Raw genomic sequence first — 41,437 nt, 5'->3', positions numbered from 1 at the left:
AGTCCGACCAGTCGGGCGTCGACCTCGCCAATGTGAAGATGTCCATCAATCCCTTCTGCGAGATCGCGGTCGAAGAGGCCGTCCGCCTGAAGGAAAAGGGTGTCGCCAGCGAGGTCGTCGTGGTCTCCATCGGCCCGGCCCAGGCTCAGGAAACCCTGCGTCAGGCGCTGGCCATGGGCGCTGACCGCGCGGTGCTGATCCAGACCGACCAGGACCTGGAGCCGCTGGAAGTGGCCAAGGTGCTGAAGGCCGCCATCGCCGAAGAGAACCCGAATGTGGTGATCATGGGCAAGCAGGCCATCGACGGCGACAACAACGCCACCGGCCAGATGCTGGCGGCCCTGCTCGACTGGCCGCAGGCGACCTTCGCCTCGGCGATCGAGCTGTCGGGCGACAGCGCCAAGGTGACCCGCGAAGTCGACGGCGGCCTGCAGACCATCGAGGTCGGCCTGCCCGCCATCATCACCGCGGACCTGCGCCTCAACGAGCCGCGCTACGCCTCGCTGCCGAACATCATGAAGGCGAAGAAGAAGCCGCTCGACGTCAAGGAAGCCGCCTCGCTGGGCGTCGACCTGAAGCCGCACCTCAAGGTCCTGAAGGTCACCGAGCCCGCCAAGCGCTCGGCCGGCATCAAGGTTGAAACCGCTGGCGACCTGGTCGCCAACCTCAAGACCGCGGGGGTCCTCTAATGGCTGTTCTCGTCATCGCCGATCACGACAACGCGTCGCTGAAGGACTCGACCAACAAGACCGTCACCGCTGCTCTGGCCCTTTCGGGCGACGTGGACGTGCTGGTCGCCGGCAAGGACGCCAAGCCCGCCGCCGAAGCCGCCGCCAAGATCGCCGGCGTGCGCAAGGTGCTGCTGGCTGAAAGCGACGAGCTGGGCCAGGGCCTGGCCGAAGCGGTGGAGGCCACCGTCGTTCCGCTGATGGGGAACTATGATGCGGTCCTGACCCCGGCCACCTCGCAGGGCAAGAACGTCACCCCGCGCATCGCCGCCAAGCTGGACGTCGCCCAGATCTCGGAAATCGTCGAGGTCGTCAGCGCCGACACCTTCGTGCGTCCGATCTATGCCGGCAACGCCCTGGAGACCGTCCAGTCGTCCGACGGCAAGAAGGTCATCACCGTGCGCGCCACCGCCTTCAAGGCGGCCGGCGAAGGCGGCTCGGCCGCCATCGAGAACGTCGCCGCCGGCGCCGTCTCGGCCAAGGTCAAGTTCGTCGACCAGCAGCTGGTGAAGTCGGCCCGTCCGGAACTGGCCGGCGCCAAGATCGTCGTCTCCGGCGGTCGCGCCATGGGTTCGGCCGACGAGTTCCAGAAGGTCATCGAGCCGCTTGCCGACAAGCTCGGCGCGGCGGTCGGCGCCTCGCGCGCCGCGGTGGACGCCGGCTACGCGCCGAACGACTACCAGGTCGGCCAGACCGGCAAGGTCGTCGCCCCGGAGCTGTACATCGCCGTCGGCATCTCCGGCGCGATCCAGCACCTGGCCGGCATGAAGGACTCCAAGGTCATCGTCGCGATCAACAAGGACGCCGACGCCCCGATCTTCCAGGTCGCCGATTTCGGCCTGGTGGCGGACTACAAGACCGCCGTGCCGGAGCTGATGGACGCCCTGACCGCCGCCGGCAAGTAAGCCGCAGGCCAAGGCCCGAAACGAGGAAGGGGCGGCTCTCGCGAGCCGCCCCTTTTTCGTGCCCGAACGCCGAAGATCGGCCGCAATGAAAGGACGAGCATTTTCACTGCACACGTACAGCGAGACTCTTTTCTGATCGGCGCTGCGACCGTTCGCCCCTAGTCTCCCCGCAACGCGAAGAATTCAGGCCGGAACTACGCTGCGTCGCAGCAAAAGCTTGGCGACGGCGCCGTTCCGCATGTTAGAAACCCGTCACAAGCGGGCGGCCGCGCCCGTATCATTCGAGGCTGTTTTCGGCATGGTTCAGATCAAGACCGTCGGCGTGATCGGCGCGGGCCAGATGGGCTCCGGCATCGCCCATGTTTGCGCCCTGGGCGGATACGACGTGCTGCTGCACGACGTCAGCGAAGACCGGATCGCCACCGGCCGCGGGCTGATCGAAAAGAACCTCAGCCGTCAGGTCGTGCGCGGCCTGATCGCCCAGGACGCGATGGATGCGGCCATGGCGCGCATCAAGCCGGCCCCCGAACTCCAGGCCATCGGCGCCACCGACCTTGCGATCGAGGCCGCGACCGAGAACGAAGAGGTCAAGAAGGCCATCTTCAAGGCGCTGACCCCGCACCTGTCCGCCGGCACCATCCTGGCGTCCAACACCTCGTCGATCTCGATCACCCGCCTGGGCGCGGCGTCGGACCGGCCGGAACGCTTCATCGGCCTGCACTTCATGAACCCGGTGCCGCTGATGAACCTCGTGGAGATCATCCGCGGCATAGCGACGGATGCGGCCACCTACGAGACCGCGGTCAACTTCGCCAAGTCGCTGGGCAAGACCACCGCCAACGCCGAGGACTTCCCCGCCTTCATCGTCAACCGGATCCTGGTGCCGATGATCAACGAGGCGATCTACACCCTCTACGAAGGCGTCGGCACCGTGGACGCCATCGACACCGCCCTGCGGCTGGGCGCCAATCATCCGATGGGCCCGCTGGAGCTGGGCGACTTCATCGGCCTCGACACCGTGCTGTCGATCATGAACGTGCTCTACGAAGGCCTGGCCGACAGCAAGTACCGCCCCTGCCCGCTGCTGGTGAAGTACGTCGAGGCGGGCTGGTTGGGCCGCAAGACCGGCCGCGGTTTCTATGACTATCGCGGCGAGAAGCCGGTCCCGACCCGCTAGATCGAGACGCGAACGCTTCCAAGTTGTGAAGCGTTCGTTAATCCATTCGACTTGCCTGCCCGACGCAGCTGATAATCCAGGCGATTCGGACTCTGCGGGCTCATGCGACAGTTCACTTCGGTGGCGCTCTCGGCCACCTACCTCTGTCTCGCTCTGATCGTCGCCCTGCTGCTGTGGCGGAACGGGGGCGGCTGGGCGCCCGGCGTCGCGGCGCTGGTCGGCGGCCTCGGCCTCTGCTTCGCCGTGCATGGCCTGGTGCAGCAGTCGCTGAGGATGCGCGCCCTGCGCGCCGAACTCGACGCCGTGCGCGAGGCCCAGCGCGTCATGCTCTCGCAGATGGAACAGGTCGACGCCCGCATGAGCGAGGTGGCCGAGGCCGTCAGCGATGACGCCGGCCGCTCCGAGGCGCTCGAAGACGAGATGCACATGCTGGAGTCCCTGGTCCAGAAGATGGGCCAGCGGCTGGAGGAGCGCGTGGCCGTCGCCGCCGCCGCCCCCGCCCGGCACGAGGCGGCGCTGCGCGGGCGCCAGTCGGCCGCCCTGCTCGACACCGTGCGCGAGGCTCTGGCCGAGAACCGCGTCGACCTCTACCTCCAGCCTGTCGTCGGCCTTCCCCAGCGCCGCACGGTCTTCTACGAAAGCTATTCCCGCCTTCGCGACGCCACCGGCCGGGTGATGATGCCGGCCGAGTATCTGGCCGTGGCCGAGCCCGAGGGCCTGGTCACCTCGATCGACAACCTGCTGCTGTTCCGTTGCGTGCAGATCGTCAGGCGCCTGGCCAAGCAGGACCGCAAGGTCGGCATCTTCTGCAACATCTCCACGGCGAGCCTGGCGGACGAGACCTTCTTCCCGCAGTTTCTCGACCTGCTGGCCGCCAACCGCGACCTGGCCGGCGCCCTGATCTTCGAAATTGGCCAGGCCGCCTTCGACGCCCGCGGTTCGGTCGAGGCGCGGAACATGGGCAAGCTGGCCGACCTCGGCTTCCGCTTCTCGCTCGACAAGGTCGTCGACCTCGACATCGACTTCCAGGACCTGGCCCGCTCGGACGTGAAGTTCCTCAAGATCAGCGCCCCGGTGCTGTTGGACGAACTGGTCGAGACCGACGAAGGCCTGGTGCTGCGCTCCATGCCCGACCTGGCGGCCCAGGACTTCACCGCCCTCACCCGCCGCTACGGCGTCGAGATCGTCGCCGAGAAGGTCGAGAGCGAACGCCAGATCGTCGACATCCTCGAACTCGACATCGCCTACGGCCAGGGCCACTTGTTCGGCGAGCCGCGCGCCATCCGCGACGCGGTGCTGACCGAGGCCGATACGCCTGCGCCCGCCACGGCCGAGCCGCAGGAGCCCGTCCGCCGTCGCACGCGCGGCGGCGTCGGGGTGCTGGCCAGCAAGCGCGCGGCGGCCACGCGGATCTGAACGCCCGCATTGACCGCGGGGCGCGCGACCTTTACCGCCCCAGCCCATGACCGCGCCCGCCCTGATCAACGGCCTGTCGGCCGTCGCCGACCGTTACGACGTGCTGCTCTCCGATGTCTGGGGGGTGATCCATAACGGCCGCGAGAGCTTCAGGGACGCCTGCGCGGCCCTGGCCCGCTGGCGCGCCGAGCGCGGCCCGGTGATCCTGATCTCCAACGCCCCGCGCCCCTCCAGCGCCGTTCATTCCCAACTGGACCAGCTGGGCGTGCCGCGCGAGGCCTGGTCGGCCTTCATTTCTTCGGGTGATGCGACCCGCATCCTGCTCAGCGCCCGCGCGCCCGGCCCGGCCTGGGCCATCGGCCCGGACAAGGACGCCGCGCTCTACGAAGGCCTGGACCTCGCCTTCTCCGGCCCGGAAGGCGCGGCCTTCATCTCCTGCACCGGCCCCTACGACGACGATGTCGAGGGCCCGGACGACTACGAGGCCCGCTTCAAGGTCGCCCTGGAGCGCCGCCTGCCGATGATCTGCGCCAACCCGGACATCGTGGTTCAGAAGGGCGACCGGCTGATCTACTGCGGCGGGGCGCTGGCCCAGCGCTACGAGGAGATGGGCGGCGAGGTGATCATGGCCGGCAAGCCGCACGCCCCGATCTACGACCTCTGCCTGGCCGAGGCCCAGCTGATCCTCGGCCGGCCGCTGGAGCGCTCGCGGGTGCTGTGCATCGGCGATGGCGTCGCCACAGACGCGCGGGGCGCCAACCGCCAGGGCCTGGATCTGCTGTTCATCGCCAGCGGCATCCACGGGGCCGAGACCATCGGACCGCAGGGCCTGGACGCCACCGCCGTCGAAGCGCTGCTCTCGCGCGAGGGTGCGCATGCGGCCCACGCCATGGCCGACCTGGTGTGGTGAGCAAAAGCGTCTAACTAGAATCTGGGCTGCCGGGGAGCGTCGCGTGCAGGGCTTGTATTTCGAGGACTTGAGCATCGGACAGTTCGCCGAGACCACGAAGATCGTGGGCGCGGCGGACATCGAGGCCTTCGCCGCCGTCTCGGGGGACACCAATCCCGTGCACCTGGACGAGGCCTACGCCCTGACCACGCCGTTCCAGGGCCGCATCGCCCACGGCATGCTGGCGGCCGCCTACATCTCGGCGGTGCTGGGGACCAAGCTGCCAGGGCCCGGCGCCATCTATCTCAACCAGTCGCTGCGCTTCCGCCGCCCGGTGAAGATCGGCGACGCGGTCGTGACCCGCGTCACCGTCCAGGCCCTGGACGAGCGCCGCGGCCACGTCACCTTCGCCACCGTCTGCCAGGTCGACGGCAAGACCGTGGTCGACGGCGAGGCCGTGATCATGGCCCCGCGCCGCCCGAAGGACGCCTGAGCCGATGCGGATCGTTCACGGCTGGAAGGGGCTCGACGAGGCCGAGAAGGGCGCAGCCATCGCGCTCGGCAACTTCGACGGCGTTCATCGTGGCCACCAGCGAGTGATCGCCCAGGCCGCCAAGGCGGCGATGGCGCAGAAGACTCCGCTGGGCGTCATCAGTTTCGACCCGCATCCGCGCCAGATCTTCCAGCCGGGCGCGCCGGCCTTCCGGATCATGAACACCGACCAGCAGGCGCGCGCCCTGGCCGCCCTGGGCGTCGACGTCTTCTACGTCCTGCCGTTCGACAAGGAGATGGCCGGCCTCACCGACCGCGAGTTCGTCACCGAGGTGCTGGTCGCCGGCCTGGGCGTGAAACACGTCGCCGTCGGCTTCGACATCTCGTTCGGCAAAGGCCGCACCGGCAGCCCCGAGCTGATGGCCGAATACGGCCGCGAATACGGGTTCACCGTCTCGATCGCCGAGGCGCTGGGCGACGGCCAGGCCAAGTTCTCGTCCACCGGGGTGCGCGAAGCCCTGCGCGAGGGCCGTCCGCAGGACGCCGCCGCCATCCTCGGCCGGCCCTTCGCCATCGAGGGCGTGGTCGAGCGCGGCCGCCAGCTCGGCCGCACCCTGGGTTTTCCCACCGCCAACGTCGCCCTGACCGACTACGTGACGCCGAAGTTCGGCGTCTACGCCACCCGCACCCGCCTGCCCGACGGCCGCGAGATCGCCGGCGTCGCCAATATCGGCGTCAATCCGACCGTGCCCGGCGAGATCGCCCCGCGGCTGGAGGTCTGGCTGTTCGACTTCGACGAGGATATCTACGACCAGGTGATCGAAACCGACCTCGTCGCCTTCCTGCGCCCCGAGGAGAAGTTCGCCGGGCTGGAGCCGATGGTCGAGCAGATCAGGGCCGACGCAGCCCAGGCCCGCGCCCTGCTGCTGCCGGAGCTTTAGCCCCTAATCCTCCACCGCCAGCACCTCGATCTCCCGCGTGCGCTCGTCCGCGCCGATCCAGCGGAAGACGTCGCCGGCCGACAGGCCGATCAGCGCCGCCCCGATCGGCGCCAGCACCGAGATGCGGTTCTCGTCGACATTGGCCTCGCCCGGCAGGCCGACCCGCACCGTGCGCTCGCGCATCAGCGAGACGTCGCGATAGGTCACCCTGGATCCCAGGCGGACGAACGGCTTCTTGCGGTCGGGACCGGCCACGATCGACGAGCGCTCGAGTTCGTCCAGCAGCAGATCGAGGCCCGGCATCGGCGTACGGCTGGCGCGGCCGATGGCGGCCAGGGTTTCGAAGTCGGCCTCGGTGACGCGCACCTTGGGGGGCGCCTTCGTCTTGACGGTCATGGATCGGGTCCTTGAAGTTTTTCCGGCGCGCACGGCAAAGCGCCGCCAGTTCTGGCGGGCGTCGGACGATGTCTTGGGAAGATCAGAGGCCGGAATACAGCGTCTCGCGCAATCCGCCGGTCAGTGATCGTGAGGTTGGATAAAGCATCCCCGAACTCGCGACACGCAGCCGCAATGAGCCCGGGGCTAGTCTCCTTCGACTAGACGTCCCGCATGGTGCGCTCGGCGCGGCATGTTGGCGTAAATACACATCCTGCCCCGATCCTGGCCGGGAGCGGCGGCGATGTCAAATCCGCCGCCCGCACCCAGCGGCCACGGGCCAAAGGGGCTCGCGCCCGCCCGCGCCCTCTGCTACAGCCCGGGCATGACTTCGGTTCGGAAGCCCGTACGAATTACCCGCCCGGCGTGACGCCGCCGGACGACCGCTCCAGCGCGCGCCGGGTATCACCCGTCCTCTAGTCCCAAGTTCCGAGCCAAGCTGGAAAGTCCCCATGGCCGACGACGCCGAAAAGCCTTCGCGCGACTATCGCGAAACCGTCTTCCTCCCGGAAACCCCGTTCCCCATGCGCGCAGGCCTGCCGCAGAAGGAGCCGGAGATCCTGGCCAAGTGGGACGCCATCGATCTGTACCACACCGTCCGCGCCGAGCGGCAGCGCGCCGGCGCGCCGCTGTTCGTGCTGCATGACGGGCCGCCCTACGCCAACGGCGCGATCCACATCGGCCACTCGCTGCAGAAGACGCTGAAGGATTTCGTCGTCCGCTCGCGCTTCCTGCTCGGCTACGACGTCGACTACGTTCCAGGCTGGGACTGCCACGGCCTGCCGATCGAGTGGAAGATCGAGGAGGAGCTGCGCGGCCAGGGGCGGCGCAAGGACGAGGTCTCCAAGGCCGAGTTCCGCACCCGTTGCCGGGAATACGCCTCCCACTGGATCGACGTGCAGCGCGACGGCTTCAAGCGCCTGGGCGTGATCGGCGACTGGGCCAACCGCTACGCCACCATGGACTATTCGAGCGAGGCGGCCATCGTCGCCGAGTTCCACAAGTTCGTGGCCTCGGGCCAGCTCTATCGCGGCTCCAAGCCGGTGATGTGGAGCCCGGTCGAACGCACTGCCCTGGCCGACGCCGAGGTCGAGTACCACGACCACGTCAGCCCCACGATCTGGGTCAAGTTCCCGGTCGTCGAGGGCAGCCAGGCCGCCCGCGGGGCCAGCGTGGTGATCTGGACCACCACGCCCTGGACCATCCCCGCCAACCGCGCGATCAGCTATTCCGACTCGGTCGACTACGCCGTCTACCAGGTCGAAGCGATGGAAGAGGGGCTGGAGTTCGAGCCCTGGGCCAAGGCCGGCGACAAGCTGATCGTCGCCGACAAGCTGGCCGAGGACGTCTTCAAGGCGGCCAAGATCGCGTCCTGGCGCCGGCTCGAGGCCGTCGACTGCCAGGGCATGGTCTGCGAGCATCCGCTGGCCGCCCTCGACACCCACTACGCCTTCCAGGTGCCGCTGCTCGAGGGCGATCACGTCACCGACGACGCCGGGACGGGCTTCGTCCACACCGCCCCGGGCCACGGCGCCGACGACTACATGGTCTGGCTGGCCCACGGCCATCGCGAGATCCCCGAGACCGTCGATCCGGACGGCGCCTACTATCCGCATGTCCCGCTGTTCGCCGGCCTCAAGGTGCTGGAGACCGAGGGCAAGAAGGCCGGCAAGTTCGGGCCGGCCAACGGCGCGGTCATGGACAAGCTGATCGAGGCCGGTCGCCTGCTGGCCCGCGGCCGGATGGAGCACTCCTATCCGCACTCGTGGCGCTCGAAGGCTCCGGTCATCTTCCGCAACACCCCGCAGTGGTTCATCCGCATGGACGAGCCGGTGGACACCCCGCAGCTGCACGGCCGCACCCTGCGCGAGACGGCGCTGGAGGCGATCGAGGCCACGGCTTTCTATCCGGCCGCCGGCAAGAACCGCATCCGCTCGATGGTCGAGAGCCGCCCGGACTGGCTGATCAGCCGCCAGCGCGCGTGGGGCGCGCCGCTGGCCATGTTCGTCGACAAGGACACCGGCCAGCCGCTGCACGACCCCGAGGTCGACGCGCGCATCATCGCCGCGATCCGCGAGGAGGGCGCCGACGCCTGGTTCAACCGCCCGGTGAGCGACTTCCTCGGCCAGCACGATCCCGACCGCTACGAGAAGGTCGAGGACATCCTCGACGTCTGGTTCGATAGCGGCTCGACCCACGCCTTCACGCTGGAGAACCGCGCCCACACCAAGTGGCCGGCCGACCTCTATCTGGAAGGCTCCGACCAGCACCGCGGCTGGTTCCAGTCCTCGCTGCTGGAAAGCTCGGGCACCCGCGGCCGCGCGCCTTACGACGCGATCCTCACCCATGGCTTCACCATGGACGAGAACGGCGAGAAGATGTCCAAGTCCAAGGGCAACGTCGTCGACCCGCAGGTGGTGATCCGCGAGAGCGGCGCCGAGATCATCCGCCTCTGGGCCGCGATGATCGACTATTCGGACGACAGCCGCATCGGCAAGACGGTGCTCGCCACCACCTCCGACGCCTATCGCAAACTGCGCAACACCGTACGCTACATGCTGGGCGCGCTCGCCGACTACACGCCGGACGAGGCGGTCGAGCTGGCTGAGATGCCGCCGCTGGAGCGCTTCATCCTGCACCGGCTATGGGAACTCGACGCCCAGGTCCGCGCCGCCTACGAGGGCTACGTCTTCCAGGACGTGATCCGGCCGCTGATCGAGTTCTGCCAAAATGAACTGTCGTCGCTGTTCTTCGACATCCGTCGCGACAGCCTCTACTGCGACCAGCCGACGGCGATCCGCCGCCGCGCCGCGCGCACGGTGATGGACGCGGTGTTCGAACGCCTGACCGCCTGGCTCGGCCCGCTCATGCCCTTCACCATGGAAGAGGCCTGGACCACCCGCTATCCGGACGCTCATTCCAACGCCTTGCGCGTGATCCCGACCACGCCGGCCGAATGGGCGAATCCCGCCGAGGCCGACCGCTGGGCCAAGGTCCAGGCCGTAACCTCGGTCGTCACCGGCGCGATCGAGATCGAGCGCCGCGAAAAGCGCATGGGCGCGGCCCTGGAAGCGGCGCCGCGCGTGTATATCGCCGACGCGGACCTGCTGGCCGCCTTCGAGGGGCTGGACGCCGCCGAGGTGTTCCGCACCAGCCAGGCGACCCTCGTCGCCGGCGAGGGCCCGCAAGGCGCCTTCCGCCTGGCCGAGGTCCCGGGCGTCGCCGCCGAGCCGCTTCGCGCCGAGGGCAGGAAGTGCGCCCGCTCGTGGCGGATCCTGCCGGAGGTGGGAACCGATCCCCGCTATCCCGACCTTTCGCTGCGCGACGCCGATGCGGTCGCCGCCTGGGACGCCGCGCGGGCCTGAAGACGGGAGCTGACTTGAAAGCGATCTCCAAACTCGGCTGGACGGCCTATGGCCTGGCCGCCCTGGTCATCCTGGTCGACCAGCTTTCCAAGTATTGGATTCTATACGTCTACGACCTGCCGGGTCGGTTTTCGACGCCGATCGTCGGGCCGCTCTCCCTGACCATGGTCTGGAACCGAGGGGTCAGCTTCGGCCTGTTCACCGCCGACCAGGACCTGATGCGCTGGGTTCTGACCCTGTTCTCGGTCGGGGTCGCCATCGCTCTGGCGGTCTGGGCCCGCAAGGCCGCGCGGCCGTTCCTGGGGATCGGCCTTGGCCTGGTGATCGGCGGCGCCATCGGCAACGCCATCGACCGCTTCCGCTTCGGCGCGGTAGTCGATTTCATCGACGTGCAGCGCCTCGGATTCTTTCCTTGGGTGTTCAACATCGCCGACAGCGCCATCACGATCGGCGTGGTCTTCTTGTTGCTCGATTCCATGCGTAAGGAATCGGCTGCTTAATCGCGTTGGCGGGTATCGCCGTATGCGCTATTCAACGATCCCTTCACCGCCGGGGGGCGGCTTTCGGAGCTTGATTTCATGAGTCTGAACCGTGTGCTTGCCGCATCGGCCCTCGTGGCGGTCGCCGGCCTGAGCCTGGCAGGCTGCAGCTCGACCCGCAGCGCGCTCGGCATGACCAAGGTCACCCCCGACGAGTTCCGCGTCGTCTCCAAGGCCCCGCTGGTGGTGCCGCCGGATTACGCCCTGCGCCCGCCGGCCCCCGGCGAGCCGCGCCCGCAGGAACTGCAGCCGGAAAGCGCCGCGCGCACCGCCCTGCTCGGCCAGCGCGAGGCCCAGGCCCGCTCGGACGGCGAGAAGCTGCTGGTCGCCAAGGCCGGCGCCGACAAGGCCGACCCGCTGATCCGCTACGTCGTCGATGACGAGACCGGCGACCTGGCCCACAAGGAAAAGTCCTTCGCCGACCGCGTGATGTTCTGGAAGGACGGCAAGGAGGCCCCAAGCCAAGCGGTCACCGCCGCGGCGGCCGACAATGTCGCCGCCCCGATCGACCCGGCCGCCGAGGAAGCCAAGATCAAGGGCCTGACCGGCGGCGGCCAAGTGGTCATCTCCCGCGAGAAGCAGACCCGCATCAAGCTGCCGGGCCTCTAAGGCCAGGCATCCCTCCCCGCTGGGGGAGCCGAACGAACGATCGACCACTCCCTTCTCCCGCAAGGGGGGATCGAGCGGCCGCCACGCGTTGCCGACGCTGCGGTTTCATGTATCGCTGGCCGCATCTGACGCTGCGAGGCCGTGGGCGTGTCGCGACCTAAAACACGAACCGCCCTGGCCATGCTGTCGATCCCGGTCGGCATCGCCCTGACCGGATACCTGATCTCCAGTTCGCTGCAGCTCGGCCAGTTGCTCCGCATCGACCTGGCGTCCTACGCCGTCCCGTCGGCGGGCCTCGCCATCGCCCTCGTCTGCGCGATCCTGCTGATGGCCGGGCGGGTGCGGATCGCCCGGCGGATCGTCATCCTCTATCTGGTCCTAAGCGCCGCCGACTTGGTGGCCGGGGTCGCCCTCCTGGTGGCTGGCCTGACGAGCTACACCGGCGGCGAGGGCGGCACGCGGCTGCTGCTCGACTCGGTCCTGTTGTGGCTGTCGAACATCCAGATCTTCGCCCTGATCTACTGGACGCTCGACGCGGCCCTGTGGTCGCCGACAGGGGTCGGCCGCCGCCGCCACTTCTTCTTCCCCCAGCATGTCGACAAGCTGCCCGGCTACGAAACCTGGGAGCCCAGCCTCTTCTCTTACGTCTACTTGGCCTTCACGATCAGCACGACCTACGGCCCCACCGACATGCCGGCCACCTCCGACACCGCCAAGGCGTTGGCCATGGTCCAGGCGATCATCGCCCTGGCTCTCTTCACCCTGACCATCGCGCGGGCCGTGGCCATCATCGGCTGAGCTACTCCACATCCCCCGGCGTCCCGATCTCGTAGCCCTGCGCGCGCAGGCGATCGAGCACGCCGCCCTGCGACAGCAACGTGCGCAGCGGCACGACCGCGATGGCGTGGCCCGGCGTCTTCAGGGCGGTCTCGATGTCCTTGGCCAGATCCGCCTTCACCCGCGCATCGAACGCCACGGCGCCGGGCGTCGCGGCGATGCAGCGCTCGTAGGTCCGTTCCGCGTCCAGGGCGCCGGCCACATTTCCGTCGGCCCAGGCCCGCGAGGCCGCCAGCGTCCGCCCGGGCCCGGCCTCCACCTCGCTCAGCACCTCGTCCAGGCAGGCCGCGCCGGCCGCCTGGCTGGTCTTGGTCACCGCCCGCAGCAGCGGGCTGACGTCGTAGGAGCGCTGCAGCACCTTCACCTTGGCCTGCCCCGCCAGCAGCTTGATCAGCTTGGACGGGTCGGTCGTGGTCAGGTTCTCCTTGTCGCGATAGTCGCCGATCAGGATCAGGCCCGCGGCCAGCGGATGGCCGGTCTTGTAGTGGTCCGCCTGCATGCCGAGCTTGGTCCGCGCCGACACGAACCGCGCCCGCTCGGCGCCCGCCAGTCGCTCCTCGAACGGCTTGCCCGACTTGAGCTTCAGATAGCTGAAGGCCGCGCCCGGCGCGCCGGTCAGCGTCACCTTCAGGGTGCTGAGCGGCAGGATGACCAGGTTCGCCCCCTGCAGCCGCCGCTCGAACTGCAGCCGGTCCCATTGCTGGCGCTTGGGCGCCAGGCTCGGCGCGCCCAGCACATAGACCGTCGAATCGCCGTCCGAGACCCGCCACCAGGCCGGCCCCGGCAGGCGCGCGGTGACCACCAGTTCCTCGACCAGGGTGGCGTCGGGATCGGCCAGCACCTCCGGCGCCGGGGTCAGCGCGACCTGCGCCGAGGCGGGCGCGGACAGCGCCAGGACGGAGGCGACCATCAGGGATTTGAAGCGGCTCATACGCACCTTCCGGACTTTGCCCCCCGGAATCGCCATATAGTGGCGAGCTAACCGAAGCGTGACCATGCCCATACGCCGCCTTCCTCCAGAGACCGTGAACCGCATCGCCGCCGGCGAGGTGGTCGAACGGCCGGCCAGCGCCATCAAGGAGCTGGTTGAAAACGCGCTGGACGCCGGCTCGCGTTCCATCGAGGTCCAGGCTGACGGCGGCGGGCTGACCCGCATCCTGGTGGCGGACGACGGCTGCGGCCTCTCGGCCGGGGAACTGGCGCTCGCGATCGAGCGCCACGCGACCTCCAAGCTCGCGCCCGACGACGCCGGCGACTACGACCTGCTGCATATTCACACCCTGGGCTTCCGGGGCGAGGCCCTGCCCTCGATCGGCTCGGTCGCCCGCCTGTCGATCGCCTCGCGGGCCAAGGGCGCAGCCGACGCCCACGCCATCCTGGTCGAGGGCGGCCAGGTCGGCGCCGTCGCCCCCTCCGGCTTTCCCGGCCCGCACGGGGCGCGGGTCGAGGTGCGCGATCTCTTCTACGCCACGCCCGCGCGGCTGAAGTTCATGAAGTCCGAGCGCTCGGAGGCGCTCGCCATCGCCGAGGAGATCAAGCGCCAAGCCATGGCGCACGAGGCGGTCTCCTTCGCCCTCGACCTCGACGGCCGCCGCACCCTTCGCCTGCCGGCCGAGAGCAAGGGGCCCGACGGGCGCCTCGCTCGCCTCTCCTCGATCATGGGCCGCGAGTTCTCGGACAACGCGCTCGAGATCGATCACGAGCGCGAGGGCGTGCGCCTCACCGGCTTTGCGGGCCTGCCGACCTTCAACCGCGGCAACAGCGCCCACCAATACCTGTTCGTGAACGGCCGGCCCGTCCGCGACCGCCTGCTCCAAGGCGCCCTGCGCGGCGCCTATGCCGACTTTCTGGCCCGCGACCGTCACCCGCTAGTCGCACTCTATCTCGACCTCGATCCCTCGCTGGTCGACGTCAACGTCCACCCGGCCAAGGCCGAGGTGCGCTTCCGCGACCCGGCCCTGGTGCGCGGCCTGATCGTCGGCGGCCTGCGCCACGCCCTGGCCGGCGCCGGCCACCGCGCCGCCACCACCGTGGCCAGCGACACCCTCGCCAACCTGCGCCCGGGCTGGTCGCCGCAGCCCAGCTATCCGCCGCCGCGCCCTTCGGCCCAGGGCTTCTCGGCCTGGCAGGCCGGCGGCTGGACCGCCGCCGTGGCCGCCGCCGCCCAGAGCCTGCCCGGCCTGACCGAGGTCTCGGCCCGCGCCGAGCCGACGCTCGACTGGACGCCGGTCCAATCGCAGCCTTCGCATGGCCTGGAGGAAGCGCCGCCCGCCCCCGGCGTGGTTTTCGATCCGGTCGACTTCCCGCTCGGCGCCGCCCGCGCCCAGGTGCACGAGACCTATATCGTCGCCCAAACCCGCGACGGCGTGGTCATCGTCGACCAGCACGCCGCCCACGAGCGCCTCGTCTACGAGCAGATGAAGGTGCAGATGGAAGGGGGCGGCGTCACGCGCCAGGCCCTGCTGCTGCCCGAGGTGGTCGAGCTCGATCCCGCCGAGGCCGAGCGCGTGATCGCCCGTGCGCCCGAGCTGGAGGCCATGGGCCTTGTGGTCGAGTCCTTCGGCCCCGGCGCGGTGCTGGTGCGCGAAACCCCCGCCCTGCTGGGCGAGACCGACGTCGCCGGCCTGGTCCGCGACATCGCCGATGACCTCTCCGAGAACGGCCAGGCCCTGGCCCTCAAGGAGCGGCTGGCCGAGGTCTGCGGAACCATGGCCTGCCACGGCTCGGTCCGCGCCGGCCGCCGCCTGACCGCGCCCGAGATGAACGCCCTGCTGCGGCAGATGGAGGCCACGCCCCACTCCGGCCAATGCAACCACGGCCGCCCCACCTACGTGGAACTCAAGCTCGCCGACATCGAACGCCTCTTCGGTCGGCGGTAGACTGCGCGCGCGCCTCTAGAACCAGGTCAGCTCGGTCCGCTTGCCGTCGACGATCACGCCCTTCAGGCGCGCGCGGCCGTCCGCTCCCACCGACACCACCGCAAACGCGGTCGGCGGCGAGCCGTCGGCGCGGCGGGCGCGCAGCGCATCCTCGATCCCTTCGGCCTCGTCCTGGTCGGCGTGGAAGCGGTCGACGCCGATGTCCAGGGTGACGGCGTTTCCCTCCTGGTCTCCGAACGCCATGCGCGAACAATAGACCCCTCCGCGTACGGCCAGGGCGCCTCCGGCTGCGGCGGCCGCCCGGCTGTCGGCCGCCCGCACGAACCGCCCCTGCGGCGTCAGCCCCAGCCATTTCCCCGCCTCGAAGGCGGTGGGCGTGTCGGGGCACGGCTGGCCGTGCGGCAGCCGCTGGGTCAGGCGCAGGGCCACATAATGCCCGGTCAGCAGGTTGCGCGGATCGACCGCTTCCATCGGCAGGCTCACCTCGCGCCCGCCGGCGCGAGCCTGGTTCTCCGAGACCACCAGGCCGACCAGCACGACCACCAGGCCCGCCGTGGCGGCCAGGATGCGCAGCGGAAGCTTGATCCTCATGCCTTGGCCCTCCGGCGGGTCAGGAGGCCGGCGGCCAGGGCGATGACGGCGCAGGCCGCAAACAGTCCAGCGGCCGTCATCAGGCCGAGGCCCAGGTCGAACAGGATCGCGCAGACCCCAGCGATCATCGCCGTCACTCCGGCGGCGGTGACCATGGTCTGGCGGTCGTGCATGCCGAGCGCGATCGCGCCGCCCGCCAGCACCAGCCAGCCGGCGCGATGGGCGACCAGCGCCGCGGCCTTCAGGTCGTCGAACCCGGCCGTCGCATAGAGGCCGAGCGCGCCCCAGACGAACCACAGGAAGAAGATCAGCGCCGTGCGCCGCTCGCCAAGTCGCCGCGACAGGGCCGCCAGACCGGCCAGGATCGCGGCTCCCGCCAGCAGCCCGACCGCCCCGAACCGCTCGTAGAGCGAGATCACCGCCACCAGCCCGACGATCATCGCCAGGCCCGCCGCATGGGCCAGCGGCCGCGAGTTCCACAGCCAGGCCAGGCCCATGCCCACCGGCGCGGCGAAGATCAGCCAGCGCGACTGCCCCTCGTCGAACCCGCCGGCGAACTCGCCAAAGCCGATCAGGGCCAGGGCGACCATGGCCGCGGCGCTGGAGCGGCCGGCCACCGCCAGCACGCCCGCGGCGATCCCCGCGCCGCGCAGGGCCTTCTGCGGGTCGCCGGCGATGTCGAAGATCTGGCCCGTCAGACCGATGGCCGCCGCATAGACGCAGGCCGCCACCGCCAGCAAGGTGTTGGTCACCAGCGGCCGGCGCCCGTCGCGTCCGGTCCAGGCCGCAGCGCCCGCCACCGCGACGAACAGGCCAAGGATCAGGCCGAACCGCGGCAGCCGCGGAATCGCGCCCCAGTTGGCCGCCACGAAGGCGATGGCCGCCGCGCCCAGCAGCAGGGCCCCGATCACCGCCAGTGCGGCCGAGGCGTCGATACGCCGCCCGTCCGACACCCGGTCCAGGATCGCCTCGCGGTTCGCGGCGGGAACCAGTCCGGCCTCGATCCACTCGTCCAGATCGTCCGTCAGCCGAGCCTTGTAGCTCGCCATCCACGCCTCCGCCTCGCCACGCGCCATGGAGCCTCGCCCACAGCGCGCGCGCAGGCAACCTCAGCTCAGTCGAGATTCCGCGAAGCCGTTCATCGCCGCGACCAGATAGTCCGTGAACCCGGCCGCCCGCGCCTCGTAGCGGGCGCGGAAATCGGGGTGGTCGCGATACATGTCCGCCAGCACCCGATAGGCGGCGCGGTCGGGCGTGCGCGCCCAGCTCAGGGCGACCCAGGCGTGGTGTCGCGCGACCAGCGGGGCGACCGCCTCGCCGTCCGCCGGCAGTCCGTCCGCCATCGCCTTGGCCAGCTCGGCCTCGACACGCTCCAGTTCGGCCAGGAAGCCGTCGTAGTCGGCCGGGCTCATCGCCGCCATGCGCGCCTTGGAGGCCTCTATCTCCGGCTTGGCGGCAGGGCCGAAGCGATCCTCCAGCCAAGTCTCGTACTGCGCCTGCTTCTCAGGTGGGAAACCGCGGTACATCTGCTTGTCGTCCATCTCCGTCTCTCCTTCGAGGGCGGCGAGGGTGGCGTCGAGCGTCTTCACCAGGGCGCGATAGCGCCGGGCCTGCGCCGTCAGGTGCGCGCGGTGGGCCCGCAGCGCCGCCTTCAGGTCGAAGTCCGGCGCGTCCAGGGCCAGGCGGATGTCCTCCAGCCTCAGGCCCAGTTCTCGATGGAACAGGATCTGCTGCAGCCGCAGCAGCTCGGCCGCGCCATAGTAGCGATAGCCGTTCTCGCCCACGCGCGCGGGTTTGAGCAGGCCGATCTCGTCGTAGTGGTGCAGGGTGCGCACCGATACGCCCGAGAGCTTCGCCAGTTCGCTGACCGTATGGACGCTCATCGTCTCCTCTCCGGTTACGGAAGCGAAGAGGCGGCTATCCCGCGGCGTGAGGGTCAAGGGCCTTCTTCAGGCCGCGACGCGCTCGCCCTCGGGCTCGAACAGGCCGTTGATGGCGCTGAGCAGGCGCTCGGCCTTGATCGGCTTCTCCACCACCCCGTCCATGCCCTGGGCGAGATAGCTGGCTGCGTCCCACGGGTCGGCGTTGGCGGTGATGGCCAGGATCGGCACCTCGGCCGCCGCGCCGGCCAGGCCGCGGATGCGCCGCGTGGCGCCCACCCCGTCCAGGTTCGGCATCTTGATGTCCATCAGCACCAGGTCGAACCGGCCCGACGCGGCGGCCGCCACCGCCTGCTCGCCGTCCTCCACGCTCTCGCTGGTGCAGCCGAACATGCCGCACAGGGTCTCGGCGACCAGGCGGTTGGTGGCGTTGTCGTCGGCGATCAGCACATGCAGCGCGCCCGGCCCCTGCGACAGGTCCGGCTCGGCGGCGATCTCCTCCTGCGTCGGCGCGGGCACGTCGAACAGCGGGAACTCGAAGCGGAAGACCGTGCCGCCCGGCCCGCTCGTCACCGCGATGTCGCCGCCCATCTGCTGGACCAGCTGGCGGCAGATGGACAGGCCCAGGCCCGCCCCGCCCTCTCGCACCCCCGCCTCGGTCTGGCTGAACGGTTGGAAGATGCCGTCCAGCCGGTCGGCCGGGATACCGACGCCGGTGTCGCGCACCCGGCCCTCCAGCATCACGTGCACGTCGTCGCGCCGGGCGCTCAGCGAGACCTCGACCCCACCTGCCCTGGTGAACTTCAGGGCGTTGCCGATCAGGTTGTTGAACACCTGCTTGATGCGGACCACGTCGCCCAGCGCCCACTGGTCGGCCGCGCCCAGGTAGGAGAAGTTCAGCGACAGCCCCTTCAGCTCGGCCCGCGCAACCCACAGGGCCGACAGGTCCTCCAGCAGGGCCGGAACGCAGAAGCTGTCCTCGGCCAACTCCAGCAGCCCTGCGTCCGCCCGGCTGAGGTCCAGGGCGTCGGTCAGCAGCCGCAGCAGGGTCTGGCCGGAATCCTGGATCGTGGCGACGTAAGGCTTCACCGCCGGGTCGGCGAGCTTGCGCTGCAGGATGTCGGCGATGGCCAGCACGCCGTTCAGCGGCGTGCGGATCTCATGGCTCATCACCGCCAGGAACTGCGACTTGGCGGCCAGCGCGCTCTGCGCCTCCTGGCGGGCCTGGTTCAGGGTCTCGGCCAGCCGGGTCATCTCTTCGGCGTGCGCGCGATTGGCGTCGCTGGTGGCGTGCAGCAGCGACAGGGTCGAGCCGACCCCTGCGTAGCGCCCGCCGGTCACCACCACGAAGCCCTTCATCACCTCGTGCGAGCGCTCGGCCAGCACCTCGCCGCAGAACGCCGCCACCGGCGTGTCGCCCTCGGCCACCAGCGGGGTCTCGTTCATCAGAAGCGAGATCGGCCGCAGGGCGTAGAGCGCCCGGCCATAGTGAGCCGCCATGGCCACGAAGAACGCGTTGCGCTCCACCAGGCCGACCGGGCGGCCTTCGTCGTCCACGACCGCGATGGCCAGGGTCTCCGGCTCGGCCTGGAAGCGGTCATAGACGTCCTGCCCCAGCGTCTGGGGCGAGATCGGCGCGATCGGCTGAATCAGGTCCATCAGGACGGCGGTCATTTCTACGAGCTTCCCGCTTACAGCGCCGCCTGCATAGACAAGCTCGGCTAATGACGGGTGAATTTTACTCTGAAAATCTGCGCGAATTCCTGCAACTATGCGTCACCTAACCTTCATATAGTTATCACAAATCAAAAACTCTCAGATATCGACAAGTAATCATGGAGAGAAGGTGCAGGCGCTGGACGCCGGCCTCGACCTTCGCCATAGTCGCGCCAGCTCGTAGAGAGGTTTTATGTCAGAGCTTGCGTTCGAGGCCCGGGCCTAACCGCCGAACCGGCGTCCTCGTCATCCATCGGCAGTCAGGCCCCAACGTCCGCGCCCTCGCATTGCGAGTTCGGTCCGGGCGCGTTCCCTCATGCCTGAACGCTGGATACTTCCTTGAACATCTCAAAAGCGCAGCAACGTACGCTGCACGCCCTGGCCCAAGGCGGCCGGATCGTCCTCGAACGCGACGAACGGGGCGACATCCTCTCGGCCGACTGCATCACCCGCGACGGCTGGACTCTCAGCGACTGCGACGTCGCCGTCTTCAAGAGCCTGAAGAAGAAGCGGATGATCGCCAGCAAGAACGGCCAGCCCTACCAGATCACCCGCGAGGGCCTGGTGAACCTGCGCAGCCAGCTCGACAACCGCACGTCCGCGCGGGCTTTCTAGCTAGTTCGCCGAAAACCTGAGGAAATGGACGCGCGCGGCGCCGTAGTCGCGGGCGTCCAGCTTCTCGAAGCCGGGGGCGTCGAAGTCGGGTTCGTTCGAGCCGCGCTCGAACATCACCACCGCCCCGTCCGCCAGCCAGCCGCCGGCCGCCAGCTTGGCCAGCGCCGTCTCGCCCAGGCCCTTGCCATAGGGCGGGTCGAGGAAGGCGAGGTCGAAGGCCGGCCCGTCGGCGCCGGGCCGCACGCCCAGGTCGGTGGCGTCGCGCCGATGCACCCGCGTGCGGCCGAACAGGCCCATGGCGTCGACGTTCTGGCGGATCGCCCCGCGCGCCAGCTCGTCGGTCTCGACGAACAGGCAGAAGGCCGCCCCCCGCGACAGCGCCTCGAAGCCCAGCGCGCCCGAACCGGCGAACAGGTCGATGATCCGCAGGTCGCGCACCCCCGGCGACCAGGCCGCGTGCTCCAGGATGTTGAACACAGCCTGGCGCGCCCGGTCGGACGTCGGGCGCGTGCGATCGCCCGGCGGCGTGACGATGGCCTTGCCGCGAAACTCGCCCGAGACGATGCGCATCAATCGTCCCGCTTAGGTCCGCGCGGACCGCCGGGCCGCGGGCCTCTGGGGCCCGAACGCGGGCCGCCGGGCTTGCCGCCGCCGGCGCGCGGGCGATCCGGACGCGGGCCGCGAGGACCTTCGCCGCGCGGAGCATCGCCCTCGGGGCGCGGACCACGGGGACCTCCAGGGCGCGGCCCGGACCGCGGACCGCCGAAACCCGGCTTACCGCCCGGACGCGGACCCGAGGCCCGCGGGCCGCGTGGGCCGTCCGCACGTTCGGGACGCCCCTCGCCCCGGGGCGCATCGCCGTCCGGACGCGGACCGCGGCCGCGCGGCGGCCCCGACCAGGCGCCTCGCGGCGCGTCGCGGCCCTCGCTGCGCGGGCCGGGGGCGCGCGGACGCGGAGCCGGCTTGCCGTCGTTGGATCGCGGGCCGCGCTCGATCAGGGTCGCGCCCTTGCGCGGGCCGCGCGGCTTGTCGAAGGCGCGCTCAGGACGGGCCGCGCCCTCGGCGGCCTCGCGCGGCTTGCGCTCGCCCCGGAATTCACCCTTGAACTCGCCCCGGAACTCGCTGCGTCCTTCCCGCTTGGGCGCGCTGCGGGCCCCGCCCTTCGGGCCCGGGCCGCGTCCGGCCGGCGCGCCGCGCGGCGCGGGCGCCAGCGGATCGCCGGGCGAATAGGTGCGGATGCCGCCGGGCGTGTCCCCCGACAGCCGGTTGGACCGGCGGCGCGGGGCCAGCGGGACCTCGGCGGCCGGTTCCTGGCCCGGGCGCGGCGCGCGGCGCGGCTTGGCGCTCTTGACCTTCACGGTCACCTTCGGCTTGGCCCAGCCTTCCTTGTACTCGGTCTTGGGCTTCGGCTCGGCCGCGCTCTTGGCGCCGGCGCCGCGGCGGCCGGTGCCGTCGTGCACCGCATGGGCGCCGGGCGGGGCCTTCGGGGTCTTGAAGGCCGGCCGCTCGCCGGTCGGCATGTTTTCCGGGTCGATATAGTCGGCCAGCTGCTCGCGGATCACCCGCGGCCCGACCTCCTCGATCTGGCCGATCGGCAGCGTGCCCAGCGCGAACGAGCCGTAGGACATGCGGATCAGCCGCCCGACCTCCAGGCCCACCGACTTCAGCACCTTGCGGACTTCGCGGTTCTTGCCCTCGGCCAGGGTGACGGTGATCCAGACATTGGCGCCGGTCGGGCCGTCCTTGGCCTTGTCGATCTTGGCTTCGATCGGGCCGTACTTCACGCCCTCGACCGTCACGCCGTCCGCCAGCTTGTCCAGTTCCGCCTGAGTCACCCGGCCGCGCGCCCGGGCGCGGTAGCGGCGCACCACCCCGCTCGACGGCTGCTCCAGCGCACGCGCCAGCTCCCCGTCGTTGGTGAGCAGCAGCAGGCCTTCGGAATTGATGTCCAGTCGGCCGATGGAGATCAGCCGCGGCAGGCCCGGCGGCAGGGCGTCGAACACGGTCGGGCGCCCCTGCGGGTCCTTGTGCGTGGTCAGGAGGTCGATCGGCTTGTGATAGCGGAACAGCCGCGTCGGCTCGGGCGGGTCAACCACCTCGCCGTCGACGGTCAGGATGTCGTCGGCCCGCACGTTCACCGCCGGGCTGGTCAGCACCTCTCCGTTCAGGGCCACGCGGCCCTCTTCAATGAGTTTTTCGGCGTCGCGCCGCGAGGCGACGCCCGCACGTGCGAGGGCTTTTGCGACACGCTCGCCTTGACCTGGCGCCGCGTCGTCGTTTCGTTGGGGGTCGTGGATCATGATCATCGCACCATGCGCATCGCGCTCGCTGCGGCGCAAGACGCCGCGTCACGTGGAGAAACTCCCGTGGGCGCCGTCATCGTCGATCCGAAGACGGAGGAGGTCATCGCCGTAGGGGCGAACGGCCCCATTGGCGCTCACGATCCGACCGCTCATGCCGAGATCGTGGCCTTAAGGCAAGCGGCTGCGAAACTCGGCAACTATCGGCTGACCGACCTGACCCTGGTCGTCACCCTCGAACCCTGCGCCATGTGCGCCGGCGCGATCAGCCATGCGCGCATCGGTCGCGTCGTGTTCGGGGCCGAGGATCCGAAGGGCGGCGCGGTCGTCCACGGCCCGCGCTTTTTCGAGCAGCCGACCTGCCATTGGCGCCCGCAGGTGACCGGCGGCGTCCTGGCGCAGGAGAGCTCGGACCTGCTGAAGGGTTTCTTCCAGGCCCGCCGCAAGAAGAAGGCGTGAGGATGCGCGGCCTTTCCATCGTCCTTGCCGCCGTCGCCCTGGCCGGCTCGGCCCAGGCGGCGCCGGCCGACCACGTCCAGGCTCTGGCTTGGCTGGCTGGTTCCTGGGTGCAGAGGGGCGAAAACCTGACGGTGCGCGAGATCTGGACCGTTCCGCAGGACGGCGCTATGGCCGGCGCCTCCCAGACCAACCGGGCAGGCAGGAAACCCTTCGTCGAGTTCATGACCATCACCGCCGAGCCGACCGGCGCGACCTTCACCGCCCGTATCGAAGGCCAGCCGCCAACGCCCTTCGTGCTGAAAGCCGGCTCACCGGACGAAGCGACGTTCGAGAACCTCGCCCACGACTTCCCGCAGCGCGTTATCTACCGCCGCTGCGGCCAGGACCTCTGCGCCCGGATCGAAGGAACGGTGAACGGCAAGCCCCAAAGCCAGGACTGGCGCTACGCGCGGGAGCGGTAGAGACGCCCCTCGGCAGATGTCATTCCGGTTTGCGAAGCAAGACCGGGCCCCATGAACACCTGATGGCGCCAGCCAAGGCTCGATAACGCCCCATTTTTCGGAAGCAGATGCGAATGGGTCCCGGTCTCCGGCTTCGCCGAAACCGGGATGACACTTGCTTGCCTACCCCCGAAACAACTGCAGGAACGCCGCCAGCGCCGCGGCGTCACCCTTCTCGATCCTGATCTTGCCGGCCTTCAGCGCCGCGGCCATCGCCTCGGGCGAAGCCAGCGCGCCCACGAAGTCGGCCTTGCTCGCGGCGACCACCAGCGGGACCTCCGCCCCGACGCCCTGCGGCGTCTCGGCGACGCCGCGGCGCACGCGGATGGTCCAGTCGCCGTCGCCGGCCAGCTTCAGCCCCATCGCGGCGTCGGCCTGCGCGGCTGTTTCGGCGTTCAGCCGCACCGGGAAGGTGGCGACGATGGCGGCGGCCGGCAGGCCCGCGGCCTGCGACCCGTTCTGGCGCGCCCCGACGATCTGCGCCCACCCCGGCGCCTTCTTCTCCAGTTCGGCCGCGCGCTCGAGATAGTAGTTGCGGCCGTTTGGCGAGACGCTGTCGTAGCCGAGCTGGCGGAACGCCCTGGCCTGCAGCGCGTCGGCCTGCGGCTTCAGCGCCGGATCGGCCCGGCCGACATGTCCGGCCAGTTCGCCCGCCCATTTCCAGCGCCCGTCGTCGAACGCCTTCTGCGCCGCTGCGAGCGCAGGCGCCGGCCCGCCCGCCAGAGCGACGATCTCGCCCGCCCGCACGTCCGGCGCATCGAACGAGAGGCTGGCCGGGTCGCCCCCGAACCAGCCCATATAGCCGGCGAAGATCGAGCGCACTGACCACTCGACCGTGCCGTAATGCTCGAAAAGATACGGGTCGGCGGCCAGGTGCGCCGGCAGTTTCACCTTCTCGACGATTTCGTCCGGGGTCAGGCCCTTGTTCATCCAGCGCACGGTCTGGTCGTGGGTGAAACGGATGGCGTCGCGATAGTTGGTCAGTTCGGTCGCGATCGCCTGCGCCCCGACCAGCGGCCGGGTGTGCGAGGGGACCAGCACATCGGCCTTCAGGGCCCGCATCCGGTCGATCGAATCGGCCCACTGCACCGGGTCGCGGTAGCTGGTGCCGCGGATCGTGTAGAGGTTGGGGAACGCCTTGTAGATGTTGTCGCCTGGGAACAGGATTTTCCGGTCGGGCATCCAGATGAAGAGCTGGTCCTCGGTCTCGCCCGGCGCATGCTCCAGCACGAACCGCTCGCCGCCCAGCGTGACCTCCAGCTTGTCCTTGAAGGTGGTGTTCGGGGGCACGAACCCGCCCGCCCCGCCGCCGCTGAACGCCGACAGATAGGGGCCGATCCCGACGCTGACGAAGCCGTCCGGCGTGCCCTTGGGCAGGAAGACGCCGTACATCCGCGCCGCCCGCGCAGCGATGGCCGGCGCTGCTACGCCGTTCCACTTGGCCGCCTCGCGCAGCAAGGTCTCATGGGCGATCACCTTGCCGCCCTTGGCCAGCGGAAACGCCGCGGCCCCGTTGATGTGGTCGTTGTGGTTGTGGGTGTAGATGATGGCGACCACCGGCTTGCCGCCGGTCTTGGGCTCGAACAGCGACCAGACCTTCTTGGCCTCGTCCAGGCTGTCGGTGGTGTCGATGATCACCACCCCGCTCTTGCCGACCACCATGATCGAGTTGGCGATTCCGTAGCCGACCGCCGAGAACACGCCGGGCGCAGGCTCGTAGAGTTTGGGCGGCGCAAACTCGGCGGTGTGGGCGGCCAGCGAGGGGGCGATGCGCGGCGCCGGGTCGTCGGCCATGGCCGGGCTCGCCGCGGCCAGCGCCGCGGTCAGGACGAGCGTACGCAACATGGTCGCCTCCCATATATTGGCATTATCCACGCCAAAATGCAGCGATACCCCGGCGCCGGTCAATGCTTGTCAGCCGGAAAACCCGCCCCGATGATGTTCGCATAACTTAGATCATTAGGGAGAAACGATATGGGACTGCTGGACGGAAAGGTCGCCATCATCACCGGCGCCGGCGGCGGATTGGGCGAGGCCTACGCCAAGCTGTTCGCCAAGGAAGGCGCAGCGGTCGTCGTCAACGACCTGGGCGGGCCGCGCGACGGCTCCGGCTCGGACAAGGGCGCGGCCCAGCGCGTGGTCGACGAGATCGTCGCCGCCGGCGGACGGGCGGCGGCCAACACCGACGACGTCTCCACGGTGCAGGGCGGCGAGAACATCCTGAAGACGGCCTTGGACAATTTCGGCCAGGTCGACATCCTCGTCTGCAACGCTGGCATCCTGCGCGACAAGACCTTCGCCAACACCTCCGAGCAGGACTGGGACCTGGTCGTGAAGGTCCACCTCAAGGGGACCTACTGCTGCGTCATGCCGGTCTGGAAGTGGCTGAAGGACAACGGCAAGCCGGGGACGATCATCATGACGTCGTCGACTTCGGGCCTCTATGGCAATTTCGGCCAGTCGAACTATGGCGCGGCCAAGGCCGGCATTTACGGCTTCATGCGCGTGCTCTCGATCGAGGGACGCAAGTACGGCATCCGCGTCATGGGTCTGGCGCCCGGCGCCTTCACCCGCATGACCTCCGACCTGCCCGGCTTCCGCGACCGCGAGCCCGACGCCATGGCCCTGCCCGAGAACATCGCGCCGGGCGTGCTGTACATGGCCTCGGACCTCGCCGCCGACCATACCGGCAAGGTGCTCGGAGTCTCTTCCCGCGGCGTGCGCGAGATCAAGATGATGCAGACCGACGGCTTCGCGCCGGGCCGCCCCTATACGGCCCAGGAGGTCGCCGAGAACGCCGACAAGGTGTTCTTCCCGGCTGCGCCTGAGAAGACCGCGGCGAGCGCGTAGCTCCAAGTGTCATCCCGGTCTCGCCTGTCGGCGAAACCGGGATGGCGCCGAGGAGCCCTTATCCGAACGCCGCCAACCGCGCGTCCAAACTCTCGCGCACGGCCGGCCATTCGTCCGCCAGGATCGAGAAGATCACCGTGTCGCGGATACGGCCGGTCCAGACCACCCGGTCCTGGCGCAGGACGCCCTCCTGCACCGCCCCCAGCTTGGTCACCGCCGCGCGCGAGCGGGCGTTGATGGCGTCGACCCGGTAGACCACCCGCCGTGCGCCGGACTCGAAAGCGTGGGTCATCATCAGCCGCTTGGCCGCCGGGTTCACCGGCCCGCCGCGGAACTGCGGGGCGTAGTAGGTGCCGCCGACCTCGACCACGGCGTTGGCGCGGTCGGGCCCGATAAAGCAGGTCATGCCGACGCAGCGCCCGTCGACCGTGACCGCGAAGGCCTGGGTCGCGCCCTTGGCGACATTGCCGGCCAGCATCTCCCAGGTCGGCTCGAAGTGTTCGCCCGCCCAGGAGAACGGATAGAGCGTCTCCCAGATGGTCGTATCGGCGTCGCAGGCCGCGCGCAGGTCCTCGCGGTGCTGGTCGCCCAGGGGCTCCAGCCGCACGAAGCGGTTCTCCAGCACCTGCATCTCGATCTTCATCCGGCCCCTCGCACGAACAGTTGAGCGGCCTGGATCAGATAGAGCACGCCGATGCCGGTCACGATCCACTTCGTCCAGCTCTTGAAGTCCACATCGCTCATCCGGTCGAGGATGCGGCCGCCCACCACCGTGCCGGCCATGGACAGCGGAATGGCGATGGCGAACATCCACCAGGGCGGCATGGCGCCCGGCGCGCTGGTCAGCAGCGGGGTCCCGTAGACCAGGATCTTGGCCAGGTGCGCAAAGACCTGAGTCGCGGCCTTGGTCGCCACGATGGCGTGCCGGGTCAGGGCGGTGCGGACGAAGAAGATGTCCAGCAGCGGCCCGGCCACCCCCGCCGTCAGGTTCAGCCCCGTCACCATCAGGCCCGAGGCGAAGGCCTGGGGCGGACGCGCCGCATCCAGGCTGATCCACTTCTGCGGCAGCCACAGCAGGAACGGCACCAGGCCCATCAGCAGGTAGAGCACCGGCTTCGACGGCACGATGGAGATCAGCGCCACCGCTCCACCGGCGATGGCCGAGGCGAGCGCGTACCAGCCGACGATGTCCCAGCGCACGTGCTTGCGGTGCAGCACCGCACGCCAGCCGTTGGCCACCAGCTGCAGCACTCCGTGGGTGACGAAGGCGGCCGAGACCGGCAGCACCAGGGCCAGCCCGCCCATCAGGACGAGCCCCCCGGCCATGCCGAACACCCCTGAGAGGGTGGCGGTCACAAATGCCAGACAGATGATGAAGAGAGCCGAAATCGGGCCCATGGACAGTCCTCCGGGTTGTGATCGGCTCCGAACGGGGGACACAGGCCCCCGGCTTCACCGGTCAGCTGCGCGTCGCGCGCGGGAAAGAGGCTGCGGGTCCGCCCGCGACGCCCGTCCCGAAGGAAGGGCGACATCTCCGGGGATCGCGCCCGCACGTGGCGGGGATCGACCCGGCGCCCGCCGCGTCGCCTCCCGGCGGCCGGGCCGGACGGAGGTTCGCTGTAGGCCCAGCCGTTCTACACCCGAACAAGCGCCGCCGTCACGCCCACGAAAAAGGCCCCGGCTTTCGCCGGGGCCTCGTCGCGTCCTCGAAGCGAGGAGCGCCTAGTTGCGGAACACCGCGGCGGTCGACGGATCGACCGGCATCTCGCGGTACTGGCGCAGCTCGTTGCGGCCCACGACCATGTGGTGCACCTCGTCCGGGCCGTCGGCCAGGCGCAGGGTGCGGGTCGAGGTGTACATGCGGGCCAGCGGGGTCTTCTGGGAAACGCCCAGGGCGCCGTGCATCTGGATCGCCTGGTCGATGATCGTGCAGACGCGTTCCGGCACCATGGCCTTGACCATGTGGATCCAGATCCGGGCCTCGTCGCGCGGCAGCACGTCCATCGCCTTGGCCGCCTTCAGCACCATCAGGCGCATGGCCTCGATCTCGATGCGCGCGCGGCTGACGATCTCGACGTTGCCGCCCAGATAGACGATCGGCTTGCCGAAGGCCTCGCGGGTCAGGCCGCGGGCGACCAGCAGGTCCAGGGCCTTCTCGGCCTGGCCGATGGCGCGCATGCAGTGGTGGATGCGGCCCGGCCCCAGGCGCAGCTGGCTGATCTCGAAGCCGCGGCCTTCGCCCAGCAGCATGTTCTCCTTCGGCACCCGCACGTTGTCGAAGACGATGTGCATGTGGCCGTGCGGGGCGTCCGGATCGCCGAAGACGTTCATCGGGCCGAGGATCTTCACGCCGGGCGCGTCGGTCGGCACCAGGATCTGCGACTGACGCAGGTGCGGCGGGCCGTCGGGGCTGGTCTGGACCATGGTGATCATGATCTTGCAGCGCGGGTCGCCGGCGCCCGAGATGTAGTGCTTCTCGCCGTTGATCACGTACTCGTCGCCGACCAGGGTGGCGCGGGTGTTGATGTTCTTGGCGTCGGACGAGGCGGCGTTGACCTCGGTCATCGCGAAGGCCGAGCGGATCTTGCCTTCCAGCAGCGGCTTCAGCCACTGCTCCTTCTGGGCCGGGGTGCCGACGCGTTCCAGCACTTCCATGTTGCCGGTGTCGGGGGCGGCGCAGTTCATCACTTCCGACGACATCGGGTTCTTGCCCAGCTCGACGGCGATGTAGGCGTAGTCGAGGTTCGACAGGCCCTCGCCGGTGTGGGCGTCGGGCAGGAAGAAGTTCCACAGGCCCGCGGCCTTGGCCTTGTCCTTGGCCGCGTCCAGCACTTCCAGCTGGCCGGGCGCATAGCTCCAGATGTCGGTCTTGCCCTCGCCCAGGCGATGGAACTCCTCGCTCATCGGCTGCACGACGTCGCGGATGAAGTCCCTGACCTTGTTCAGCAGCGGCAGCGCCTTGTCGGACATGCGCAGGTCGTTCAGCTCGTCCTGCGGGTTCAGCTTGAAGCTGCTGTCGGGCCGGTCGGCGGTCATGGTCATCTCGTCTCTCCCAATGCTTTTTTGTGCGGTCGGCGCGGGGGCGCAGGACGGTCTCGCCCTGCCTCGGATCGTAGGATTAGGCCCGCAGTTTGGACGCATCTTTGGCCGAAATCAAACAAGCGTTTAAAGTTTTTCGGCCGAGGCCCGGGCGTTCCGGAGAGAACCCTTGCGTCGCCTGGGTTTCCCCACGCCGCGGGCAAGAAAAAAGGCGGCCCGGGACAGGCCGCCTTCAAGGGTCGGGGATGACGCCGCGCCGTCAGACGTAGAGCGGCGCAGGCTGGCCCATGACCACCAGGGCCACCGCGAGGGCGAGCACGGCCAGCGCCGGCGCAAGTTTGACGATCAGCATCATGTCCAGAGACATGGGAGCGACCGGTCGGTAACGCTAGCCCCATTCCCGACAAATTTCGCGCCTCAGCCCTGGTGGCAGACGGCCTCGACGTTGTGCCCGTCCGGGTCGAGCACGAAGGCGCCGTAATAGTTCGGGTGATAGTGCGCGCGGATGCCGGGCGGGCCATTGTCGCGGCCGCCTGCGGCCATGGCCGCCGCATAGAAGGCGTCGACCCCGGCCCGGTCCTTGGCGACGAAGGCGACGTGCACCCCGCCGCCGGCGCCGCCGGCGTTCCCGATCCAGAAATAGGGCTTGCCGTCCGAGCCGTAGCCAAGGTGCGAGGAGCCGCCGGTCTGCTCCGGCGTCACTTCCATGACGAGGCCGACGCCCAGCGGGGCGAGGGCCGCGTCATAGAAGGCGCGGGACTTGGCGAAATCGCTGACGGTCAGTCCGAGGTGGTCGAGCATTCAGGCCTCCATGAGTTGCACGCCCGACCCCATAACGTCCGGAAGTCGCGATTTTGGCAGCAGCCTTACTTGCTCGGCACGCTGTCGGCGCCGGCGCAGACCGCGGCGATCAGAGCCTGGTCCTCGGGGCTCTTGGCGGCGGCGGCGTTGGCGGTGCGCCAGTTGGCCAACAGCTCCAGCGGCTTCTTGGGGCTGTAGCCGCCCAGGCTGATCACGGTCTTCTCGCGGCAGTCGAGCGCCAGCACCGAGCCGACACCGTCGGGCTTGCCGGGGCCGGACGGTCCCATGCGCGGCTCGGCGCCGACCTTGCCGATCGCCTGCATGACCACGATCTTGCCGCTCTGCTGGTCGCGATAGGAATAGTCGGCGTCGTAGGACCACTGGAGGCCCTTGTCGCTGACCGCCCCGTAGGGCTTCCAGGTCTCGGCCTGGGCTGCTGGGACGAAGGCGGCCAAGGCCGCTGCGGTCGCGATGACGAGACGCATGTTTGGGTTCTCTCCTGGTGTTCCCTCGCCCCGAACCTATCTGCGGGTCGTTGCGGTAACCAAGCGGAATCAAAAAACCGCGGTTGCACGCGCTTGACTCCCCAGGGCCCCTTCCCTACCTCCGCCCTGCGTTAGCACTCGGGCGCTGCGGCTGCTAACGGCCGCCGCCCCCGTGCCCGCGCAGACATTTCAACCGTCCCGAACGGAGACTTAAAGACATGGCGTTTCGTCCTCTGGGTGACCGCGTCCTCGTGAAGCGCGTCGAGGAAGAACAAAAGACCAAGGGCGGGATCATCATCCCCGACACCGCCAAGGAAAAGCCGCAGGAAGGCGAAGTCGTCGCCGTCGGCCCCGGCGCCCGCGACGATGCCGGCAAGATCCAGCCGCTCGACGTGAAGGCCGGCGACCGCATCCTGTTCGGCAAGTGGTCGGGCACCGAGGTCAAGATCGACGGTCAGGACCTCCTGATCATGAAGGAAAGCGACGTCCTGGGCGTGGTCGAGTAACCACCCCTCCCCGCTTTCTCCCCATCCACTCCTTCTGAAAGAGCAGAAAAATGGCCGCTAAAGACGTCTATTTCTCCTCCGACGCGCGCGATCGCATGCTGCGCGGCGTCAACACCCTCGCCAACGCGGTGAAGGTGACCCTCGGCCCCAAGGGCCGCAACGTCGTCATCGAAAAGTCCTTCGGCGCCCCGCGCTCGACCAAGGACGGCGTCTCGGTCGCCAAGGAAATCGAACTGGCTGACCGCTTCGAGAACCTCGGCGCCCAGCTGATCCGCGAAGTCGCCTCCAAGACCAACGACCGCGCCGGCGACGGCACCACCACCGCCACCGTCCTGGCCCAGGCCATCGTCGTCGAAGGCCTGAAGTCGGTCGCCGCCGGCATGAACCCGATGGACCTGAAGCGCGGCGTCGACAAGGCGGTCGCCAAGGTGATCGAAGAGATCAAGTCGAGCTCGAAGAAGGTCACCACCAACTCGGAAATCGCTCAGGTCGGCACCATCTCGGCCAACGGCGACACCGAAGTCGGTGAAATGATCGCCAAGGCCATGGCCAAGGTCGGCAACGAAGGCGTCATCACCGTCGAAGAAGCCAAGAGCCTGGAAACCGAACTCGACGTCGTCGAGGGGATGCAGTTCGACCGCGGCTACCTGTCGCCGTACTTCATCACCAACGCCGACAAGATGGAAGTCGAGCTCGACGAGCCGCTCATCCTGCTCTTCGAAAAGAAGGTCTCCTCGCTGCAGCCGCTGCTGCCGGTGCTGGAAGCCGTGGTCCAGTCGGGCCGTCCGCTGCTGATCATCGCTGAAGACGTCGAAGGCGAAGCCCTGGCCACCCTGGTGGTCAACAAGCTGCGCGGCGGCCTCAAGGTCGCGGCCGTCAAGGCTCCGGGCTTCGGCGACCGCCGCAAGGCCATGCTGGAAGACATCGCCATCCTGACCGGCGGCGAGCTGATCAGCGAAGACCTGGGCATCAAGCTCGAGAGCGTCACCCTCGACATGCTGGGCCGCGCCAAGAAGGTCTCGATCACCAAGGACGACACCACCATCGTGGACGGCGTCGGCGCCAAGGACGCGATCGAAGGCCGCATCGCCCAGATCAAGCGTCAGATCGAGGACACCACCTCGGACTACGACAAGGAAAAGCTGCAAGAGCGTCTGGCCAAGCTGGCCGGCGGCGTCGCGGTCATCCGCGTCGGCGGCGCGACCGAAGTCGAAGTGAAGGAAAAGAAGGACCGCGTCGACGACGCCCTGAACGCCACCCGCGCTGCGGTGGAAGAAGGCATCGTCCCGGGCGGCGGCGTGGCTCTGCTGAAGGCTTCCAAGGTTCTGGACGGCTTCAAGGGCGACAACGCCGACCAGGAAGCCGGCGTCGCCATCGTGCGCCGCGCCCTGCAGGCCCCGATCCGTCAGATCTCGGAAAACGCCGGGGTCGAAGGCTCGATCGTGGTCGGCAAGATCCTCGAGAACAACTCGCCGACCTTCGGCTTCAACGCTCAGACCGAGCAGTATGTCGACCTGGTCGCCGACGGCGTCATCGACCCGGCCAAGGTCGTCCGCACCGCTCTGCAGGACGCCGCCTCGGTGTCGGGCCTGCTGATCACCACGGAAGCGGCGATCGTCGAAGCCCCGAAGAAGAGCGCTCCGGCCGGCGGCATGCCCGGCGGCATGGGCGGCATGGGCGACATGGACTTCTAAGTCCACGACACCTGTCGAAAGACGAAGGGCGGGACCGAAAGGCCCCGCCCTTTTTCTTTGTCAAAGTGTCTTTCTCCCTCCCCACAAGGGGAGGAGAAGATCAGCGCTTCGCGTCCCCGATCACGATGCCGCCGACCCAGCTGGCGAGGCCCGTGATGATCGCCGCCAGGATTCCCGGCACGAGGCCGTCGACAGTGAAGCCCGGCAGCATCCAGGCCACCAGCCCGATCATCGCCGCGTTCAGCACCAGCAGGAACAGCCCCAGCGTCACGATGGTCAGCGGCAGGGTCAGGACGAACAGGATCGGCCGCAGGATCGCATTGACCACGCCCAGCAGCAGGGCGGCGATCAGGAGGTCGGTCAGGCCGTTATAACTGACGCCGGGCAGCAGATAGGCCGCGAGCGCCAGCCCGAGGGCGGCGAAGATCAGTCGGGCGAGAAAACGGGTCATCGAAGCCTCCAGGATGCTTGCGGCCGAGCTTGGCCCGCTTAACTGTCGGCGGCAACACGCCAGCAGGAGTTCCCATGCCCTACGTCAACATCCGCATCACCGCCGGGGCCACCGAGGAGCAGAAGGCGCAGCTCATCGCCGGGACCACCGACCTGCTGGTCAAGGTGCTTAACAAGAACCCCGCCTCGACCTTCGTGGTCATCGACGAGGTCAAGACCGAGGACTGGGGCGTGGGCGGCATCAGCGTCGCCGAGCGGACCCGCCGCGCCGGCGGCTGACAGGTTTCAGCCCGGTCACACCAGCGCCCCGCTTTGGCCGCACCGCCGGGCCAGCTTGGCCTTGAGCGCCGGACGGGCGCGCAAGGGACTCACATGTTTCGTATCGCTTTCGCCGCGAGCGTCCTCATCGCCGCCGCGCCCGCCCTCGCCCAGCCCGCGCCTCCCGGAGGCCCGCCGGGCGAGCGCCATCTGTTCATCAGCCCCTCGGGCGAGCCGTTCCGCGGACCCGACGGCCTGGCGGACTGGTTCGCCGGCGCCGACGCCGACCGCGACGGCGCCCTGACCCTGCCCGAGTTCCGCAACGACGCCATGCGCTTCTTCAAGCTGCTGGACGCCAATGGAGACGGGCAGATGGACGGCCCCGAGAACACCGCCTACGAAACGAAGATCGTCCCCGAGATCACCCGCATGGACTTCATCGGCGGTCCGGGCGGCGGCCCGCCCCCCGGCAAGCGTCCGATGATCCGCAAGGTCGACCGCCACGCCCAGCCCCGCACCGGCGCCGCGCGCTTCTCGCTGCTCAACGAGCCGCAGCCGGTGCGCGGCGGCGACGCCGACCTCAACCAGCGGGTCAGCAGCGACGAATGGGCCAAGGCCGCCCGCCGCCGCTTCGAACTGCTCGACACCGACCAGGACGGCAAGCTGACCCTGGACGCTCTGCGCCCGCGCCTGGCGCGCTAGGCTCCGGCGACCACCCTGTGTCATCCCGGACGCCGCGCAGCGGCTGTCCGGGACCCGTGAACGCCGGATGGATCAGGATGCGGCGCGGCCGCGCCCGGCCTTCCAGCTCACGCGTCAGTGACTCCCGGTCTTCGGCTTCACCGGAACCGGGATGACATGTGCGAGGGACCTCACGCGAACCCTAGGCCCGCACGGTCTCCACCGCCGGCACCGCCTGGCTCAGCCGACCGCCAACGCGGATCGGCTCGACGCGGCGCGCCAGGCCGGTGGAATCGTCGGTCTCGACGAACACCCCGCAGACCGTCGCCGGGCCTTCGGCGGGCTTGTAGCGGCCGCCGGAGATGCGGGTGGTGAACCGGCGCAGCGGCTCTTCCTTCTGGTTGCCGATGACGCTGTCGTAGTCGGCGCAGGCCCCGGCGTCGGTCTGATAGGCGGTGCCGCCCGGCAGGATCTGGCAGTCGGCGGTCGGCACGTGGGTGTGGGTGCCCACCACCAGGCTGGCGCGCCCGTCGCAGAAGTGGCCCATCGCCATCTTCTCGCTGGTCGCCTCGGCGTGCATGTCGACCACGACCGCGTCGGCGACCATGCCCAGCGGCGCCTTGTCCAGCTCGCGGTCGACGGCGGCGAAGGGATCGTCGAGCGAGTCCATGTGCACCCGGCCCAGCAGGTTGATGACCACGATCCGCTTGCCGTCCCGGGTCTCGAACAGGTTCGCCCCGCGCCCCGGCGCGTCGGCCAGCACTGGATAGTTCAGCGGCCGGATCAGCCGCGGCTCGCGCACGATGTAGGTCAGCGCCTCCTTCTGGTCCCAGGAGTGGTTGCCCAGGGTCAGGCAGTCGGCGCCGGCGTCGAACAGCTCGCGCGCCGTGCTCTCGGTGATGCCGAAGCCGGCCGCCGCGTTCTCGGCGTTGATGATCACGAACTCCAGCCCCAGCTCGCGGCGCAGGGCGGGAAGATGGTCGGCGAGGCCGTCGCGTCCGGCGCGACCGACCACGTCGCCGAAGAAGGCGAAACGCATGCGGAATTAGTCCTTTCGGAACTCGGTATACCCGTTTTCCGTGAGAATGGCGTCCAGCCTTTGGTCGTGCGGCTCCATGTCCAGCCTCTCGACCTCCTGGCCGGCATAGGCGAGGCCCAGCACGAACACAGGGCCCTGCGCCCGCAGGGCGGCCAGAGTGCGGTCGTAATGGCCCCCGCCCTGCCCCAGCCGCCCGCCGCGGCGGTCGAAGGCCAGCAGCGGGCAGATCACCAGGTCGGGCCGCACCTGCGGCGCCTCCGGCGGCGGCGAGGGCACGCCGAAGGCGTCGACGACGGGCACATCGCCCGTCCGTTGTGCGCGGAACACCAGCGGCTGGTCGGCGGCGAGCGTGACCGGCATGGCCAGCCGCCCGCCGGCCTTGGCCAGCCGCGCGGCCAGCGGCGCCGGGTCGAACTCCGAGCCCACCGCGTGATAGGCCGCGAACCAGGCAAGCGGCGCCAGGCGCTCGATCGGCGCCAGGACGGCGGCCTGCGCGGCGGCGTCGGGCGCGGCGGCAGCCAGGGCGCGGCGGCGGCGGCGCAGCACGGTGCGCATTTTCGTCTTGTCGGATGGAAGGTTCACCGTTCGAGCTTAGCCCGAAGGGTGGCGGCGCCGCGAGAGCCGTGAAGGACGGTTTTATCCCCTCGGACCTGGCTAACCAGGTGGGCTCCGTAGTGCCCGGCCCCACGGGACCGGACAGGGACAGATCCCTTCGAAGAAATTAAGGTCTCTGGGATAGATTGCCTTCGACGAGAGCCGCAGCAGGACCCGCCGGGATCCAAGGTAGGACCGCAAGGGCGCCGGTACAAGCGTGGGCGGATCGCTTTCCCAAACACTTTAACCTCGGCACGGCGCCGCATCTGGCGATGTCGCCCAACTAAGTGTCATCCCGGTTTCGGCGCAACCGAAGACCGGGATCCATTGTCGCCTGATCTCTGGAAAATGAGGCGCGGCTGAGCCGCGTCCTGCACCATTCGGTCTTCATGGGTCCCGGTCTTGCTTCGCAAACCGGGGTGACACCGTGTGCAGATACGATCCTGCCCCCGGGGGAGGAACCAGGGCCTATCCCTGCGCCAGCTTCTCGATCCGCTTGGCGGCGTTCTCCAGCGCCCCCACGGCCCGGGTCTCGACCCGGGCCTGGTCGGACTGCAGCCGCGCCAGCTCGGCCTGGACGGTCGAGAGCCGCAGGCGCAAGTCGCTCAGTTCGTCGGCCAGCAGCAGCGCCCCCATCAGGAACAGCCGTGTCTCGCCCAGTTGCCCCATGTCCTGGGACACCTGGCGCACCTGACGGTCGAACAGCCGACCCAGCTCCAGCAGGTGGCCTTCCTGGCCGTCCTCGCAGCCGACTGCATAGGGGCGGCCGTTCACGGTGATGTTGACCTGGGCCATGGCCTTCAAGCCTCCTCGGTCTGGGCCGCGTCGGCCGGGTCGCCGGCCAGGGCCGCCTTGATCTCGGCGATGGCGCGACCCAGGGCCGCAGACGCCTCGGCGCCCGCCTCCTCCAGCTCGCGCTCGCGGACCTTGGCCTTTTCCAGCTCGGCGGCCAGCTTGCCGGCCTCGTGATCGAACAGCCCGTCGCCGGCCTTGCCCGTCGATCCGGCAAGGCGTTGTTCGAGCGCGGAAATCGCCCGGTCCAGCCGCTTCACGGCCTGATCGAGGGGGCTTTCGCTCGCCGGCTCCCGCATTTCGGCATTCTCCGAAGGTGTGTCCGTTAATCTATAGAGTGCTTCGCGGCGGCGCCGAAACCCGCACTGTGGCGTGACGCTTCCTTGACCGTTCAGGCCTCGCGTGCGAGGGGCGCGCCCATTCCCGCCGTTTCGCCGCCAGACTCACCGGAACAGATAATGCCCGCACCGCTGCAATCCATGGCCGACGCCATTCGCGTGCTCTCGATGGACGCTGTCGAGAAGGCCGCGTCGGGACATCCCGGCATGCCGATGGGCATGGCCGACGTCGCCACGGTGCTGTGGACCAAGTTCCTGAAGTACGACGCCTCCCGCCCCGACTGGGCCGACCGCGACCGCTTCGTGCTGTCGGCCGGCCATGGCTCGATGCTGCTCTATTCGCTGCTGCACCTGACCGGCTTCAAGGCGATGACGCTGGAGCAGATCAAGAACTTCCGCCAGTGGGGCTCCAACACCGCCGGTCACCCCGAATACGGCCACACCCCGGGCGTCGAGACCACCACCGGCCCGCTGGGCCAGGGCCTGGCGACCAGCGTCGGCATGGCCATGGCCGAGCGCCACCTGGCCGCCCGCTTCGGCGCGGACCTGGTCGATCACCGCACCTGGGTCATCTGCGGCGACGGCTGCCTGATGGAGGGCGTCAGCCACGAGGCGATCAGCCTGGCCGGCCGCCTGAAGCTGAACAAGCTGACCCTGCTGTGGGACGACAACGACGTCACCATCGACGGCGCCGTGTCGCTGGCCGAGAGCGGCGACCAGCTCGCCCGCTTCAAGGCCGCCGGCTGGGCGGTGAAGGCGATCGACGGCCACGACTACGGCCAGATCCGCCGCGCGCTCGCCTGGGCGACCAAGCAGGACCGTCCCTCGCTGATCGCCTGCAAGACCAAGATCGGCAAGGGCGCGGCGACCATGGAAGGTCACCACAAGACCCACGGCGCGGCGCTGGGCGCGACCGAGATCGCCGCCACCCGCGCCAAGATGGGTTGGTCCGACGAAGCCTTCGCCGTGCCGGACGAGATCGTGAAGCCCTGGCGCTCGGCCGGCCGCCGCGGCGCCAAGGACCGCAAGGCCTGGGAGGCGCGCCTGGCCGCCTCGCCGCACGCCGCCGTCTTCACCCGCGCGGTGAAGGGCGACCTGCCGGCCGATGCTTTCGAACGGCTCGACGCCCACATCGCCGAGGCGGTCGCCTCCAAGCCCGCCGCCGCCACCCGACAGCATTCGGGTTCGGCCCTCGACGCCCTGTTCCCGGCGATCCCGGAGATGGTCGGCGGCTCGGCCGACCTGACCGGCTCGAACAACACCTTCGTCAAGAACACCCAGATCTTCGACACCCCGGACTATTCGGGCCGCTACGTGAACTACGGCGTGCGCGAGTTCGGCATGGCCGCGGCGATGAACGGCATGGCCCTACACGGCGGCGTCATCCCCTATGGCGGGGCGTTCATGGTGTTTTCGGACTACAGCCGCCCGGCCATCCGCCTGGGCGCCCTGATGGGGGTCCGCGTGGTGCACGTCATGACCCACGACTCCATCGGCGTCGGCGAGGACGGCCCGACCCACCAGCCGATCGAGCATCTGGCCAGCCTGCGGGCCATGCCGAACCTGAACGTCTTCCGCCCGGCCGACGCGGTCGAGACCGCCGAATGCTGGAAGATCGCGCTGGAGAGCAAGAAGACCCCCGCCTTCATGGCCCTCTCGCGCCAGAAGGTCCCGGCGGTCCGCGACTCGGCGAGCGAGAACCTCTCGGCCAAGGGCGCCTACGAACTGAAGCCCGCCAGCGGCGAGGCCAAGGTGACGATCTTCGCCTCGGGCACCGAGGTCTCGGTCGCCGTCGCCGCCCAGGGCCTGCTGGAGGCCGAGGGCGTTCCGACCCGCGTCGTCTCCACCCCCTGCTGGGAGCTGTTCGACGCCCAACCGGCCGCCTATCGGCAGGATACGATCGGCAAGGCGCCGGTTAAGGTCGCGGTCGAGGCCGCCGTCGAGTTCGGATGGCGTAAATTCATTGGCGACGACGGGGTTTTCGTCGGCATGCACGGCTGGGGCGCCAGCGCGCCCGCCGACCGCCTCTACAAGGAGTTCGGCATCACCGCCGAGGCCGTGGCCGCCGCGGCGAAAGCCAAGCTGGCCTAGGATTCCTCTTCCAGAACCGGCAGGTTCCTGCGGCCTGCGCCGTAGAACCTGCCGATAGGAAACGAAAATGCGCCTCGGAACGCCGCTCTCGCCCACCGCCGTCAAGGTCATGCTGCTGGGCTCGGGCGAGCTCGGCAAGGAGGTCGCGATCGAGCTGCAGCGGCTCGGCTGCGAGGTGATCGCCGTCGACCGCTATGCGAACGCGCCGGCCCACCAGGTCGCCCACCGCGCCCACGTGATCGCCATGACCGACGCCGCCGCCCTGCGCGCCCTGGTCGAGGCCGAGCGGCCGCATCTGATCGTTCCCGAGATCGAGGCCATCGCCACCGACGAGCTGGTGAAGATCGAGGCCGAGGGCCTGGCGACCGTCATCCCGACCGCCCGCGCCGCCCAGCTGACCATGAACCGCGAGGGCATCCGCCGCCTGGCGGCCGAGACGCTCGGCCTGCCCACCTCGTCCTACGCCTTCGCCTCCTCCGAGGAAGAGCTGGCCAAGGGCGCGGCGCAGATCGCCGGCTTCCCCTGCTTCGTCAAGCCGGTGATGTCGTCCTCGGGCAAGGGCCAGTCCTATGTCGAAGGGCCCGAGGGCGTCGCCGCGGCCTGGCGCTACGCCCTGGAGGGCGGCCGGGTCGAACAGCCGCGGGTGATCGTCGAGGGCAAGATCGAGTTCGACTTCGAGATCACCCTGCTGACCGTGCGCTCCAAGGCCGCCGACGGAACCATCGAGACCAGCTTCTGCGCGCCCATCGGCCACCGTCAGGTCAAGGGCGACTATGTCGAGAGCTGGCAGCCCCAGGCGATGAGCCCGGTCGCCCTGGAACGGGCCAAGGACATCGCCGCCAAGGTCACCGGCGAATTGGGCGGCCAGGGCATCTTCGGCGTCGAGCTGTTCGTCCGCGGCGACGAGGTCTGGTTCTCCGAAGTGAGCCCGCGCCCGCACGACACCGGCCTGGTCACCCTGGCGACGCAATACCTCAGCGAATTCGCCCTGCACGCCCGCGCCATCCTCGGCTTGCCGACCGACGTCTCCCAGCGCGAGCCGGGCGCCAGCGCGGTGATCTATGGCGGCATGGAAGCCCAGGGCGTCGCCTTCGAAGGCGTCGCCGAGGCCCTGCGCGTCCCCGGCGCCGATCTGCGCCTGTTCGGCAAGCCCGAGGCGTTCGAGCGCCGCCGCATGGGCGTGGCCCTGGCGCGTGGCGCCGACGTCGACCAGGCGCGAGCCCACGCCCGCCAGGCCGCCGCCTGCGTCACGCCGGTGAAAGGCTGACGGCGCCCGGCGGCCGTGCTTCTATGGCGGTCATGATCCGTGGCCTGATCGCCGTCCTGACCCTGCTCGCCGTGGCGCTCAACGCGCCCGCGGCGATGGCCGGCGCGGGCTTCGATCAGCGCGCGCCGGTCGCCGAGGCCGCCGGCGCCATGCACGATTGCAGCAAGGCGATGCAGGGGCCGGCCAAGCAGCCGTGCCGCAACGCCGCCTGCGTGGTCTGCCACGCCATTCCGCTCGATCCGCCGAGCCTCTCGGCCCGCACCGTCGCCTTCGTCGAGATGACGCCGCCGGCCGCCGAGGCCCGGACGGGGTTGAATCCGAAGCCGGAGCCTCCGCCGCCGCGCGGCTGAGCCCTCTCCACGACTTCAAAATTCAATCTCGAAAAGGCCCCTATGCGGGGCCGAAGGATCTCACATGCAAATCAACAAGACCCTGGCGCTCGCCGCCCTCGTCACCCTGCTCTCCAGCGGCGCGGCCCTGGCCGCCGAGAGCGCCATGAAGATGGACTGCTGCGCCAAGTGCGAGTGTTGCAAGGACAAGAAGGACGCGCCGAAGTCCTTCGAACCGGGCTCCGAGCACAGGCACTAGGACGACCGGCGGGCGCGGCTTCGCCGCGTCCGCCATCTCGCCTCAGCCCGCCGGCGTCGCGCTCTCGGGCGCCTTGCAGTTGACGCCCGGCGCGCTGGCGATGTCCTCGCCGGCCTTCAGCGGGCTCAGCTGGCCGTCGGTCATGCCCTTGGTCCACCATTGCAAACCATCGCCCACATAGCGGGCGCCGCTGGCCGAGACGGCGATCTTCAGGGTATGGGCCTTGCCGTCCAGCTCCACCACTGCGGTGTCGGCGTCCGGATAGCTGGCCTTCACGCTGGCGCCGTCGTCGCAGGCGTAGGTGGTCGGGGTCGAGGCGGCCGGCGGCGGCGCAGGGATCGCGGCGGCAGGCGCTTCCGGCGCCTTGGCCTGCTCGGCCGGCTTGTTGCAGGCCGCAAGGCCCAGCAGCGCGGCGACGCAGGCCGCGGCGCTAAAGTGAAGTTTCGCCACCGGGGGCTCCTTCCATGGTCAAGGTTCAGCTGCGGAAAGCGCGCGAGCCGCACGGATGTTCCAACCGGACCGGGGCCCGAGATGTAATCGATTGTAGCCGGACTTGACCGCCCAAGGGGTTGACTCATGTCCCCCCGACCTCAAGAAACCGCCCCAAATCAATTGGCTCAGGAGTTTTCGATGACCGTTCGCGTCGCCATCAATGGGTTCGGCCGTATCGGCAGGCTGGTCCTGCGTTCGA

The 41,437-nt window shown here is 69.4% G+C and carries 44 protein-coding genes; 24 read left to right on the top strand and 20 right to left on the bottom strand.

The annotated features are described in order from the left end of the window. The 7 genes from ACE3T2_RS19070 to ACE3T2_RS19040 all read left to right on the top strand — a co-directional run. Positions 1-689 (top strand): electron transfer flavoprotein subunit beta/FixA family protein (locus ACE3T2_RS19070; RefSeq protein ID WP_374660269.1); only part of this gene is annotated, 689 nt, incomplete at its 5' end. Continuing rightward, the gene (locus ACE3T2_RS19065) at positions 689-1,633 is read left to right on the top strand and encodes an electron transfer flavoprotein subunit alpha/FixB family protein (RefSeq protein ID WP_374660267.1); all 945 of its coding nucleotides are present in this window, start codon (positions 689-691) and stop codon (positions 1,631-1,633) included. The genes ACE3T2_RS19070 and ACE3T2_RS19065, both read left to right, overlap by 1 nt. A 298-nt stretch (positions 1,634-1,931) precedes the next feature. Next, complete coding sequence (locus ACE3T2_RS19060; RefSeq protein WP_374660265.1) at positions 1,932-2,810, top strand: 3-hydroxybutyryl-CoA dehydrogenase; 879 nt, start codon at positions 1,932-1,934, stop codon at positions 2,808-2,810. Positions 2,811-2,912: 102 nt separating this feature from the next. Further along, on the top strand, positions 2,913-4,226 hold the full coding sequence (locus ACE3T2_RS19055; protein ID WP_374660263.1) for an EAL domain-containing protein: 1,314 nt from the start codon (positions 2,913-2,915) through the stop codon (positions 4,224-4,226). A 46-nt stretch (positions 4,227-4,272) separates the two neighbouring features. Then, positions 4,273-5,136, top strand: coding sequence for a TIGR01459 family HAD-type hydrolase (locus ACE3T2_RS19050; RefSeq protein ID WP_374660261.1), 864 nt, complete (start codon positions 4,273-4,275; stop codon positions 5,134-5,136). A 43-nt stretch (positions 5,137-5,179) separates the two neighbouring features. Next, entirely contained in the window at positions 5,180-5,608 is a 429-nt protein-coding gene (locus tag ACE3T2_RS19045; RefSeq protein ID WP_374660259.1) for a MaoC family dehydratase, read from the top strand. Between the two features lie 4 nt (positions 5,609-5,612). After that, on the top strand, positions 5,613-6,548 hold the full coding sequence (locus tag ACE3T2_RS19040; RefSeq protein WP_374660257.1) for a bifunctional riboflavin kinase/FAD synthetase: 936 nt from the start codon (positions 5,613-5,615) through the stop codon (positions 6,546-6,548). A gap of 3 nt (positions 6,549-6,551) precedes the next feature. On the opposite strand, the gene ACE3T2_RS19035 is transcribed toward ACE3T2_RS19040, so the two are convergent. Then, positions 6,552-6,944, bottom strand: coding sequence for a GreA/GreB family elongation factor (locus ACE3T2_RS19035; protein WP_374660255.1), 393 nt, complete (start codon positions 6,942-6,944; stop codon positions 6,552-6,554). 491 nt (positions 6,945-7,435) lie between these two features. Here ACE3T2_RS19035 and ileS point away from each other — a divergent pair, with 491 nt between their 5' ends. The 4 genes from ileS (at position 7,436) to ACE3T2_RS19015 (ending at position 12,294) form a co-directional block, all read left to right on the top strand. Further along, the gene (gene ileS, locus ACE3T2_RS19030) at positions 7,436-10,348 is read left to right on the top strand and encodes an isoleucine--tRNA ligase (protein WP_374660253.1); all 2,913 of its coding nucleotides are present in this window, start codon (positions 7,436-7,438) and stop codon (positions 10,346-10,348) included. Positions 10,349-10,362: 14 nt separating this feature from the next. Then, on the top strand, positions 10,363-10,848 hold the full coding sequence (gene lspA, locus ACE3T2_RS19025; protein WP_374660251.1) for a signal peptidase II: 486 nt from the start codon (positions 10,363-10,365) through the stop codon (positions 10,846-10,848). Positions 10,849-10,926: 78 nt separating this feature from the next. After that, positions 10,927-11,496: a DUF3035 domain-containing protein gene (locus ACE3T2_RS19020; protein WP_374660249.1), complete on the top strand. Its 570-nt coding sequence runs from the start codon at positions 10,927-10,929 to the stop codon at positions 11,494-11,496. 147 nt (positions 11,497-11,643) lie between these two features. Further along, complete coding sequence (locus tag ACE3T2_RS19015) at positions 11,644-12,294, top strand: hypothetical protein (protein ID WP_374660247.1); 651 nt, start codon at positions 11,644-11,646, stop codon at positions 12,292-12,294. Position 12,295: 1 nt separating this feature from the next. Here ACE3T2_RS19015 and ACE3T2_RS19010 read toward each other — a convergent pair whose 3' ends face one another. Further along, positions 12,296-13,264, bottom strand: a complete 969-nt coding sequence (locus tag ACE3T2_RS19010; RefSeq protein ID WP_374660245.1) for a TraB/GumN family protein — start codon at positions 13,262-13,264, stop codon at positions 12,296-12,298. 64 nt (positions 13,265-13,328) lie between these two features. Between ACE3T2_RS19010 and mutL the strand changes: the two genes are divergently transcribed. Then, positions 13,329-15,212 carry a DNA mismatch repair endonuclease MutL gene (gene mutL, locus ACE3T2_RS19005; RefSeq protein WP_374660243.1) on the top strand — a complete coding sequence of 628 codons (1,884 nt, stop codon included), beginning with the start codon at positions 13,329-13,331 and terminating at the stop codon, positions 15,210-15,212. A 15-nt stretch (positions 15,213-15,227) separates the two neighbouring features. On the opposite strand, the gene ACE3T2_RS19000 is transcribed toward mutL, so the two are convergent. The 4 genes from ACE3T2_RS19000 to ACE3T2_RS18985 all read right to left on the bottom strand — a co-directional run bounded on the left by ACE3T2_RS19000 (position 15,228) and on the right by ACE3T2_RS18985 (position 19,357). Then, positions 15,228-15,803, bottom strand: coding sequence for a GDYXXLXY domain-containing protein (locus ACE3T2_RS19000; protein ID WP_374660241.1), 576 nt, complete (start codon positions 15,801-15,803; stop codon positions 15,228-15,230). Further along, positions 15,800-16,852 carry a DUF2157 domain-containing protein gene (locus ACE3T2_RS18995; protein WP_374660239.1) on the bottom strand — a complete coding sequence of 351 codons (1,053 nt, stop codon included), beginning with the start codon at positions 16,850-16,852 and terminating at the stop codon, positions 15,800-15,802. The genes ACE3T2_RS19000 and ACE3T2_RS18995 overlap by 4 nt, the downstream gene beginning before the upstream one ends. A 60-nt stretch (positions 16,853-16,912) precedes the next feature. After that, complete coding sequence (locus ACE3T2_RS18990; protein WP_374660237.1) at positions 16,913-17,686, bottom strand: MerR family transcriptional regulator; 774 nt, start codon at positions 17,684-17,686, stop codon at positions 16,913-16,915. A 66-nt stretch (positions 17,687-17,752) separates the two neighbouring features. Continuing rightward, positions 17,753-19,357, bottom strand: a complete 1,605-nt coding sequence (locus ACE3T2_RS18985; RefSeq protein ID WP_374660235.1) for an ATP-binding protein — start codon at positions 19,355-19,357, stop codon at positions 17,753-17,755. Between the two features lie 381 nt (positions 19,358-19,738). Here ACE3T2_RS18985 and ACE3T2_RS18980 point away from each other — a divergent pair, with 381 nt between their 5' ends. Continuing rightward, positions 19,739-20,014 (top strand): YjhX family toxin, encoded by a 276-nt coding sequence (locus ACE3T2_RS18980; protein ID WP_374660233.1) that lies wholly within the window; start codon positions 19,739-19,741, stop codon positions 20,012-20,014. Here ACE3T2_RS18980 and rsmD read toward each other — a convergent pair whose 3' ends face one another. Further along, complete coding sequence (gene rsmD / locus ACE3T2_RS18975; protein ID WP_374660231.1) at positions 20,015-20,584, bottom strand: 16S rRNA (guanine(966)-N(2))-methyltransferase RsmD; 570 nt, start codon at positions 20,582-20,584, stop codon at positions 20,015-20,017. Next, positions 20,584-22,314 (bottom strand): pseudouridine synthase, encoded by a 1,731-nt coding sequence (locus tag ACE3T2_RS18970; RefSeq protein WP_374660229.1) that lies wholly within the window; start codon positions 22,312-22,314, stop codon positions 20,584-20,586. Before ACE3T2_RS18970 ends, rsmD begins: the two co-directional genes overlap by 1 nt. A 12-nt stretch (positions 22,315-22,326) precedes the next feature. Between ACE3T2_RS18970 and tadA the strand changes: the two genes are divergently transcribed. Next, positions 22,327-22,773 (top strand): tRNA adenosine(34) deaminase TadA, encoded by a 447-nt coding sequence (tadA, locus tag ACE3T2_RS18965; protein WP_374660227.1) that lies wholly within the window; start codon positions 22,327-22,329, stop codon positions 22,771-22,773. A gap of 2 nt (positions 22,774-22,775) precedes the next feature. Further along, a complete protein-coding gene (locus ACE3T2_RS18960; RefSeq protein ID WP_374660225.1) occupies positions 22,776-23,234 on the top strand; it encodes a DUF6265 family protein in 459 nt (152 codons plus the stop codon). Positions 23,235-23,396: 162 nt separating this feature from the next. Here the strand turns inward: ACE3T2_RS18960 and ACE3T2_RS18955 are convergent, their stop codons facing one another. Continuing rightward, entirely contained in the window at positions 23,397-25,118 is a 1,722-nt protein-coding gene (locus tag ACE3T2_RS18955; protein ID WP_374660223.1) for an alkyl sulfatase dimerization domain-containing protein, read from the bottom strand. Positions 25,119-25,247: 129 nt separating this feature from the next. Here ACE3T2_RS18955 and ACE3T2_RS18950 point away from each other — a divergent pair, with 129 nt between their 5' ends. Then, a complete protein-coding gene (locus ACE3T2_RS18950; RefSeq protein ID WP_374660221.1) occupies positions 25,248-26,123 on the top strand; it encodes an SDR family NAD(P)-dependent oxidoreductase in 876 nt (291 codons plus the stop codon). Between the two features lie 58 nt (positions 26,124-26,181). Here ACE3T2_RS18950 and ACE3T2_RS18945 read toward each other — a convergent pair whose 3' ends face one another. The 5 genes from ACE3T2_RS18945 to ACE3T2_RS18925 form a co-directional block, all read right to left on the bottom strand. Beyond that, a complete protein-coding gene (locus ACE3T2_RS18945; protein ID WP_374660219.1) occupies positions 26,182-26,766 on the bottom strand; it encodes a GNAT family N-acetyltransferase in 585 nt (194 codons plus the stop codon). Then, complete coding sequence (locus ACE3T2_RS18940; protein WP_374660217.1) at positions 26,763-27,521, bottom strand: TSUP family transporter; 759 nt, start codon at positions 27,519-27,521, stop codon at positions 26,763-26,765. The genes ACE3T2_RS18945 and ACE3T2_RS18940 overlap by 4 nt, the downstream gene beginning before the upstream one ends. A gap of 324 nt (positions 27,522-27,845) precedes the next feature. Next, the gene (locus ACE3T2_RS18935) at positions 27,846-29,159 is read right to left on the bottom strand and encodes an acyl-CoA dehydrogenase family protein (RefSeq protein ID WP_374660271.1); all 1,314 of its coding nucleotides are present in this window, start codon (positions 29,157-29,159) and stop codon (positions 27,846-27,848) included. Between the two features lie 420 nt (positions 29,160-29,579). Next, positions 29,580-29,963: a VOC family protein gene (locus ACE3T2_RS18930; RefSeq protein WP_374660215.1), complete on the bottom strand. Its 384-nt coding sequence runs from the start codon at positions 29,961-29,963 to the stop codon at positions 29,580-29,582. Between the two features lie 65 nt (positions 29,964-30,028). Continuing rightward, complete coding sequence (locus ACE3T2_RS18925; protein ID WP_374660213.1) at positions 30,029-30,448, bottom strand: hypothetical protein; 420 nt, start codon at positions 30,446-30,448, stop codon at positions 30,029-30,031. A gap of 218 nt (positions 30,449-30,666) precedes the next feature. Between ACE3T2_RS18925 and groES the strand changes: the two genes are divergently transcribed. Beyond that, positions 30,667-30,954: a co-chaperone GroES gene (groES, locus tag ACE3T2_RS18920; protein WP_374660212.1), complete on the top strand. Its 288-nt coding sequence runs from the start codon at positions 30,667-30,669 to the stop codon at positions 30,952-30,954. 50 nt (positions 30,955-31,004) lie between these two features. Then, a complete protein-coding gene (gene groL / locus ACE3T2_RS18915; protein WP_374660210.1) occupies positions 31,005-32,648 on the top strand; it encodes a chaperonin GroEL in 1,644 nt (547 codons plus the stop codon). 100 nt (positions 32,649-32,748) lie between these two features. Here groL and ACE3T2_RS18910 read toward each other — a convergent pair whose 3' ends face one another. Next, complete coding sequence (locus tag ACE3T2_RS18910; protein WP_374660209.1) at positions 32,749-33,099, bottom strand: phage holin family protein; 351 nt, start codon at positions 33,097-33,099, stop codon at positions 32,749-32,751. Positions 33,100-33,173: 74 nt separating this feature from the next. On the opposite strand from ACE3T2_RS18910, the gene ACE3T2_RS18905 reads away from it, so the two are divergent. Both ACE3T2_RS18905 and ACE3T2_RS18900 read left to right on the top strand, forming a co-directional pair. Further along, positions 33,174-33,377 carry a 4-oxalocrotonate tautomerase family protein gene (locus ACE3T2_RS18905; RefSeq protein WP_374660207.1) on the top strand — a complete coding sequence of 68 codons (204 nt, stop codon included), beginning with the start codon at positions 33,174-33,176 and terminating at the stop codon, positions 33,375-33,377. 93 nt (positions 33,378-33,470) lie between these two features. Next, positions 33,471-34,058, top strand: coding sequence for a hypothetical protein (locus ACE3T2_RS18900; protein WP_374660205.1), 588 nt, complete (start codon positions 33,471-33,473; stop codon positions 34,056-34,058). Positions 34,059-34,239: 181 nt separating this feature from the next. Here the strand turns inward: ACE3T2_RS18900 and ACE3T2_RS18895 are convergent, their stop codons facing one another. From ACE3T2_RS18895 to ACE3T2_RS18880, 4 genes are all read right to left on the bottom strand, one after another. Beyond that, positions 34,240-35,076, bottom strand: coding sequence for a YmdB family metallophosphoesterase (locus ACE3T2_RS18895; protein WP_374660203.1), 837 nt, complete (start codon positions 35,074-35,076; stop codon positions 34,240-34,242). 6 nt (positions 35,077-35,082) lie between these two features. Beyond that, positions 35,083-35,631: a 5-formyltetrahydrofolate cyclo-ligase gene (locus ACE3T2_RS18890; RefSeq protein WP_374660201.1), complete on the bottom strand. Its 549-nt coding sequence runs from the start codon at positions 35,629-35,631 to the stop codon at positions 35,083-35,085. A 507-nt stretch (positions 35,632-36,138) separates the two neighbouring features. Further along, complete coding sequence (locus tag ACE3T2_RS18885) at positions 36,139-36,465, bottom strand: cell division protein ZapA (RefSeq protein ID WP_374660199.1); 327 nt, start codon at positions 36,463-36,465, stop codon at positions 36,139-36,141. A 5-nt stretch (positions 36,466-36,470) separates the two neighbouring features. Then, positions 36,471-36,761 carry a DUF4164 family protein gene (locus tag ACE3T2_RS18880; protein WP_374660197.1) on the bottom strand — a complete coding sequence of 97 codons (291 nt, stop codon included), beginning with the start codon at positions 36,759-36,761 and terminating at the stop codon, positions 36,471-36,473. Positions 36,762-36,920: 159 nt separating this feature from the next. Between ACE3T2_RS18880 and tkt the strand changes: the two genes are divergently transcribed. The 4 genes from tkt (at position 36,921) to ACE3T2_RS18860 (ending at position 40,746) form a co-directional block, all read left to right on the top strand. Further along, a complete protein-coding gene (tkt, locus tag ACE3T2_RS18875) occupies positions 36,921-38,891 on the top strand; it encodes a transketolase (protein ID WP_374660195.1) in 1,971 nt (656 codons plus the stop codon). A gap of 67 nt (positions 38,892-38,958) precedes the next feature. Continuing rightward, a complete protein-coding gene (purT, locus tag ACE3T2_RS18870) occupies positions 38,959-40,158 on the top strand; it encodes a formate-dependent phosphoribosylglycinamide formyltransferase (RefSeq protein ID WP_374660193.1) in 1,200 nt (399 codons plus the stop codon). A gap of 32 nt (positions 40,159-40,190) precedes the next feature. Then, positions 40,191-40,508 carry a hypothetical protein gene (locus ACE3T2_RS18865; protein WP_374660191.1) on the top strand — a complete coding sequence of 106 codons (318 nt, stop codon included), beginning with the start codon at positions 40,191-40,193 and terminating at the stop codon, positions 40,506-40,508. Positions 40,509-40,572: 64 nt separating this feature from the next. Continuing rightward, complete coding sequence (locus ACE3T2_RS18860) at positions 40,573-40,746, top strand: hypothetical protein (RefSeq protein WP_374660189.1); 174 nt, start codon at positions 40,573-40,575, stop codon at positions 40,744-40,746. A gap of 42 nt (positions 40,747-40,788) precedes the next feature. Here the strand turns inward: ACE3T2_RS18860 and ACE3T2_RS18855 are convergent, their stop codons facing one another. Continuing rightward, the gene (locus tag ACE3T2_RS18855; RefSeq protein WP_374660187.1) at positions 40,789-41,196 is read right to left on the bottom strand and encodes an MliC family protein; all 408 of its coding nucleotides are present in this window, start codon (positions 41,194-41,196) and stop codon (positions 40,789-40,791) included. Positions 41,197-41,437 lie beyond the last annotated feature (241 nt).

The sequence above is a fragment of the Phenylobacterium sp. genome (assembly GCF_041919955.1).
Lineage (GTDB): Bacteria > Pseudomonadota > Alphaproteobacteria > Caulobacterales > Caulobacteraceae > Phenylobacterium.
This window is presented reverse-complemented; position numbering and strand designations above follow the sequence as displayed.

What these genes read in the sequence shown, in the direction of transcription:
- ACE3T2_RS19035 (WP_374660255.1), bottom strand. Translation starts at nt 6,944, where the DNA reads ATGACCGTCAAGACGAAGGCGCCCCCCAAGGTGCGCGTCACCGAGGCC.
- ACE3T2_RS19050 (WP_374660261.1), top strand. Translation starts at nt 4,273, where the DNA reads ATGACCGCGCCCGCCCTGATCAACGGCCTGTCGGCCGTCGCCGACCGT.
- groL (WP_374660210.1), top strand. Translation starts at nt 31,005, where the DNA reads ATGGCCGCTAAAGACGTCTATTTCTCCTCCGACGCGCGCGATCGCATG.
- ACE3T2_RS18905 (WP_374660207.1), top strand. Translation starts at nt 33,174, where the DNA reads ATGCCCTACGTCAACATCCGCATCACCGCCGGGGCCACCGAGGAGCAG.
- ACE3T2_RS19055 (WP_374660263.1), top strand. Translation starts at nt 2,913, where the DNA reads ATGCGACAGTTCACTTCGGTGGCGCTCTCGGCCACCTACCTCTGTCTC.
- ACE3T2_RS18945 (WP_374660219.1), bottom strand. Translation starts at nt 26,766, where the DNA reads ATGAAGATCGAGATGCAGGTGCTGGAGAACCGCTTCGTGCGGCTGGAG.
- ACE3T2_RS18860 (WP_374660189.1), top strand. Translation starts at nt 40,573, where the DNA reads ATGCAAATCAACAAGACCCTGGCGCTCGCCGCCCTCGTCACCCTGCTC.
- ACE3T2_RS19000 (WP_374660241.1), bottom strand. Translation starts at nt 15,803, where the DNA reads ATGAGGATCAAGCTTCCGCTGCGCATCCTGGCCGCCACGGCGGGCCTG.
- ACE3T2_RS18995 (WP_374660239.1), bottom strand. Translation starts at nt 16,852, where the DNA reads ATGGCGAGCTACAAGGCTCGGCTGACGGACGATCTGGACGAGTGGATC.
- tkt (WP_374660195.1), top strand. Translation starts at nt 36,921, where the DNA reads ATGCCCGCACCGCTGCAATCCATGGCCGACGCCATTCGCGTGCTCTCG.
- rsmD (WP_374660231.1), bottom strand. Translation starts at nt 20,584, where the DNA reads ATGCGCATCGTCTCGGGCGAGTTTCGCGGCAAGGCCATCGTCACGCCG.
- ACE3T2_RS18895 (WP_374660203.1), bottom strand. Translation starts at nt 35,076, where the DNA reads ATGCGTTTCGCCTTCTTCGGCGACGTGGTCGGTCGCGCCGGACGCGAC.
- ACE3T2_RS18910 (WP_374660209.1), bottom strand. Translation starts at nt 33,099, where the DNA reads ATGACCCGTTTTCTCGCCCGACTGATCTTCGCCGCCCTCGGGCTGGCG.
- ACE3T2_RS18925 (WP_374660213.1), bottom strand. Translation starts at nt 30,448, where the DNA reads ATGCGTCTCGTCATCGCGACCGCAGCGGCCTTGGCCGCCTTCGTCCCA.
- ACE3T2_RS18900 (WP_374660205.1), top strand. Translation starts at nt 33,471, where the DNA reads ATGTTTCGTATCGCTTTCGCCGCGAGCGTCCTCATCGCCGCCGCGCCC.
- ACE3T2_RS19040 (WP_374660257.1), top strand. Translation starts at nt 5,613, where the DNA reads ATGCGGATCGTTCACGGCTGGAAGGGGCTCGACGAGGCCGAGAAGGGC.
- ACE3T2_RS18990 (WP_374660237.1), bottom strand. Translation starts at nt 17,686, where the DNA reads ATGAGCGTCCATACGGTCAGCGAACTGGCGAAGCTCTCGGGCGTATCG.
- ileS (WP_374660253.1), top strand. Translation starts at nt 7,436, where the DNA reads ATGGCCGACGACGCCGAAAAGCCTTCGCGCGACTATCGCGAAACCGTC.
- groES (WP_374660212.1), top strand. Translation starts at nt 30,667, where the DNA reads ATGGCGTTTCGTCCTCTGGGTGACCGCGTCCTCGTGAAGCGCGTCGAG.
- purT (WP_374660193.1), top strand. Translation starts at nt 38,959, where the DNA reads ATGCGCCTCGGAACGCCGCTCTCGCCCACCGCCGTCAAGGTCATGCTG.
- ACE3T2_RS18930 (WP_374660215.1), bottom strand. Translation starts at nt 29,963, where the DNA reads ATGCTCGACCACCTCGGACTGACCGTCAGCGATTTCGCCAAGTCCCGC.
- ACE3T2_RS18955 (WP_374660223.1), bottom strand. Translation starts at nt 25,118, where the DNA reads ATGTTGCGTACGCTCGTCCTGACCGCGGCGCTGGCCGCGGCGAGCCCG.
- ACE3T2_RS18880 (WP_374660197.1), bottom strand. Translation starts at nt 36,761, where the DNA reads ATGCGGGAGCCGGCGAGCGAAAGCCCCCTCGATCAGGCCGTGAAGCGG.
- tadA (WP_374660227.1), top strand. Translation starts at nt 22,327, where the DNA reads ATGCGCATCGCGCTCGCTGCGGCGCAAGACGCCGCGTCACGTGGAGAA.
- ACE3T2_RS19010 (WP_374660245.1), bottom strand. Translation starts at nt 13,264, where the DNA reads ATGAGCCGCTTCAAATCCCTGATGGTCGCCTCCGTCCTGGCGCTGTCC.
- ACE3T2_RS18940 (WP_374660217.1), bottom strand. Translation starts at nt 27,521, where the DNA reads ATGGGCCCGATTTCGGCTCTCTTCATCATCTGTCTGGCATTTGTGACC.
- ACE3T2_RS18950 (WP_374660221.1), top strand. Translation starts at nt 25,248, where the DNA reads ATGGGACTGCTGGACGGAAAGGTCGCCATCATCACCGGCGCCGGCGGC.
- ACE3T2_RS18885 (WP_374660199.1), bottom strand. Translation starts at nt 36,465, where the DNA reads ATGGCCCAGGTCAACATCACCGTGAACGGCCGCCCCTATGCAGTCGGC.
- ACE3T2_RS18970 (WP_374660229.1), bottom strand. Translation starts at nt 22,314, where the DNA reads ATGATCCACGACCCCCAACGAAACGACGACGCGGCGCCAGGTCAAGGC.
- ACE3T2_RS19020 (WP_374660249.1), top strand. Translation starts at nt 10,927, where the DNA reads ATGAGTCTGAACCGTGTGCTTGCCGCATCGGCCCTCGTGGCGGTCGCC.
- ACE3T2_RS18985 (WP_374660235.1), bottom strand. Translation starts at nt 19,357, where the DNA reads ATGACCGCCGTCCTGATGGACCTGATTCAGCCGATCGCGCCGATCTCG.
- ACE3T2_RS19065 (WP_374660267.1), top strand. Translation starts at nt 689, where the DNA reads ATGGCTGTTCTCGTCATCGCCGATCACGACAACGCGTCGCTGAAGGAC.
- ACE3T2_RS18960 (WP_374660225.1), top strand. Translation starts at nt 22,776, where the DNA reads ATGCGCGGCCTTTCCATCGTCCTTGCCGCCGTCGCCCTGGCCGGCTCG.
- ACE3T2_RS18935 (WP_374660271.1), bottom strand. Translation starts at nt 29,159, where the DNA reads ATGACCGCCGACCGGCCCGACAGCAGCTTCAAGCTGAACCCGCAGGAC.
- ACE3T2_RS18865 (WP_374660191.1), top strand. Translation starts at nt 40,191, where the DNA reads ATGATCCGTGGCCTGATCGCCGTCCTGACCCTGCTCGCCGTGGCGCTC.
- mutL (WP_374660243.1), top strand. Translation starts at nt 13,329, where the DNA reads ATGCCCATACGCCGCCTTCCTCCAGAGACCGTGAACCGCATCGCCGCC.
- ACE3T2_RS18890 (WP_374660201.1), bottom strand. Translation starts at nt 35,631, where the DNA reads ATGCGCACCGTGCTGCGCCGCCGCCGCCGCGCCCTGGCTGCCGCCGCG.
- ACE3T2_RS19060 (WP_374660265.1), top strand. Translation starts at nt 1,932, where the DNA reads ATGGTTCAGATCAAGACCGTCGGCGTGATCGGCGCGGGCCAGATGGGC.